This window comes from Pseudomonas sp. NPDC089396 (genome assembly GCF_044749545.1).
Classification (GTDB): domain Bacteria; phylum Pseudomonadota; class Gammaproteobacteria; order Pseudomonadales; family Pseudomonadaceae; genus Aquipseudomonas.
Genome location: NZ_JBIVIC010000005.1, coordinates 409141 through 465437 on the forward strand (window position 1 = coordinate 409141; position 56297 = coordinate 465437).

Annotated in this window: 47 protein-coding genes and 1 pseudogene (1 of these 48 running past the window's edge); 15 read left to right on the forward strand and 33 right to left on the reverse strand. The window is 64.4% G+C overall.

The window, feature by feature from the left end:
• The 12 genes from ACIPZB_RS12170 to ACIPZB_RS12225 all read right to left on the reverse strand — a co-directional run.
• Positions 1 to 1756, reverse strand: partial view of a response regulator gene (locus ACIPZB_RS12170; protein WP_400640381.1) — the 5' portion only. The gene continues 1019 nt to the left of window position 1, outside the view; only the first 1756 of its 2775 coding nucleotides appear in the window; its start codon is at positions 1754 to 1756; its stop codon lies beyond the left edge, outside the window.
• A 135-nt stretch (positions 1757 to 1891) separates the two neighbouring features.
• Positions 1892 to 3187 (reverse strand): phosphoribosylamine--glycine ligase, encoded by a 1296-nt coding sequence (gene purD, locus ACIPZB_RS12175; protein WP_400640382.1) that lies wholly within the window; start codon positions 3185 to 3187, stop codon positions 1892 to 1894.
• A 178-nt stretch (positions 3188 to 3365) separates the two neighbouring features.
• Entirely contained in the window at positions 3366 to 4973 is a 1608-nt protein-coding gene (gene purH, locus ACIPZB_RS12180; RefSeq protein ID WP_400640383.1) for a bifunctional phosphoribosylaminoimidazolecarboxamide formyltransferase/IMP cyclohydrolase, read from the reverse strand.
• An 81-nt stretch (positions 4974 to 5054) separates the two neighbouring features.
• Positions 5055 to 5375: a DNA-binding transcriptional regulator Fis gene (fis, locus tag ACIPZB_RS12185; protein ID WP_008093076.1), complete on the reverse strand. Its 321-nt coding sequence runs from the start codon at positions 5373 to 5375 to the stop codon at positions 5055 to 5057.
• A complete protein-coding gene (dusB, locus tag ACIPZB_RS12190; RefSeq protein WP_008093077.1) occupies positions 5372 to 6385 on the reverse strand; it encodes a tRNA dihydrouridine synthase DusB in 1014 nt (337 codons plus the stop codon). The genes fis and dusB overlap by 4 nt, the downstream gene beginning before the upstream one ends.
• A gap of 197 nt (positions 6386 to 6582) precedes the next feature.
• Positions 6583 to 7917 (reverse strand): DUF3426 domain-containing protein, encoded by a 1335-nt coding sequence (locus ACIPZB_RS12195; RefSeq protein WP_400640384.1) that lies wholly within the window; start codon positions 7915 to 7917, stop codon positions 6583 to 6585.
• A 42-nt stretch (positions 7918 to 7959) separates the two neighbouring features.
• Positions 7960 to 8838 (reverse strand): 50S ribosomal protein L11 methyltransferase, encoded by an 879-nt coding sequence (prmA, locus tag ACIPZB_RS12200; RefSeq protein WP_400640385.1) that lies wholly within the window; start codon positions 8836 to 8838, stop codon positions 7960 to 7962.
• 245 nt (positions 8839 to 9083) lie between these two features.
• Complete coding sequence (accC, locus tag ACIPZB_RS12205; RefSeq protein WP_008093082.1) at positions 9084 to 10439, reverse strand: acetyl-CoA carboxylase biotin carboxylase subunit; 1356 nt, start codon at positions 10437 to 10439, stop codon at positions 9084 to 9086.
• A gap of 17 nt (positions 10440 to 10456) precedes the next feature.
• Positions 10457 to 10918, reverse strand: a complete 462-nt coding sequence (accB, locus tag ACIPZB_RS12210; RefSeq protein ID WP_400640386.1) for an acetyl-CoA carboxylase biotin carboxyl carrier protein — start codon at positions 10916 to 10918, stop codon at positions 10457 to 10459.
• 101 nt (positions 10919 to 11019) lie between these two features.
• Positions 11020 to 11472: a type II 3-dehydroquinate dehydratase gene (gene aroQ, locus ACIPZB_RS12215; RefSeq protein ID WP_176518061.1), complete on the reverse strand. Its 453-nt coding sequence runs from the start codon at positions 11470 to 11472 to the stop codon at positions 11020 to 11022.
• A 179-nt stretch (positions 11473 to 11651) separates the two neighbouring features.
• Positions 11652 to 13424: a protein-disulfide reductase DsbD gene (locus ACIPZB_RS12220; protein ID WP_400640387.1), complete on the reverse strand. Its 1773-nt coding sequence runs from the start codon at positions 13422 to 13424 to the stop codon at positions 11652 to 11654.
• 211 nt (positions 13425 to 13635) lie between these two features.
• A complete protein-coding gene (locus tag ACIPZB_RS12225) occupies positions 13636 to 15597 on the reverse strand; it encodes a methyl-accepting chemotaxis protein (protein ID WP_400640388.1) in 1962 nt (653 codons plus the stop codon).
• Positions 15598 to 15882: 285 nt separating this feature from the next.
• Here ACIPZB_RS12225 and ACIPZB_RS12230 point away from each other — a divergent pair, with 285 nt between their 5' ends.
• The 5 genes from ACIPZB_RS12230 to ACIPZB_RS12250 all read left to right on the forward strand — a co-directional run bounded on the left by ACIPZB_RS12230 (position 15883) and on the right by ACIPZB_RS12250 (position 20839).
• Positions 15883 to 16950 (forward strand): DUF2333 family protein, encoded by a 1068-nt coding sequence (locus ACIPZB_RS12230; RefSeq protein ID WP_400640389.1) that lies wholly within the window; start codon positions 15883 to 15885, stop codon positions 16948 to 16950.
• 2 nt (positions 16951 to 16952) lie between these two features.
• Complete coding sequence (locus ACIPZB_RS12235) at positions 16953 to 17489, forward strand: NUDIX hydrolase (protein WP_400640390.1); 537 nt, start codon at positions 16953 to 16955, stop codon at positions 17487 to 17489.
• A gap of 301 nt (positions 17490 to 17790) precedes the next feature.
• Complete coding sequence (locus ACIPZB_RS12240) at positions 17791 to 18162, forward strand: translation initiation factor Sui1 (RefSeq protein ID WP_400640391.1); 372 nt, start codon at positions 17791 to 17793, stop codon at positions 18160 to 18162.
• 152 nt (positions 18163 to 18314) lie between these two features.
• Complete coding sequence (gene speA, locus ACIPZB_RS12245) at positions 18315 to 20228, forward strand: arginine decarboxylase (protein WP_008093097.1); 1914 nt, start codon at positions 18315 to 18317, stop codon at positions 20226 to 20228.
• A 155-nt stretch (positions 20229 to 20383) separates the two neighbouring features.
• Complete coding sequence (locus ACIPZB_RS12250; RefSeq protein WP_400640392.1) at positions 20384 to 20839, forward strand: REP-associated tyrosine transposase; 456 nt, start codon at positions 20384 to 20386, stop codon at positions 20837 to 20839.
• Positions 20840 to 20908: 69 nt separating this feature from the next.
• Here the strand turns inward: ACIPZB_RS12250 and ACIPZB_RS12255 are convergent, their stop codons facing one another.
• The gene (locus ACIPZB_RS12255; protein WP_400640393.1) at positions 20909 to 22246 is read right to left on the reverse strand and encodes an MATE family efflux transporter; all 1338 of its coding nucleotides are present in this window, start codon (positions 22244 to 22246) and stop codon (positions 20909 to 20911) included.
• 134 nt (positions 22247 to 22380) lie between these two features.
• Between ACIPZB_RS12255 and ACIPZB_RS12260 the strand changes: the two genes are divergently transcribed.
• On the forward strand, positions 22381 to 27282 hold the full coding sequence (locus tag ACIPZB_RS12260; protein ID WP_400640394.1) for an alpha-2-macroglobulin family protein: 4902 nt from the start codon (positions 22381 to 22383) through the stop codon (positions 27280 to 27282).
• 149 nt (positions 27283 to 27431) lie between these two features.
• On the opposite strand, the gene ACIPZB_RS12265 is transcribed toward ACIPZB_RS12260, so the two are convergent.
• Positions 27432 to 27725 (reverse strand): hypothetical protein, encoded by a 294-nt coding sequence (locus ACIPZB_RS12265; RefSeq protein ID WP_008093106.1) that lies wholly within the window; start codon positions 27723 to 27725, stop codon positions 27432 to 27434.
• 76 nt (positions 27726 to 27801) lie between these two features.
• On the opposite strand from ACIPZB_RS12265, the gene pbpC reads away from it, so the two are divergent.
• Together pbpC and ACIPZB_RS12275 are read left to right on the forward strand one after the other, a co-directional pair.
• On the forward strand, positions 27802 to 30156 hold the full coding sequence (gene pbpC, locus ACIPZB_RS12270) for a peptidoglycan glycosyltransferase PbpC (protein ID WP_400640395.1): 2355 nt from the start codon (positions 27802 to 27804) through the stop codon (positions 30154 to 30156).
• Positions 30157 to 30246: 90 nt separating this feature from the next.
• Positions 30247 to 31905: a ShlB/FhaC/HecB family hemolysin secretion/activation protein gene (locus ACIPZB_RS12275; RefSeq protein ID WP_400640396.1), complete on the forward strand. Its 1659-nt coding sequence runs from the start codon at positions 30247 to 30249 to the stop codon at positions 31903 to 31905.
• A gap of 33 nt (positions 31906 to 31938) precedes the next feature.
• On the opposite strand, the gene ACIPZB_RS12280 is transcribed toward ACIPZB_RS12275, so the two are convergent.
• The 8 genes from ACIPZB_RS12280 to ACIPZB_RS12315 form a co-directional block, all read right to left on the reverse strand.
• Positions 31939 to 32721, reverse strand: coding sequence for a response regulator transcription factor (locus ACIPZB_RS12280; RefSeq protein WP_400640397.1), 783 nt, complete (start codon positions 32719 to 32721; stop codon positions 31939 to 31941).
• A gap of 114 nt (positions 32722 to 32835) precedes the next feature.
• Entirely contained in the window at positions 32836 to 33306 is a 471-nt protein-coding gene (locus tag ACIPZB_RS12285; RefSeq protein ID WP_400640398.1) for an A24 family peptidase, read from the reverse strand.
• A gap of 90 nt (positions 33307 to 33396) precedes the next feature.
• Positions 33397 to 33966 carry a DUF4136 domain-containing protein gene (locus ACIPZB_RS12290; protein WP_008093116.1) on the reverse strand — a complete coding sequence of 190 codons (570 nt, stop codon included), beginning with the start codon at positions 33964 to 33966 and terminating at the stop codon, positions 33397 to 33399.
• A 19-nt stretch (positions 33967 to 33985) separates the two neighbouring features.
• Positions 33986 to 34633 carry a DUF4136 domain-containing protein gene (locus ACIPZB_RS12295; RefSeq protein ID WP_400640399.1) on the reverse strand — a complete coding sequence of 216 codons (648 nt, stop codon included), beginning with the start codon at positions 34631 to 34633 and terminating at the stop codon, positions 33986 to 33988.
• Between the two features lie 21 nt (positions 34634 to 34654).
• Entirely contained in the window at positions 34655 to 35404 is a 750-nt protein-coding gene (locus tag ACIPZB_RS12300) for a methyltransferase domain-containing protein (RefSeq protein ID WP_008093119.1), read from the reverse strand.
• Positions 35401 to 35706 (reverse strand): MazG-like family protein, encoded by a 306-nt coding sequence (locus tag ACIPZB_RS12305; RefSeq protein WP_008093121.1) that lies wholly within the window; start codon positions 35704 to 35706, stop codon positions 35401 to 35403. The genes ACIPZB_RS12300 and ACIPZB_RS12305 overlap by 4 nt, the downstream gene beginning before the upstream one ends.
• Positions 35707 to 35771: 65 nt before the next feature.
• Complete coding sequence (locus ACIPZB_RS12310) at positions 35772 to 36623, reverse strand: MaoC family dehydratase (RefSeq protein ID WP_400640400.1); 852 nt, start codon at positions 36621 to 36623, stop codon at positions 35772 to 35774.
• A gap of 2 nt (positions 36624 to 36625) precedes the next feature.
• On the reverse strand, positions 36626 to 37978 hold the full coding sequence (locus ACIPZB_RS12315) for a 3-oxoacyl-ACP reductase (RefSeq protein WP_400640401.1): 1353 nt from the start codon (positions 37976 to 37978) through the stop codon (positions 36626 to 36628).
• Between the two features lie 118 nt (positions 37979 to 38096).
• Here ACIPZB_RS12315 and ACIPZB_RS12320 point away from each other — a divergent pair, with 118 nt between their 5' ends.
• Together ACIPZB_RS12320 and ACIPZB_RS12325 are read left to right on the forward strand one after the other, a co-directional pair.
• Positions 38097 to 39374, forward strand: a complete 1278-nt coding sequence (locus ACIPZB_RS12320; RefSeq protein WP_400640402.1) for an acetyl-CoA C-acetyltransferase — start codon at positions 38097 to 38099, stop codon at positions 39372 to 39374.
• Positions 39375 to 39531: 157 nt separating this feature from the next.
• Complete coding sequence (locus ACIPZB_RS12325) at positions 39532 to 40311, forward strand: AraC family transcriptional regulator (protein WP_400640403.1); 780 nt, start codon at positions 39532 to 39534, stop codon at positions 40309 to 40311.
• Positions 40312 to 40432: 121 nt separating this feature from the next.
• On the opposite strand, the gene ACIPZB_RS12330 is transcribed toward ACIPZB_RS12325, so the two are convergent.
• From ACIPZB_RS12330 to ACIPZB_RS12350, 5 genes and pseudogenes are all read right to left on the reverse strand, one after another.
• Entirely contained in the window at positions 40433 to 41200 is a 768-nt protein-coding gene (locus ACIPZB_RS12330; protein ID WP_371871994.1) for a methyl-accepting chemotaxis protein, read from the reverse strand.
• Between the two features lie 90 nt (positions 41201 to 41290).
• Positions 41291 to 42379: pseudogene (locus tag ACIPZB_RS12335) on the reverse strand (cache domain-containing protein); the annotation flags it as partial.
• 173 nt (positions 42380 to 42552) lie between these two features.
• Positions 42553 to 42957: a Cu(I)-responsive transcriptional regulator gene (cueR, locus tag ACIPZB_RS12340; RefSeq protein ID WP_236236647.1), complete on the reverse strand. Its 405-nt coding sequence runs from the start codon at positions 42955 to 42957 to the stop codon at positions 42553 to 42555.
• Positions 42954 to 45353, reverse strand: a complete 2400-nt coding sequence (locus tag ACIPZB_RS12345) for a heavy metal translocating P-type ATPase (RefSeq protein WP_400640404.1) — start codon at positions 45351 to 45353, stop codon at positions 42954 to 42956. Before ACIPZB_RS12345 ends, cueR begins: the two co-directional genes overlap by 4 nt.
• Positions 45354 to 45405: 52 nt before the next feature.
• Positions 45406 to 45792: a hypothetical protein gene (locus ACIPZB_RS12350; protein WP_400640405.1), complete on the reverse strand. Its 387-nt coding sequence runs from the start codon at positions 45790 to 45792 to the stop codon at positions 45406 to 45408.
• A 146-nt stretch (positions 45793 to 45938) separates the two neighbouring features.
• Here ACIPZB_RS12350 and ACIPZB_RS12355 point away from each other — a divergent pair, with 146 nt between their 5' ends.
• Together ACIPZB_RS12355 and ACIPZB_RS12360 are read left to right on the forward strand one after the other, a co-directional pair.
• Entirely contained in the window at positions 45939 to 46136 is a 198-nt protein-coding gene (locus ACIPZB_RS12355) for a heavy-metal-associated domain-containing protein (protein ID WP_400640406.1), read from the forward strand.
• 93 nt (positions 46137 to 46229) lie between these two features.
• Positions 46230 to 47411: a multidrug effflux MFS transporter gene (locus tag ACIPZB_RS12360; RefSeq protein WP_400640407.1), complete on the forward strand. Its 1182-nt coding sequence runs from the start codon at positions 46230 to 46232 to the stop codon at positions 47409 to 47411.
• On the opposite strand, the gene ACIPZB_RS12365 is transcribed toward ACIPZB_RS12360, so the two are convergent.
• Positions 47362 to 47559, reverse strand: a complete 198-nt coding sequence (locus ACIPZB_RS12365) for a hypothetical protein (RefSeq protein WP_400640408.1) — start codon at positions 47557 to 47559, stop codon at positions 47362 to 47364. The two genes, ACIPZB_RS12360 and ACIPZB_RS12365, sit on opposite strands and share 50 nt — an antisense overlap.
• 497 nt (positions 47560 to 48056) lie before the next feature.
• Between ACIPZB_RS12365 and ACIPZB_RS12370 the strand changes: the two genes are divergently transcribed.
• Positions 48057 to 48755 (forward strand): transcriptional regulator, encoded by a 699-nt coding sequence (locus ACIPZB_RS12370; protein ID WP_400640409.1) that lies wholly within the window; start codon positions 48057 to 48059, stop codon positions 48753 to 48755.
• A 16-nt stretch (positions 48756 to 48771) separates the two neighbouring features.
• Here the strand turns inward: ACIPZB_RS12370 and ACIPZB_RS12375 are convergent, their stop codons facing one another.
• The 5 genes from ACIPZB_RS12375 to ACIPZB_RS12395 form a co-directional block, all read right to left on the reverse strand.
• Positions 48772 to 49719, reverse strand: a complete 948-nt coding sequence (locus tag ACIPZB_RS12375) for an adenosine deaminase (RefSeq protein WP_400640410.1) — start codon at positions 49717 to 49719, stop codon at positions 48772 to 48774.
• Positions 49720 to 49824: 105 nt separating this feature from the next.
• Positions 49825 to 50511 carry an SDR family oxidoreductase gene (locus ACIPZB_RS12380; RefSeq protein ID WP_400640411.1) on the reverse strand — a complete coding sequence of 229 codons (687 nt, stop codon included), beginning with the start codon at positions 50509 to 50511 and terminating at the stop codon, positions 49825 to 49827.
• Positions 50512 to 50878: 367 nt separating this feature from the next.
• Positions 50879 to 51463: an IMPACT family protein gene (locus ACIPZB_RS12385; protein WP_400640412.1), complete on the reverse strand. Its 585-nt coding sequence runs from the start codon at positions 51461 to 51463 to the stop codon at positions 50879 to 50881.
• 9 nt (positions 51464 to 51472) lie between these two features.
• Complete coding sequence (locus ACIPZB_RS12390) at positions 51473 to 52135, reverse strand: TetR/AcrR family transcriptional regulator (protein ID WP_016395140.1); 663 nt, start codon at positions 52133 to 52135, stop codon at positions 51473 to 51475.
• Positions 52136 to 52225: 90 nt separating this feature from the next.
• Complete coding sequence (locus ACIPZB_RS12395; protein ID WP_008095783.1) at positions 52226 to 53143, reverse strand: LysR family transcriptional regulator; 918 nt, start codon at positions 53141 to 53143, stop codon at positions 52226 to 52228.
• Between the two features lie 118 nt (positions 53144 to 53261).
• Here ACIPZB_RS12395 and ACIPZB_RS12400 point away from each other — a divergent pair, with 118 nt between their 5' ends.
• Positions 53262 to 54608 carry an aspartate aminotransferase family protein gene (locus tag ACIPZB_RS12400; RefSeq protein WP_400640413.1) on the forward strand — a complete coding sequence of 449 codons (1347 nt, stop codon included), beginning with the start codon at positions 53262 to 53264 and terminating at the stop codon, positions 54606 to 54608.
• A 73-nt stretch (positions 54609 to 54681) separates the two neighbouring features.
• A complete protein-coding gene (locus ACIPZB_RS12405; RefSeq protein ID WP_008095787.1) occupies positions 54682 to 56175 on the forward strand; it encodes a CoA-acylating methylmalonate-semialdehyde dehydrogenase in 1494 nt (497 codons plus the stop codon).
• Positions 56176 to 56297 lie beyond the last annotated feature (122 nt).

Consider the following 56297-nt stretch of genomic DNA (forward strand, 5'->3'; position numbering starts at 1 on the left):
CACCGAGCTTGTTGCTGGAAAGGAAGTGGTGGCTGTGCAGCTCGGCCTGCAGCAGTGCTTCGCGCTCGGCGGCAGGCAGCGGTTCGCCACTGTCCTGCACGGCGATCCGCAGGCGCGGCACCTCGCCGCGTTGATCCAGTGCAACCACCAGCAGGATCTCGCCGTGGTCGGTGTTCTTCAGCGCATTTTCCAGCAGGCTCGACAAGGCCTGGCGCAGCCGTGTCGGGTCGCCGCTGATGACGCGCGGCACCTGTGGCTGGGTAAAGCTGATCAGCTCGATGTTCTGTTGCTCGGCCTTGGCCCGGAAGATGTTCAGGCAGTCTTCGATCAGGGCGTTGAGGTCGAACTGCACGTCGTCCAGCTCGATCTGGCGCGACTCGAGCTTGGAGATGTCGAGAATCTCGTTGATCAACGTCAGCAGTTCGTTGCCGGCGCTGTGGATGGTTTGCACATAGTCGCGCTGCTTGATCGACAGCGGCGTGCCAAGCAGCAGCTCGGTCATGCCCAACACCCCGTTCATGGGGGTGCGGATCTCGTGGCTGATCTTGGCCAGGAACTCGGCCTTGGCATTGATTTCGGCATCGCTGGCAGCCAGCGCGCGGCTGGCGCTGAAACGTTCTTCGCTCATGCGCCGCAGGCGCTCGCTGACCGCCAGGTTGAGCAGCAGACCGCACGCCACGGTCAGCCCCATGAGGATGCACAGCAGCCAGGGCGTCGAGGTGCGGGTCAGGCCGAGCAGGGCCGGTAGCAGCACCAGGCCGCCCAGGTTGAACACCAGCATGGCGATGGAGAACAGCCGTGCCGGCGCGTAGCCTTTGTACCAGTGATAGCTGCTGACCAGCAGCATGGTCGTGCTGCCCAAGGCCAGCAGGGCGTAGGTCATCAGGTTGAGCGGCAGGGTGTCGACGAACAGCAGGATCAGCCCGCTGACGGCAGTGACCAGCATCTCGCCATGCAGCAGGCGGTTGAGCCGGGGCGAGTTGCAGGGCGAGAAGAAGTGCTGGGTGAAATACAGGCCCGACAGGCCAGCCAGGACCAGGGTCAGGTAGGCGGCCGGGGTTTGCGCGCTGTGCCACAGGTGCCACCAGGGGCCGCTGAGGTTGAGCAGGATCAGGCCGCTGAGCAGCATCAGGCCATGGTACAGGGCGAGAATCAGGGTGGTGCTGGATCGGCTGTAGAGGAAGCGGATCAGGTTGTGCAGGATCAGCATCAGCAAGCCGCCGAAGAGCATACCGAACAGCAGCGCCTCGCTGTGGTCGGAAGCGGCTACAGCCGCGGGCTCCAGGGTGATGGCCGGGCGCAACTGGTGCTCGGAGACCAGGCGCAGGTAGATATCCAGGGTGTGCGTGCTGTTGGGCAGGGGCAGTATGTGGTCGCTGCCGCGCAGGGTCGGGCTGGCGTTGCCGGCCTGGCGGCCATGGCGCAGCTGGCGTAGCAGCTTGTCACCGTCGAGGGCGTACAGGTCCAGGTGGGAAAGGTCGGGGGCGAAAATCCGCAGCAGTTGCTCTTGATTGCCCGGCTCCAGGCGGTAATGCAGCCACAGGGCCTGTTCCGCAGGGGCGGCATCGAGCTCGCCGAGGGTGATCGGGCTGAACTGGCTGCGATAGCGATCGGAGCGAACGTCGCTCAATTGCAGACTGGCCTGTTCGTCGAGCAAAACGGACCAGCCTCCGCCTTGCTCGGCAGAAGCCGGGAGCAGGCAGAGCAGGGTCAGCAAGCTGACGATGAGGGCTGTGGCAATCCGAAGCCGACGCACTACGAGATCCCTTCCTAGCTGATGTGCCGGGTATTAACTATGCGCGGCGCGCCAAGTCGAAGGCAAGGCCCACAGGGGGCCTTGTCGACGAGCCGAACGCCGCACGCACAACGCGTTGCGGCGATCCGCAAAAGCTTACTGCTGGTGTTCACCGCGCTCGCGGGCGATGGCCCGGTAGCCGATGTCGGTACGGTAGAAGCTACCGTTCCAGTTCACTTCCTTGGCCAGGCGGTAAGCCTGCTGCTGAGCGTCGGCAACGGTGCTGCCCATGGCCGTGGCGCAGAGCACGCGGCCGCCATTGGTGACCACTTGGCCATCCTTGAGCGAAGTGCCGGCGTGGAACACCTTGCCTTCGATCTTGGCCGCTGCATCCAGGCCGTTGATCACATCGCCCTTGGCGTAGTCGCCCGGGTAGCCACCGGCTGCCAGCACCACACCCAGGCTCGGACGCGGATCCCACTGTGCTTCGACCTTGTCCAGGGCCTTGGCGAAAGCTGCTTCGATCAGCAGCACCAGGCTCGACTCCAGGCGCAGCATGACCGGCTGGGTTTCAGGGTCGCCGAAGCGGCAGTTGAACTCGATGACCTTGGGGTTGCCCGCCTTGTCGATCATCAGGCCGGCGTACAGGAAGCCGGTGTAGACGTTGCCTTCTTCGGCCATGCCGCGCACGGTCGGCCAGATCACCTGGTCCATCACGCGCTGGTGCACGTCGGCGGTGACCACTGGCGCAGGCGAGTAGGCGCCCATGCCACCGGTGTTCGGGCCAGTGTCCTGGTCGCCGACGCGCTTGTGGTCCTGGCTGGTGGCCATGGGCAGCACGTTGTGGCCGTCGACCATGACGATGAAGCTGGCTTCCTCGCCGTCGAGGAACTCTTCGATCACCACGCGCGAGCCGGCCTCACCGAATGCGTTGCCGGCGAGCATGTCACGCACGGCGTCTTCGGCTTCCTGCAGGGTCATGGCGACGATCACGCCCTTGCCGGCGGCCAGGCCGTCGGCCTTGATCACGATCGGTGCGCCTTTTTCCTGCAGGTAGGCCAGGGCAGGCTCGATCTCGGTGAAGTTCTGGTAGTCGGCGGTCGGGATCTTGTGGCGAGCCAGGAAGTCCTTGGTGAACGCCTTGGAGCCTTCCAGCTGGGCTGCGCCCTTGGTCGGGCCGAAGCAGTCCAGACCGCGGCTGCGGAACAGGTCGACCACACCGATGACCAGCGGCGCTTCTGGGCCGACGATGGTCAGGTCGACGTTCTTCTCGGCGAAGTCGGCCAGTTGCTCCAGGGCGGTGACGTCGATGGCGACGTTCTCGCACTTGGCTTCGGTGGCGGTGCCGGCGTTGCCCGGGGCGACGAAGACTTTCTCGACGCGTGGGTCCTGGGCGACTTTCCAGGCCAGGGCGTGCTCACGGCCGCCGCTGCCGATGATCAAAACTTTCATGTCAAAACCTCTGTTTGGCGGCGATCGCCTAGCCCTGTAGGAGCGGCCTTGTGTCGCGAAAGGGCTGCAAAGCAGCCCCCCGGTCTCATGCGGCAATGCTTGAATCCGGGGGCCGCTTTGCGGCCCTTTCGCGACACAAGGCCGCTCCTACAAGGCCGGCGATCAGCCTGGCATTTGATTAGTGGCGGAAGTGGCGCATGCCGGTGAACACCATCGCGATGCCAGCTTCGTCGGCAGCCGCGATAACTTCAGCATCACGCATCGAGCCACCGGGCTGGATCACGGCGCTGATACCCACTTTAGCCGCATTGTCGATGCCGTCACGGAACGGGAAGAACGCGTCCGAGGCCATGACCGCGCCTTGTACCTGCAGGCCAGCATGCTCGGCCTTGATGGCAGCGATGCGTGCGGAGTTGACGCGGCTCATCTGGCCGGCGCCGACGCCGATGGTCTGACGCTGCTTGGCATAGACGATGGCGTTGGACTTGACGAACTTGGCGACTTTCCAGGCGAACACCAGGTCGTGGATCTCCTGCTCGGTCGGCGCACGCTTGGTGACGATCTTCAGGTCATCGGCAGTGATCATGCCGTTATCGCGGCTCTGCACCAGCAGGCCACCGTTGACGCGCTTGAAGTCCCAACCGGCAGCACGCTCGGCTGGCCACTCGCCACATTCCAGCAGGCGCACGTTCTGCTTGGCAGCGACCACGTCGCGAGCAGCCTGGGAGATTTTCGGGGCGATGATCACTTCGACGAACTGGCGATCGACAATGGCTTTGGCAGTTTCGCCATCGAGCTCACGGTTGAAGGCGATGATGCCGCCGAACGCCGACTCGGTGTCGGTGGCGTAGGCCAGGTCGTAGGCCTTGCGGATGCCGCCTTCGTCTTCAGGCACAACCGCCACGCCGCACGGGTTGGCGTGCTTGACGATGACGCAGGCCGGCTTGACGAAGCTCTTCACGCATTCCAGCGCAGCATCGGTGTCGGCCACGTTGTTGAACGACAGCTCTTTGCCCTGCAACTGGATGGCGGTGGAAACGCTGGCTTCGCCTTTCTTGGCTTCGACGTAGAACGCCGCGCTCTGGTGCGGGTTCTCGCCGTAGCGCATTTCCTGGGCTTTGACGAACTGGCTGTTGAAGGTGCGCGGGAACTCGCTGCGGCCTTCGGTCGACAGGGCCTCTTTGGCCTGGTCGATGGTGCCCATGTAGTTGGCGATCATGCCGTCGTAGGCGGCCGTGTGCTCGAACGCCTTGAGCATCAGGTCGAAGCGCTGGGCGTAGGTCAGGCCGCCGGCCTTGAGGCCTTCGAGGACGCTGGCGTAGTCGCTGGCATTGACCACGATGGCCACGTCCTTGTGGTTCTTGGCAGCCGAACGGACCATGGTCGGGCCGCCGATGTCGATATTCTCGATGGCAGTCGGCAGGTCACAGCCGGGCTTGGCGATGGTGGCTTCGAAGGGGTACAGGTTGACGGCGACCAGGTCGATCGGCTTGATGCCGTGCTCGTTCATGATGGCGTCGTCGACACCGCGACGGCCGAGGATGCCGCCGTGGATCTTCGGATGCAGGGTCTTGACCCGGCCATCCATCATTTCGGCGAAGCCAGTATAGTCGGCCACTTCCACCGCGTTGACGCCGTTGTCCTTGAGCAGCTTGTAGGTGCCGCCGGTGGACAGGATCTCGACACCGAGCTGTTGCAGCTCACGAGCGAATTCGAGGATACCGGTCTTGTCGGAGACGCTGATCAGGGCGCGGCGGACTGGCAGGCGGGTAGTCTGGTCGGTCATTTCGGGTTCCAATAACGCGGTGGAGTCAGCAAAAAAGGCGTTCCTTCGCAGGAGCCGCCTTTTCTGATTGGGATTCTGGCCTTACAACAAGTCGTACTGCTTGAGCTTCTTGCGCAGGGTGCCACGGTTGAGCCCGAGCATCTCGCTGGCTTTGGTCTGGTTGCCCTTTACGTAGTTCATCACGCTTTCGAGCAGGGGCGCCTCGACTTCGGAGAGCACCAGGTTGTACACGTCAGTGACGGTAGCGCCTTCCAGGTGTGCGAAGTAGTTGTGCAGCGCCTTCTCGACGCTGTCGCGAAGGGTCTGGCCCTCTTCGCTAGGCGTATTGAGGTGCTGTTTGAGGTTGGCGTTGTCGCTCACGGGCGTTGTTCCACTCACTAATGTCTCGGTCATCATCGTCATGCGGCCACCCCTTGTTCGTCCTCTGTCTCAAGGCTCTGTCGACGTTCGTTGAAATACCCACGAACGTTGGCGCACTGCGCTTGTGTGTCTTCCAAAGCGTTGAACCGGGAGCGAAACTCCTTGCCGCCGGGTCGTGTTGCCAGGTACCAGCCAACGTGCTTGCGGGCGATACGAACGCCCATCACATCGCCATAGAAGGCGTGCAGCGCGGCCAGGTGCTCCAGCAGGATACGTTCCACTTCGTCCAGCTTGGCGGCTGGCAAATGCTCGCCGGTCGCCAGGTAATGCGCGATCTCGCGAAAGATCCAGGGACGCCCTTGGGCAGCCCGGCCGATCAGCAGACCGTCGACCCCGGTGGCGTCCAGCACCGCCCGGGCCTTTTCTGGCGAAGTGATATCGCCATTGGCAAAAACCGGGATAGACACCGCCTGTTTGATGGCAGCGATGGTGTCGTATTCGGCTTCGCCGGTGTACAGATCGGCGCGTGTGCGGCCATGTACCGCCAGCGCCTGGATGCCTGCCTGTTCGGCGATCTTCGCCACGTTCAGGCCGTTCTTGTTCGCCCGGTCCCAGCCGGTACGAATCTTCAGGGTCACCGGGACGTCCACCGCGCCGACAACGGCGTGGAGGATCTCGCTGACCAGTGCTTCATCTCTCAATAAAGCAGAGCCTGCGGCTTTGTTGCAGACTTTTTTCGCCGGGCAGCCCATGTTGATATCGATGATCTGGGCACCCGCTTCGACGTTGGCCCGGGCCGCCGCCGCCATCATCTGCGCGTCACCCCCGGCGATCTGTACCGAGCGGGGCTCGGGATCACCTTCGTGGATGCGACGCAGGCTCGACTTGCGGCTGTTCCACAGGCTCATGTCGCTGCTGACCATCTCCGACACCACCATGCCTGCGCCCAGGCGCTGGCAAAGTGTACGGAAAGGCTGGTCCGTGACCCCGGCCATGGGCGCGAGGATCAGGTTGTTGCGTAGTGTGTATTGGCCGATGCGTACCGCCGACATAGGTGTTCCCTGTTGTGGGGCCGAATCATTGGAGTCGAAAAAGGGTTGGCATGATACCCGCTCTCGGTGACCGGATAAAGATGGATTTGGATAAATTCTGAACAGTTGTCGGCTTATGCCGATACTGCTGTATGCCGCCTGTGCGGGCCTCATCGCCGGCAAGCCGGCTCCCAAAGAGCCTGCCTGCCGGCGATGGGTTATTCGGGGGAGCGGAAGCTGAGGCTGTAGTTCACGGCCTTGGGGCCCGGGTCGAGGATGTCCAGGGCAATGTGGATCGGCGTCTGGCTGGGCATTTCGCCACGGCCGGCCAGCTCGCCGGAGAGGTATTCGCTGGGTTTGAAGCGACGGCTGGCGATCAGCTGGCCATTGAGGTCGGCGAAACGCAGCTCCAGCAACGGGAACGGTTGGGCGAAGGGGGCTCGGTTGTAGATGATCGCGTCGACGATCAGTGCGCCCTTGAAGTCCGGGTGGCTGCGCACCACCAGGTTGCTGCTCTTGATCCGGCCGATATCGACGCGGGTCGGCACTTCGCAGCCAAGCACTGGGCACAGCTGCTGGAAGATCGGGCGGTACTGGTCGTGGCGGGCCAGTTCGTCGAAATGGAACCACACGTACTGGAAGGCCAGCAGGCCAGCGGCGAGCAGGGTCAGCACGCCCCACAACAGGCGCTTGCCCCAGTTTGCCTTGGGCTTTTCCCAGCCCAGTTGCAACGGGTCGTCGACCACATCGACCAGTGGCTCCTTGCGGGACGGGCGCTCGGCTTTGGCGGCAAAGCCAGGCTCCAGGCGCTCGCTGGGCAGCGGTTCGACAGGGTCGTCGTCACGGGCCGACAGGTGGATATCGATTTCGTCGTCATCACGGGCGCTCAGGCCCTTTTCGTGAATGATCGCGTCATCGTCAGGCAGCGGCTCGGAGAAGTCGCGGGCGTCATCGTGCTCGGCTGCCCGGTGTGCAGCAGGCTCATCCTCGAAGTCCAGGTCGAGGCTGGCGCCCAGCGTCGGCTCGGTGCGGTCCCCGGGTTCTGGCTCGAGTGCCAGCAGCTCCTGGTCCATCAGGACCGGCGCGGGCTCGTCCAGCGCTTGCGGTTCGAGGCGATCGTCGGTGGCGGTGCCGAACGGTGCAGCGCCGAGGTCGTCTGCTTGCGGCTCGTCTCGGCGTGCCTGCAGGGCGTCCTCTGCGGGGGCTGTACGGGGTTCGGCGGGCTGGTCGCGACGCTCCAGGCGGGCAAGCTCCTCGTCCAGGTCCAGCTCATCCAGGGCCTGGACGGTGGCCGCCCAGTCCTCGGGTTCGACCGGTGGTCGTTCGTTGGGTGCAGGGGCGGGCACAGACGGCGCCTCGGCGGGCAGTTGCGCAGGCAACGCAGGTGCGCTGCCGGTCTTGGCGCGATTCTGCTCCAGCAACTGTTTTGCCGCATTGAACACCTGCAGGCAGTGGCCGCAGCGCACCACACCGCGCGCTACGCTCAGCTGGTGATGAGTGACGCGAAAGCTGGTCTGGCAATGCGGGCACTGGGTGACGAAACTGTCGGTCATGCGGCAATCCGGGAGCTGTGCAGAGGTTAATTCTAGGCCCGCTTAGCGGCGGCGACCACTGATGCGCACCCAGCCGTCGCGCACGACGATCGGGTCCAGCTCGAAGTCGACGGCATAGGCCGCGGCCACTTCCTCACCCTGTTCGGCGAGGATGCCCGACAGCGCCAGCAGGCCACCTGGGCGGACCAGGCCGGACAGTTGCGGCGCCAGGGAAACCAAGGGGCCAGCGAGGATGTTGGCGACCAGCACGTCGGCCTGCATCGCTGGCATGTGCTCGGGCAGGTAGAGCGCGAACTTCTCATCCGCGATGCCGTTACGCTGGGCATTGTCACGCGAGGCTTCGAGCGCCTGCACGTCGATGTCGGTGCCAACGGCTTCACGGGCGCCGAGCAGCAGCGCGGCGATGGCCAGGATGCCCGAGCCGCAGCCGAAGTCCAGCACCTGGGTGCCTTCGAGCTGCTGGCCGTCGAGCCATTCCAGGCACAGCGCGGTGGTCGGGTGGGTGCCGGTGCCGAAGGCCAGACCCGGGTCGAGCAGCAGGTTGACCGCGTCCTTTTCCGGGGCCTCGTGCCAGCTCGGCACGATCCACAGGCGGCGGCCGAAGCGCATCGGCTGGAAGTTGTCCATCCAGCTGCGTTCCCAGTCCTGGTCCTCGATCACCTCGGCGTGGTGCTCGGGCAGTTCTGTGCCCGTCAGCAGGCGCAGGTGGGCGAATACGGCCTCTGGCACGGCATCGGCTTCGAACAGCGCCAGCAGGTGAGTGTGCGACCACAGCGGCGTGGTGTTGAGGTCGGGCTCGAAGATCGGTTGATCTTCGGCGTCCATGAACGTGACCGAGACGGCGCCGACTTCGAGCAGGGCGTCTTCGTAGGTTTCGGCTTGTTCCGGGCTGATGGCCAGGCGTACTTGCAGCCAAGGCATGGCGGGCACCTTTGGTAAATCGACAGGGGCAGCCCGAGGCTGCGCGAAGGCTGGCAGTTTACGCGAGTGCGGGGGTTTGTGCATGAATTGAGGGGGGGCTGCTTTGCAGCCCAATCGCCGGCAAGCCGGCTCCCACAGATACCCCACTGAATCTGTGGGAGCCGGCTTGCCGGCGATGAGGCCCTGACAGGCAATAAAAAACCCCGGCACTGGGGCCGGGGTTTTCATGCATCACGCTAACGCGATCACTCCTGGTTGGCCAGTTTGTGCTCGAGGTAGTGGATGTTGACGCCGCCTTTGCAGAAACCTTCATCACGCACCAGGTCGCGGTGCAGCGGGATGTTGGTCTTGATGCCGTCGACGACGATCTCGTCCAGGGCATTGCGCATGCGCGCCATGGCTTCGTCGCGGTCCTTGCCGTAGGTGATCAGCTTGCCGATCAGCGAATCGTAGTTCGGCGGAACCGAGTAACCGCTGTACAGGTGCGAATCGACGCGAACACCGTTGCCGCCCGGGGCGTGGAAGTGCTTCACCTTGCCTGGGCTCGGGATGAACTTCTTCGGGTCTTCGGCGTTGATACGGCACTCCAGCGAGTGGCCACGGATCACGACGTCTTCCTGGCGGATCGACAGCTTGTTGCCAGCGGCGATGCTGAGCATCTCCTTGACGATGTCGATACCGGTGACCATTTCCGACACCGGGTGCTCAACCTGCACGCGGGTGTTCATCTCGATGAAGTAGAAACGGCCGTTCTCGTACAGGAATTCGAAGGTGCCGGCACCGCGGTAGCCGATCTCGACGCACGCATCGACGCAGCGCTTGAACACTTCCTGACGGGCTTTCTCGTCGATGCCCGGGGCAGGTGCTTCTTCCAGGACCTTCTGGTGACGGCGCTGCAGCGAGCAGTCGCGGTCGCCCAGGTGGATGGCGTTGCCCTGGCCGTCGGACAGCACCTGAACTTCCACGTGACGTGGGTTGGTCAGGAACTTCTCCAGGTAGACCATCGGGTTGCCGAAGGCGGCACCGGCTTCGGTACGAGTGAGCTTGGCCGAGGCGATCAGGTCCTCTTCCTTGTGCACCACGCGCATACCGCGACCACCACCGCCACCGGCGGCCTTGATGATCACCGGGTAGCCGACGTCACGGGCGATCGCCAGGGCGACCTCTTCGTCTTCCGGCAGCGGGCCATCGGAGCCCGGTACGGTCGGAACGCCGGTCTTGATCATCGCGTCCTTGGCCGAAACCTTGTCGCCCATCAGGCGAATGGTGTCGGCTTTCGGGCCGATGAAGGCGAAACCGGACTTCTCCACCTGCTCGGCGAAGTCGGCGTTTTCCGCCAGGAAGCCGTAACCCGGGTGAATGGCGGTAGCGCCGGTCACTTCAGCCGCGGCGATGATCGCCGGGATGTGCAGGTACGAATCCTTGGACGAAGCAGGACCAATGCAGACCGACTCGTCTGCCAGGCCCAGGTGCATCAGTTCGCGGTCGGCCGTGGAGTGCACGGCAACGGTCTTGATGCCCAGCTCTTTGCAGGCACGCAGGATCCGCAGGGCAATTTCCCCGCGGTTGGCGATCAGGACTTTTTCCAGCTTCCCAGACATCGTTGGCTCTCCGCGAATCAAACGATGGTGAACAGCGGCTGGTCGAACTCAACCGGCTGACCGTCTTCCACCAGGATTTGGTCGATGACACCGCTGCATTCGCATTCGATGTGGTTCATCATCTTCATCGCTTCGACGATGCACAGGGTGTCGCCTTTCTTCACGGTCTGGCCGACTTCAGCGTAGTTCGGCGAGGTCGGCGAAGGCTTGCGGTAGAAGGTACCGACCATTGGCGACTTGATCACGGTGCCACGCAGGGCCGGGGCGGCTTCGGCGGCCGGTGCGGCAGCGGCAGCGGCAGCGACCGGGGCGGCGGCTACAGGGGCTGCCATCGGTGCTGGTGCGTAGAACTGTTGAGCCGCTGGGGTCTTGCTGTGACGGCTGATACGGACCGACTCTTCGCCTTCCTTGATCTCCAGCTCGTCGATGCCAGACTCTTCCAGCAGCTCGATCAGTTTCTTGACTTTACGGATATCCATTAATCATCAACTCCCAAAGGTTCGGTCAGGGGGCGTAATTTAAAAAACGTATCTGAACGTTTCTCTCGAACCTCGGCCCACTCGGGCCAAGGTCTCAATCATCAGGGCTGTGCGTTGGCAGCCAGCTGTTCCAGTGCGGACTCCAGGGCCAGGCGATAACCGCTGGCGCCCAGACCGCAGATCACCCCTACGGCGACATCGGAGAAGTAGGAGTGGTGACGGAACGGTTCGCGTTTGTGCACGTTGGACAGGTGCACTTCGATGAATGGGATGCTCACCGCAAGCAATGCGTCACGTAATGCGACGCTTGTGTGGGTGAAAGCAGCCGGATTGATCAGGATGAAGTCCACACCCTCGTTGCGTGCGGCGTGAATACGGTCGATCAGTTCGTACTCGGCATTGCTCTGCAGGTACTGCAGATGATGGCCAGCGGCGCGGGCGCGCTGCTCCAGGTCCTGGTTGATCTGGGCCAGGGTCATGGCGCCGTAGTGGCCCGGCTCGCGAGTACCGAGCAGATTTAGGTTGGGGCCATGAAGCACCAGTAAGGTTGCCATCTGCGGATTCCTTGGATTTGTAGGGCAATTCGACACAGCGCGGCGAGTGTGCCGTAAAGCGACGGCAAGTGTCCAGTTCCCCGCAATAGGCAGCACGATGTCCGAGGTTCGCGCGAAGTATGTGACCAAATGGTTAAATCTGGTCACTCATGGGCAGAAATTTCCCGGCACGCGGGAAGTTATAGACCGAGTTTGCCGCGCACGCGCGTAAGAACTTCGGCGAATTCGCCGGCGTTTATCTCGCCAATCACCCGATCAGTGGTCATTTCGCTGCCGTTCGCGGCAAAGAACAACAGCGCGGGTGGACCGAACAACTGGTAGCGGTCGAGCAGGGTGCGTTGCTCGGCATTGCTCTGGGTGATATCGAAACGCAGCAATTTGAACGCACCCAGCTGGGACTGGACTTGTGGGGCGTTGAGCACTTCGTGCTCGATCACCTTGCAGCTGATGCACCAGTCGGCGTACCAATCCAGCAGAACCGGCTGGCCGTTGGCTTTGGCGTCCGCCAGCGCGGCGTCCAGGGCGGCAGGCGTGGTGATGGTCTGCCAGGCGCTTTCGCGGGCTTCGGCAGCACTGCTGGCGCCAACGACGGCGGGCGGTGGCAGCGGGCGCAGGGGGTCGCCCTGGCCATTCAGGGCGCCATACCAGCAGGCCAGGGCGTACACCAGCGAGGCCAGGCCAAGCAGTTGCGCCAGGCGCTGGCGTGGCGTCTTGATCACGAACTCCAGGGCACCGAGGAACAGCGCTACACCGGCGGCCAGGAAACCCACCAGCAGCAGGGTCACCGGCCCCGGCAGCACGCGGCTGAGCAGGCCGATGGCAAGGCCCAGCAGCAAGACGCCGATGGCGTTCTTCACGGTGTTCATCCAAGGCCCGCTCTTCGGCAGCCAGGCCGCGCCGCCGGTGGCGACCAGCAGCAGCGGTGCGCCCATGCCCAGGCCCAGGGCGAACAATTTCAGCGCGCCGCCCACGGCGTCGCCGCTGGCGCTGATGTACAGCAAGGCACCGGCCAGGGGCGCTGATACGCAGGGCGAAACCAGCAGGCTCGACAACACACCCAGGATCGCAGCGCCCAGCAACGAGCCGCCCCGGGTATGGTGGGCCACGTTTTCCAGGCGATTGCTCAAGGCGTGCGGCAGTTTCAGTTCGAACAGGCCGAACATGGCCAGGGCAAACAGCACGAAGAACAGCGCGAAGGGCACCAGTACCCAGGCCGACTGAAGCCGTGCCTGCAGGTTCAGGCCGGCACCGAACAGTCCCATCAGCGCGCCCAGCACGGCGAAACTGGCCGCCATCGGCAGGATGTAGGCCAATGACAGCGACAGACCGCGCAGACCGCCGACCTGGCCTCGCAAGACCACGCCGGAAAGGATCGGCAGCATCGGCAGCACGCAGGGTGTGAAGGTCAGGCCGACCCCGGCAAGGAAGAACAGCAACAGCGATTTCCAGTTCCAGGCCTGTTCGCCACTGGCCGGCAGTGCGCCAGGCCCTTCGCCGTCGATGCTCAGACGCTCGGTTTCAGGTGGGTAGCACAGGCCTTTGTCGGCGCAGCCCTGGTAGCCCACCAGCAGGGTGAAGGCGCGGGCGTCGTTGCGCGGCAGTTCGATGTCGAGCACGCCGTGATAGACCTCGACGTCGCCGAAGAACTCATCGTGCTTGGCTTCGCCCTTGGGGATGTTCGGTGTGCCCAGGGCGATGTCCGCAGGTTCGGTGCGGAACTGGAAGCGGTGGCGGTACAGGTAGTAGCCGTCGGTGGCGACGAAGCGCAGTTTGAGGGTCTGGGCGTCGGCCTGGACCAGGCTGAGCTTGAAGGCCTCGTGCACCGGCAGGAAGTCGGCGCCGTTGGACAGCGAGGCGGCGCCGAGGGTAGCGCTGGGGCGGTTGTCGAGCAGGCCCGTGGCGAAGGCTGGGCTGGCCAGCAGCAGGAACAGCAGGAGAAACAGGCGGCGCATGACGGACTCGCGAGGTGGAACATGCGGGGCATGATAGCGGAGATGAGGGGGGTTGGGGATTGGGGGGGAGGAGGGCGACACATGGCCGCTGATTGTGTTTCGCCAGTAAGGGCCCTATCGCCGGCAAGCCGGCTCCCACAGGTACCCCACAGATCATGAGAATTGTGGGGTACCTGTGGGAGCCGGCTTGCCGGCGATAGGGCCAGACCTGTCAGACCCTGAACGCGCGAACAGCCCGATTCAGCTCTCCACCCAGGCTCAGCAACTGCTCCCCTTGCTCACGCCCTTCGCCAATACGCTGCAGGTTGTCCTCACCCAGTGCATGAATTCGCTCACTGTGATCGCGAATCTCGCTCACCGCGCCACTCTGCTGCGCCGTGACATCGGCGATGCGTACCGCCGTGACGGCAATCGTGCGAATCGCGCTGACGATGTCATCCAGCGCGCCATCGGCGGCCTGGGCTCGACCGGCAGTCGCTTCGGCATGTTCGAGCTGAGCCCGCATGCCCACCACAGACTCCTTCGCGGCCTGCTGCAGGCGATCGATTAGGGCCTGGATCTCGCCGGTCGCACCGGTGGTGCGCTGCGCCAGCGAGCGCACCTCGTCCGCCACCACGGCAAAACCGCGACCCATCTCGCCGGCGCGAGCGGCTTCGATCGCGGCGTTCAAGGCCAGCAGGTTGGTCTGCTCGGCAATCGAGCGGATCACCGTCAGCACCCCGCCAATAGTCGCCGACTCTTCGGCCAGCTGCTCGATCATGCGGGCATTGCCCTGGACCTCGTCTACCAGCATGCGCAGGCCCGACAGGCTCTGGCCGATCACGGCCTGGCCCTGTTCCACGGCGCGGCCGGCGTCGCGGCTGGCGTCGGCTGCGGAACTGGCGTCGCCGGCCACCTGTTGGATGGTCGCCTCCAGTGCGCCCAGGGCATCGCGGATCTGCCCGGTGTCACCGGCCTGGCGTTCGGCGCCTTGGTGCAGGGCGGCGCTCATGCCCGCCAGGGCGTGGCTGCTGCCGGCGACCTGCTCGGCGTTGTGGCGGATGGTGCCGACCAGTTCCACCAGGTAGTGGCGCAGGCGGTTGAGCGATTCCTGGATGTCGTGCAGCTCGCGGTTGGTCCGGCCCAGGGCGATGGCCTGGGCGAAGTCACCTTCGGCCCAGCGCGAAAGGGCCGGGGCAAGGCCGGTCAAGGTGCGTGCCAGGCGCCGCTGCAAGGTGTCGATGAGCAAGGCGATCAGCAGGATCAGGCCGATCATCATCCCTTGGATGATGCGCACCTCGCTGGCGATTCTGGCGTGTTGGCCTCGCACGTGCGGCTCCAGGCCGGCAATGGCCTGTTGCACGGCGTCGAGCCGGTCATGGGTACTGGCGGCCAGGGCGCTGCGCCGCTCGATCTGTTCACGGGTGCGTTGCAGCTCCGCGGGGTAGCGGTTGATCAGGCTCTGCAGGTCGCGCTTGAGCGCAACCGCGATATCTTCCTGTTGAGTATTGGCCTGGGTTTCCAGTCCCATCATGGCGGCGAAGTCGTCTGCGCTGGATTCGGCTGTGCCGGTCACGCCCAGCAACGGTAGGCCGTCGATGACCTGGGCCTGGGCGCGAATCAACTGCAGCTCGCGCTCCACTTCGTCGGCCAGCTCGGCGCGGCCGCTGCTGACCAGCTTGTCACGGGCCAGCGAAAGGCGGCCCAGGTGTACGCTGGCATCGATCAGCGGCTGCAGATAGCCGTTGGCAGCAGCGCTGCCGCTGTCGCGCGCATAGCGGGCGAATTGTTCGAGGTTGGCCCCCAGTTCCCGTTCGGCCTGCAGCAGCAAGGCTTGCGGATCGCCAGCCAGTTTTCCGGCCGCCAGCAGTTCGTTGGCGGTGAAGGCGCTCAACGTGTCCAGGCCAGGTCGCAACTGGCTGGCCAGTTCGTCAGGCAGCTCGGTCAATGCCGCCTGCAATTGCTGGTTGGCCTCCATGGCCGCGGCGTGGCGCACGGCGTCGCCGTTGCCCAGGTAAGCCTGGATATTGCGTGCGGCCTGGTTCTGAAACTGCTGGGACAGGCTCAGGTAACGCTCCATCAATTGATAGGGCCGTTCCAGGGCACGCTGCGACCACCACAGGGTCGCGCCCAGGGCAATACACACGGTAACCAGCAACAAGGTGTTGAAATTAGTCAGCCACTTCAGGCGCATAGCCGCGAACTTCCTGCGGGGGAGTGGAGGTAGGGGCCTGAAGTTATTGCCATTTCATGACAAGGTGATGACGCTAGTGGCCTGATGCCATGTCTGTGCTAAGACGCCGGCCTCGCGCCGCATGCTTGGCCCGAAACAATGCGGATATTCAGTTCGCGACTCATTGGTCGCTTATGCGTAAGGCGGTGTCTGCTTTATAGTGCTGCGACACGGGCTTGCCGTGGCACCCTGGCGCAGGCCTGTGGTCCAAGCCCTGAACCGTCGTGACTGATTAAGGACAAAGCCATGCTGGACTGGAAAAACCGTGAGGCCAAAGCCGAGCCCCGCGAGCGTGTCGACGGCCGCGGTGCTGCCGCCCGTAGTTACCTTGGCGGCCTCTGGAGCCGTGCCCTGGGGACGCTGATCGGCCTGTATCTGCTGGTCTGCATCGGCCTGGGCTGGTACTGGAGCGAGGAGCCGGACCTGTTCCCGGTGCAACAGAATGCCCAGGCGGCGGCCGAGCGCACTGGCCAGCAGATGGTGGTCGGCTATACCACTCTGGAAACCCTCAAGACCGTGGCCGGCACCTTGCTGAACAAGCCGGGCGGCTATATCTCCAACGACCGTTTCCCGCCAGGGCTGTGGATGGACAACATGCCGAGCTGGGAATACGGCGTGCTGGTCCAGGTACGTGACCTGTCCCGCGCCCTGCGCAAGGACTTCGCCCGCTCGCAGTCGCAGTCGACCGAGGACGCCGACCTGGCCAAGGCCGAGCCGCGCTTCAACTTCGACAACAAGAGCTGGATCCTGCCATCGAGCGAATCGGAGTTCGAAGAAGGCATCAAGTCGCTGACGCGCTACCAGACCCGCCTGGCCGCAGGCGACAAGGGCGCGATCTTCTACACCCGCGCCGACAACCTGAACAACTGGCTGGGCGATGTCGCCACCCGACTTGGCTCGCTGTCCCAGCGCCTGTCGGCCAGCGTTGGCCGGGTCAAGCTCAACTCCTCGCTGAAGACCGAGTCGGTGGTCGCCGGCCAGGCGCCGCAGCTGGACGAAGAGCTGGTGGAAACCCCGTGGCTGCAGATCGACAACGTGTTCTACGAAGCCCGTGGCCAGGCCTGGGCGCTGTCGCACCTGCTGCGTGCCATCGAGGTGGACTTCGCCGACGTGCTGGCGAAGAAGAACGCCACGGTCAGCGTGCGTCAGATCATTCGTGAGCTGGAAGCCTCGCAAGAAGCGCTGTGGAGCCCGATGGTGCTCAACGGCAGCGGCTTTGGCATGTGGGCCAACCACTCGCTGGTCATGGCCAACTACATCTCCCGGGCCAACGCCGCGGTCATCGACCTGCGCCAGTTGCTGTCGCAGGGTTGAGCATGGCCATCAGCCCCGACGAGGCCGCCCACCGGGCGGCTTCCGACCGCGAACTGGTCGCCTGGGTCGACGAAGCCGATCAGGTGCTGGGCGCGTTGCCCAGGGCCGAGCTGCGCGAGCGAGGCCTGATCGGCCGTTGTACCTTCATTCTGCTGTTCAACAGCGCTGGGCAGCTGTGCGTGCACCGGCGGACCTTGAGCAAGGCGCTGTATCCCGGGTACTGGGATGTGGCTGCCGGCGGCATGGTGACGGCAGGCGAGGGCTATGCCGAATCGGCGGCGCGGGAGCTGGCCGAGGAGCTGGGGATCGACGGCGTGCCGTTGACGTTCCACGAGCGCTTCTATTTCGACCAGCCGGACAACCGTTTGTGGTGCGCGGTGTACTCGGCGGTTTCCGATGCGCCTTTGCGGCTGCAGCCGGAAGAAGTGATCGAGGCGAAATTCGTCAGCCTTGCCCAGGCAGAAGTCGATAGCCTGGTCCAACCCTATTGCCCGGACTCGTTGGCGGCGTTGCAGCGGTACAAGGCTAGTCTTGGGTAAGTTGGGGCCGCTGTGCGGCCCTTTCGCGACACAAGGCCGCTCCTACAAGCGCAACGCGGACCGTCTGTAGGAGCGGCCTTGTGTCGCGAAAGGGCTGCAAAGCAGCCCCAGCGCCATTGAGTCGCAAATCATTCGCAAAATGGCGCAATCCAGTACTTAGCAACAGCGTGATTTATCGTTAAACTGCGCGCCCTTTTCGGGCTGCCGCAGGTCTTGTGGCAGTAGCGCCGCCCCTGCCAGAGTGGGGCCTCGCGGTCGGCTCCCGCCGACCAGTTTTTGTCCTCAGCACCGAGGAACAAAAGTGGCCAAGAAAGCTTCTTCCTTCGCCGCCCTAGGCGGTCTCGTTTACTCCACCGATGCCGGTCGGCACTGTCCTGACTGTGGCCAGCCGGTGGATGCCTGCACCTGCAAGCAGCCAATCATCCCCGAAGGCGATGGCATTGCCCGTGTGCGCCGTGAAAGCAAAGGCCGTGGCGGCAAGACCGTGACGACCGTCACCGGCGTGCCGCTGCCAGCCGACCAGCTCAAGGAGCTGGCCACCACCCTCAAGCGCCGCTGTGGTACCGGCGGTGCGCTGAAGGATGGGGTCATCGAGATCCAGGGCGATCACGTCGAACTGCTGATCGGTGAGCTGACCAAACAGGGTTTCAAGGCAAAAAAATCCGGCGGTTGATGCCTGCCCGCGCTTTTTTGCCCAGCGCTTTCTAAACTCGTTGCCGTGGCCAGGGTCTATCCCTGGACACGGGCGAATCGTCATTTTCAGCTTTTACACTGCAGCCGCCTGCTGGCGGGGCAGTGTCTTCGACTTATCTATAGGGGACTTGAATGTCCGTACGACGCACACGCAAAGACGATGGTAGCCAATGGACCGTGGCCGACAGCCGCAGTGTTTATGGCATCCGCCATTGGGGCGCTGGTTATTTCGCCATCAATGAAGCCGGGCGCGTCGAAGTGCGCCCCAACGGGCCCAATAGCGCACCGATCGACTTGTTCGAACAGGTCGACGAACTGCGCCAGAGCGGCTTGTCGCTGCCGCTGCTGGTGCGCTTCCCCGATATCCTGCAGGACCGCGTGCGCCAGCTGACCGGCGCCTTCGACGCCAACATTGCGCGTCTTGAGTATCAGAGCCAGTACACCGCGCTGTACCCGATCAAGGTCAACCAGCAGGAAGCGGTGGTCGAGAACATCATCGCCACGCAGAACGTCTCCATCGGCCTGGAAGCCGGCTCCAAGCCCGAGCTGCTGGCGGTGCTGGCGCTGGCGCCGAAGGGCGGCACCATCGTCTGCAACGGCTACAAGGACCGCGAGTTCATCCGCCTGGCGCTGATGGGCCAGAAACTTGGCCACAACGTGTTCATCGTCATCGAGAAAGAGTCCGAAGTGGCGCTGGTGATCGACGAGGCCGCCGATCTCAAGGTCAAGCCGCAGGTGGGCCTGCGTGTGCGCCTGTCGTCGCTGGCATCGAGCAAGTGGGCCGATACCGGTGGCGAGAAATCCAAGTTCGGCCTCTCGGCCGCCCAGTTGATTTCGGTGGTGCAGCGCTTCCGCGATGCCGGCCTGGACCAGGGCATCCGCCTGCTGCACTTCCACATGGGGTCGCAGATCGCCAACCTGGCCGACTACCAGCACGGTTTCAAGGAAGCCATCCGCTACTACGGCGAGCTGCGCGCGCTGGGCCTGCCGGTCGACCATATCGACGTGGGCGGTGGCCTGGGCGTGGACTACGACGGCACCCACTCGCGCAATGCCAGTTCGATCAACTACGACATGGATGACTATGCCGGCGTGGTGGTGGGCATGCTCAAGGAGTTCTGCGACGCGCAGGGCCTGCCACACCCGCACATCTTCTCCGAGAGTGGCCGTTCGCTGACCGCGCACCATGCCATGCTGGTGATCCAGGTGACCGATGTCGAGAAGCACAATGATGAAGTGCCGACCATCGAGAACAAGGAAGCCCTGCCGGAAACCGTGCAGTGGCTGGTTGACCTGCTGGGCCCGACCGACATCGAGATGGTCACCGAGACCTACTGGCGCGCAACGCACTACATGGGTGACGTGGCGGCGCAGTACGCCGATGGCAAGATCACCCTGGCCGAAAAAGCCCTGGCCGAGCAGTGCTATTTCGCCGTGTGCCGTCGCCTGCACAACTCGCTGAAGGCCCGCCAGCGCTCGCACCGCCAGGTGCTGGACGAGCTCAACGACAAGCTGGCCGACAAGTACATCTGCAACTTCTCGGTGTTCCAGAGCCTGCCGGATACCTGGGCCATCGGCCAGGTGCTGCCGATCATTCCGCTGCACCGTCTGGACGAAGAGCCGATGCGCCGCGCGGTGCTGCAGGACCTGACCTGCGACTCCGACGGCAAGATCAACCAGTACGTCGACGAGCAGAGCATCGAGACCAGCATGCCGGTGCATGCGGTCAACGAAGGTGAGGATTACCTGCTGGGCGTGTTCCTGGTTGGCGCATACCAGGAGATTCTCGGCGACATGCACAACCTGTTCGGTGACACCGATTCGGTGAACATCTACCAGAACGCCGATGGCAGCGTGTACCACGCCGGTATCGAGACCCACGACACCATCGAAGACATGCTGCGCTACGTGCACCTGTCGCCGGAGGAGTTGATGACTCACTACCGCGACAAGGTGGCCAGCGCCAAGATCAGCGCGCGTGAGCGAACCCAGTTCCTCGATGCCCTGCGTTTGGGCCTGACCCGCTCTTCGTACCTGTCGTCGTAATCGCCGGGGCCGCTCCTGCACGTTTGCTGTAGGAGCGGCCTTGTGTCGCGAAATGAGGGCGCAGCCCTCACCAGCCCCACACCCGGAAACAATCCAAACCTCCCCCCCAATCCCCCGCCAACTACCTTTGAACACATTGCTCAAAGGAAACCGACATGGACAGTCAAGGCAATCATCGCCTGCGTCAGGGACGCTACTCCGAGCCAGGCAGGCTCTACCTGCTCACCACCGTTACACGCAATCGCGCCCTGTTGTTCAAGCACCTGTTGTTTGCCAGAGCTGTCATCCAACAGCTACGGCTAAGCGACCATCAGGGCAGTTGCCGATCGCTGGCTTGGGTACTGATGCCAGATCATTTGCATTGGTTGATCGAACTCGGGCCAGTGAGCCTTGGGAATCTGATGTGTGCTTTCAAATCGCGAAGCAGCTGTGCGCTCTATCGAGCAGGTGCCGAGCGGCGGCATATCTGGCAGCCAGGCTTTCATGACCGGGCACTGCGTAGGGAGGAGGATGTGAAAGCTGCTGCGAGATACATTATTGCCAATCCTGTTCGAGCAGGATTGGTGCTGCGTGCTGGTGAGTATCCGCATTGGGATTGTGTGTGGTTGTAAGGACGCAGGTGAGGGCTGCGCCCTCATTTCGCGACACAAGGCCGCTCCTACAGGGGGCGCGCAGTTGCATCAGTGGAGCCACAGATCTTTTTTGTGCAATTGCCATGCAACCCACCCCAACGTCACCGCCCGCAACGCCATGAACCCAAGGAACGCCAACCACAACCCATGGTTGCCAAACCCGCTCATGGCCCACGCCAGCGGCAGTGCGATCAGCACCGACAGCAGCATCGCATTGCGCATCTCCCGCGCCCGCGTCGCACCGATGAACAGCCCGTCGAGCAAGTAACTCCACACCGCAATCAATGGCAACACCGCCAGATAAGGCAGGTAGGGGTACGCCGCCGCCCGCACGCTGGCGATATCGGTCTGCAGGTCGATGAACAGATGCCCACCCACCAGGAACACCCCGGCAAACCCCAGGCTGGTGATCAACGACCAGCCGCACGCCACTACCAGTGAGCGGCGCAGGGTCTCGCCATCACGCGCACCGATGGCATGCCCGCACAGGGCTTCCACGGCATGCGCCAGGCCATCGAGGGCATAGGCGGTGAGCAGCAGGCCGTTGAGCAGCAGCGCGTTGGCCGCCACCGTGGCCTCGCCCAGGCGTGCGCCCTGCACGGTAATCAGCAGGAACACCAGTTGCAGGGCCAGGCTGCGCAGGAAGATATCGCGGTTGACCGCCAGCAATGGCCGCCAGGCTTGCCAGCGCTTGAGCGCGGCCCAGGCGATTTGCCCGGGGTAGGCGCGCAGGGCGGGGCGGGTCAGGGCCAGGCCGAGCAGGGCGGCACTCCATTCGGCAATCACCGAGGCCCGCGCCGAGCCCAGCACGCCCCAGTCCAGACCCAGGACGAACCACAGGTTCAGCGCGATGTTCAGCAGGTTGGTGGTCAGCAGGATGGCCAACGGCGCTCGCGCATTCTGGGTGCCGAGGAACCAGCCCACCAGCGCGTAGCTGGCCAGCGCCGCCGGCAGGCCGAGCAGGCGGGTATGGAAGAAGGCTTCGGTGGATTGCTGCAACTCGGCACTCGGTTGCATGGCATGCAGCGCCAACTGGCTGAAGGGCAGGGCGAGCAGGCCGATGAGCAGGGCCAGGCCCAGGGCCAGCAACAGGCCTTGCACCAATACCTGACGCAGCGCGGCGCCATCGGCACGCCCTGCCGCCTGGGCGGCGAAGCCGGTGGAGCCCATGCGCAGAAAGCCCATCAGGCCGACCATGAAGGTGAACAACGTGCCGCCCACGGCCACCGCGCCGAGCTGGTGGGCGTGGGGCAGGTGGCCGATGACCGTGCTGTCGACCAGCGCCACCAGCGGGACCGAGATGTTGGACAGGATCATCGGGGCGGCCAGAGCCCAGACTTTTCTGTGGGTGAGGCGATGGCGCCAGTCGCTGGCAATTCGAGACATGTGAGTTCCTGGGAAAAGCAGGGCCGCTTTGCGCCCCTTTTGGGGTTCCAATTGGCCGCATTGTACCGGCCAGCCATCGGCCGTTGCGCTATAGTTGCTGCCCTCAAGCACCGCTGCCAAAGAGTTCCCACTCCATGTTCAACAAAGGATTGTTGCTGGCCTGCGCGCTGGCCTTGCTCAGCGCCTGTGACTCCTCGACACCCGACAAGCCCGCCCCTGCCACACAAACGCAGGCGAGCGCGCCGGCCAAGGCCCCGGCTGTCCGGCACGAAGATCCTACCGTGCTCGCCAAGCGCTTTGAGGGCCGTGAACTGAGCGTGCTGGATGCCTCGGAAGTGCAGCTCGACGGCGCCAGCACCCTGTCGGTCAGTTTCTCCGTGCCGCTGGACGCCAAGCAGGACTTCGCCAGCAAAGTGCACCTGGTCGACACGGTGAAGGGCAAGGTCGACGGCGCCTGGGAACTCTCCGATAACCAGATGGAGCTGCGCCTGCGCCACCTGGAGCCACAGCGCAAACTGGTGCTGACGGTCGACAAAGGCCTGCTCGCGGTCAATGGCCAGCCGCTCGCCAGCGAGTCGGTGACACGCCTGGAAACCCGCGACATGCAGCCCACGATAGGCTTCGCCAGCCGTGGCTCGCTGCTGCCCACACGCCTGGCCGAAGGCCTGCCGGTGATCGCCCTGAACGTCGACAAGGTCGATGTCGAGTTCTTCCGGGTCAAGCCAGAGAGCCTGTCGGCGTTCCTGGTCAGCTGGGGCCGCAACAGCAGCCTGTACTACTACCAGTCCAAGGAAACCCTGGACATGGCCGAGCTGGTCTACAGCGGCCGCTTCGATCTCAACCCGGCGCGCAACACCCGTGAAACCGTGCTGCTGCCCATCGCCGGGATCAAGCCGCTGCAGGAACCGGGTGTGTACCTGGCGGTGATGCGCGCGTCTGGCACCTACGATTATTCGCAGCCCGCGACCCTGTTCACCCTCAGCGACATCGGCGTGTCCGCCCACCGCTACCGCGACCGCCTCGATGTCTTCGCCCAGGCCCTGGAAGGCGGCAAGGCACTCAATGGCGTCAACCTCGAACTGCACGACGACAAGGGCAAGCTGCTGGCCCAGGCCAGCACCGACGGCGCGGGCCATGCCCAGCTGCCGATCACTGCCAAGGCCGATACCCTGATCGCCACCCAGGGCGTGCACACCACGCTGCTGCGCCTGAATACCGCGGCCTTGGACCTGGCCGAGTTCGACATCACCGGCCCCCAGGCCAACCCGTTGCAGTTCTTCATTTTCGGCCCCCGCGACCTGTATCGCCCCGGTGAGACCGTGCTGCTCAACGGCCTGCTGCGCGACCAGGACGGCAAGCCGGTCAAGGCCCAGCCGGTCAGCGTGGAAGTGCGTCGCCCCGACGAGCAGGTCAGCCGCAAGTTCGTCTGGGAGGCCGATGGCAATGGCCTGTACCAGTACCCGCTGCAACTGGCGACGGAAGCCCCGACCGGTCGCTGGCAGCTTTTGCTCGACCTGGGTGGCGGACGCAAACAGGTGTACGAGTTCCTCGTCGAAGACTTCCTGCCCGAGCGCCTGGCGCTGGAACTCAAGGGCAGCAGCACGCCGCTCGCACCCGAAGATGCCGCGAACATCCAGGTCACCGGCCGTTACCTGTATGGCGCCCCGGCCGCGGGCAACCGCCTGAGTGGCCAGGCCTACCTGCGGCCCCTGCGCGAGGCGGTGCCGGCACTGCCGGGCTATCAGTTCGGTTCGGTCACCGAGGCCGACCTCAACCAGGACCTGGAGCTGGATGAAGTCACCCTCGATCAGGCCGGCAAGGCCGTGGTCGCTATCGAAAGCCACTGGGCCGAGGCCCGCTCGCCGCTGCAATTGACCGTGCAGGCCAGCCTGCAGGAGTCGGGTGGGCGCCCCATCACTCGGCGCCTGGAGCAACCGATCTGGCCCGCCGAGCGCCTGCCCGGTTTGCGGGGCCTGTTCGAGGGCGAGGAAACCGACAGCGACGGGCCGGTACAATTCGAATTCCTGGTGGCTGACCGTGACGGCCACAAGCTGGCCGCCGACGGCCTCAAGGTGCGCCTGATTCGCGAGCGCCGCGACTACTACTGGAATTACTCGCAGAGCGACGGCTGGAGCTACGCCTACAACGAGAAATTCCTCACCCAGGAAGAACAGACCATCGGCATCGAGGCCGGTGCTACCGCCAAACTCAGCTTCCAGGTGGAATGGGGACCGTACCGGGTAGAAGTGGAAGACCCGCAGACCGGCCTGGTCTCCAGCGAACGCTTCTGGGCCGGTTACCGAGCCCAGGACAACGCCGAAGGCGGTGCGGTGCGGCCAGACCAGGTGAAGCTGGCGCTGGACCAACCGGCCTACGCCGACGGCGCCACCGCCAAAGTGACCGTGACCCCGCCAGCGGCCGGCAGCGGTTACCTGATGGTCGAGTCCAGCGAAGGCCCGCTGTGGTGGCAGGAAATCGAGGTGCCCGCCGAAGGCAAGACCTTCGAGGTGCAGCTGGACAAACAATGGGCCCGCCACGACCTGTACCTCAGCGCCCTGGTGATTCGCCCTGGCGAGCGCAAGGCCAACGCCACGCCAAAACGTGCCGTCGGCGTCCTCCACCTGCCCCTGGCCCGCGCCGAGCGCAAGCTGGCGCTGAGCTTGCAGGCACCGGAGAAGATGCGGCCCAAGCAACCGCTGACGGTCAGTTTCAAGGCCGTCAATGCCGACGGCAGTGTGCCCAGACAGGTGCATGTGCTGCTGTCTGCGGTGGACGTGGGCATCCTCAACATTACCGACTTCAAGACGCCCGACCCCTTCGCCAGCCTGTTCGGCCGCAAGGCCTATGGCGCCGACCAGCTGGACATCTACGGCCAGCTCATCGAAGCCGGCCAGGGCCGCCTGGCCAGCCTGGCGTTCGGTGGCGACGCGGCGATGGCCAAGGGCGGCAAACGGCCGAATACCACGGTAACCATCGTTGCCCAGCAAAGCCTGCCGGTGACCCTGGACGACAAGGGCGAAGGCCAGGCGACGGTCGATATCCCGGACTTCAACGGTGAACTGCGGCTGATGGCCCAGGCCTGGACCGAGGAGCATTTCGGCATGGCCGAAGGCAAGACCGTGGTGGCCGCGCCGCTGATCGCCGAGCTTTCCGCACCGCGCTTCCTCGCCGGTGGCGACCAGACCCGCCTGGCACTGGACCTGGCCAACCTGTCCGGCCGGGCCCAGCAACTGAACGTGGCCATCAGCACCGAAGGCCCGTTGAGCCTGGCGGCGAGCGCCCAGCAAAGCGTGACCCTGGCCGAGGGCCAGCGCACCACGCTGATGATTCCGGTGCAGGCCCAGGGTGGCCTGGGGCAGGGCAAGGTGCAGGTGCGGGTCGATGGCCTGCAGTTGCCAGGTGAGCCGGCCAGTGCCTTCACCCGCGAATGGACCCTGGGCATCCGCCCGGCCTACCCCGCGATGCTCAAGCACTACCGGGTAGCGCTCAAGGAGCAGCCCTGGACGCTGCCAGAAGGTGACCTGGCCGCCTTCGAGCCGGCAGGCCTGGAGGCCAGCCTGGCCCTGTCGAGCCGCCCGCCCTTGAACCTGGCCGAGCAGATCCGCGCCCTCGAAGCCTACCCCTATGGCTGCCTCGAACAGACCGCCAGCGGCCTTTATCCGTCCCTTTACGCCGATGCAGAAAGCCTCGCGCGCCTGGGCATCAAGGGCGAGCCGGCGGCGGTGCGCAAGCGCAAGATCGAGATGGGCATCGAGCACCTGTTGGGCATGCAGCGCTACAACGGCAGCTTTGGCCTGTGGAGTGCCGACAGCGAAGAAGAGTACTGGCTGACCGCCTATGTCACCGACTTCCTTCTGCGCGCTCGCGACCAGGGTTATGGCGTGCCGGCCGAGGCGCTGAAGAAGGCCAACGAGCGCCTGCTGCGCTACCTGCAGGAGCGCAACCTGATCGAGGTGGACTACAGCGAGAACGCCGAGCACACCCGTTTTGCCGTGCAGGCCTATGCCGCATTGGTGCTGGCGCGCAACCAGCAGGCGCCGCTCGGTGCCCTGCGCAGCCTGTTCGATCGACGTGCCGATGCACGCTCCGGCCTGCCGCTGGTGCAACTGGCTGTGGCGCTGGACAAGATGGGCGACAAGCCGCGTTCGCAACAAGCCTTGCAGGCCGGCCTGGGCATCAGCCGCAGCAAGGGCTGGATGGCCGACTACGGCAGCAACCTGCGTGACCAGGCGCTGATCCTGGCGCTGCTGCAGGAAAGCAATCTGGCCAGCGACCAGGTCGACCAGCGCCTGTTCGCCCTGTCCGATGAGTTGGCGGCCAACCGTTGGCTGTCGACACAGGAACGCAACGCCCTGTACCTGGCCGGCCGTGGCCTGCTCGGCAAGCCGGAAGGCCAGTGGAAGGCGCGCCTGGACAGTGCCGGCGAGGTCCGCGAGTTCAGCAATGACGACGCTGGCATGAAGCTCGAAGGCCCGCTGCTGGCCTCGCCTTTGAGCCTGCAGAACCAAAGCGACGCCACGCTCTATCAGCAGCTCACTCTCTCGGGTTACCCACGTCAGGCGCCTGTCGCCGGGGGCAATGGCCTGGAGATCCGCCGCGAGTACCTGGGCATGAATGGCCAGCCACTGGACCTGCAGAACCTGCACAGCGGCGACCTGGTGCTGGTGCACCTGGCACTCAAGGCCCAGGATCGAGTGCCTGACGCACTGGTGGTCGACCTGCTGCCGGCAGGCCTGGAGCTGGAGAACCAGAACCTGGCGCAGAGCGCCGCCAGCCTGGACAACGCCAGCAGCGCAGTGAAGCAATGGCGTGAATCGATGCAGAACGCCAGCGTGGTGCATCAGGAGTTTCGCGATGACCGCTATGTGGCGGCGCTCAAGCTGGACGGCTACGGCACCACCCACCTGCTGTATTTGGCGCGTGCGGTAACGCCGGGCACCTACCGTGTGCCGCCACCGCAAGTGGAGTCGATGTACCGGCCGAACCTGCAGGCAGTGGGGGATGGGCAGGGTGAGATGACGGTGAAGGCGCGATGAGGTTGTAGGAGCGGCCTTGTGTCGCGAAAGGGCCTCGCAGAGGCCCCAAACCAGCGCATGCGGTGCAACAGAAACACCGTGCGCTGGCCTTGCGGCCGCTGCGCGCCCGATCGCGACGCAAGGCCGCTCCTACAATTGGCGGTGCATGCTCAATGGATCACCCAGCTCATCACCCACAAACCCAGCACCAGCCAGATGATCCCGAGGATGATCGAGGCACGCATGAACGCGCGGATCGCCGAATACAGCAGCATCAGGCCGACGATCAGGGCGAGGATGCTGATCAGCGAGGTATCCATGCCCAGCGTGCGTGCCAGCCCATCGATGAAGTTGCCCCCGGCATTGGCCAGCAGGTTGAACAGCCCGCTCAAGGCATCGACGATGAAGCGGATCAATGAACCCAATGCCTGGCCAAGCCACTCGAAAAAACCTTCTACATGCATAGTTGCTTCCTGATGAACAATTCGGCGAGTTGCCGCTTCCAAGCCTTTGGCCATTACCTGGCCAGGTCGGTTCCCGATGCCTAGCTTAGCCCGACCGCGCACCCGCGCGGGCAGGATCCTGCGTACCCTCGCCATCATGCTCGTGCTGCTGTGCGGCCTGCTGTGGCTGGCGGATCGCCTGTGGCCGCTGCCCATGCCGGCAGACGATCTGGCGCGGGTGGTGCTGGCCGAGGACGGCACGCCGTTGTGGCGCTTCGCCGATGCCGAGGGGGTGTGGCGTTACCCGGTCAGCCCCGACGAGGTTTCGCCGTTCTATCTGCAGGCGCTGCTGACCTACGAGGACCGCTGGTTCTACCATCATCCGGGGGTCAACCCGCTGGCGTTGGCGCGGGCGGCGTGGCTGAACCTGCGCGGTGGGCGCGTGGTGTCGGGCGGCAGCACGCTGTCGATGCAGGTGGCACGCCTGCTCGACCCGCACGACCGGACCCTGGCCGGCAAGTTGCGGCAGCTGTGGCGCACGGCGCAGCTGGAGTGGCACCTGTCCAAGCGCGAGATCCTCCAGCTCTACCTCAACCGTGCCCCGTTCGGCGGCACCTTGCAGGGCGTGGCCGCCGCCAGTTGGGCCTATCTGGGCAAGTCGCCCAAGCACCTGACCGCCGCCGAAGCGGCGCTGCTGGCCGTGCTGCCCCAGGCACCGAGCCGTTTGCGCCCGGACCGGCACCCCGCGCGCGCCCAGCGCGCCCGCGACAAGGTGCTGCAGCGCCTGGCCGAGTACCAGGTATGGCCCGCCCAGCAGATCAGCGAAGCCATCGAAGAGCCGCTGTTGCTGGCGCCCCGTCAGGAACCGGCGCTGGCGCCACTGCTGGCGCGGCGGCTGAATACCCCTGACAGCCCGCCGCTGATCCGCACCACCCTGGATGCCGCCTTGCAGCGGCGTCTGGAAGACCTGCTGCTGGGCTGGCGTGCGCGCCTGCCGGAACGCACCTCGGCGGCGATCCTGGTGGTGGATGCGCAGACCATGGCGACGCGGGCCTACCTGGGCTCGATCGACCTGGCTGATGAGCGACGCTTTGGCCATGTCGACATGGTTCGCTCGCTGCGCTCACCGGGTTCGACCCTCAAGCCGTTTCTCTATGGCATGGCCCTGGACGACGGCTTGATCCATTCCGAGTCGCTGCTGCAGGACGTGCCGCGGCGCTATGGCGACTACCGCCCCGGCAATTTCTCGATGGGCTTCAGTGGCCCGGTGTCGGCCAGCTCGGCGCTGGCCCTCTCGCTCAACCTGCCGGCGGTGCAATTGCTCGAAGCCTACGGGCCCAAACGCTTTGCCGCGCAGCTGCGCATGGCCGGCATGCCGTTGGCACTGCCGCCACTGGCCGAACCCAACCTGGCGTTGATTCTGGGCGGCGCCGGTAGCCGCCTGGAGGAACTGGTCGGCGGCTATGCCGCACTGGCCCGGGCCGGCAACAGTGCCCAGGTGCGCTTGCAGCCCCAGGACCCGCTGTTGGAGCGGCGCTTGATGTCGCCGGGGGCGGCGTGGATCATCCGGCGCATTCTCAGCGGCCAGGCGCGGCCGGACCGCGACCCGCATGCCGAGTTGGTGCAACGCCCGCAGCTGGCCTGGAAGACCGGTACCAGCTACGGCTTTCGCGATGCCTGGTCAATCGGCGTCGGCCCGCGCTACCTGATCGGCGTCTGGATCGGCCGGCCTGATGGCACGCCGGTGCCCGGGCAGTTCGGCCTGGGTTCAGCAGCACCGCTGATGCTGCAGGTACATGACTTGCTGAGCAACCGCGACAGCCAGCGCGGGTTGAGCGTCCCGGTCGAGCGCGTGCCCGACAGCGTTGGCGTGGCGGCGATCTGCTGGCCGTTGGGGCAGCCCATGGCGCGCCAGGACCCCAACTGCCGGCGACAGCGCTTCGCCTGGACGCTCGACGGGACTACGCCACCGACCCTGCAGGCGGCCGACCAGCCGCTCGGCCTGGGGTTGCGCGAGCGGGTCTGGGTCAATCCCCAGGGGCTGCGGGTGGATGGCAGTTGCCCAGAGGCCAAGCTGCGCGACATCGCCCTCTGGCCGGCGCCTCTGGAGCCCTGGTTGCCGCGCGCCGAGCAGCGAGCGATGCGGCTGCCGGCGGTGGACCGCAACTGCCCGCCGCAGGTCCCGGCCAGCGCGCCACCGCTGTCGATCGTCGGTGTACGTCCCGGTGACAATCTGCGCCGCCCGGCAAGCAGCACCGAGCCGCTGCAACTGCAGGTGTCGGCCCTTGGCGGCGGTGGTCGGCGCTGGTGGTTCCTCAACGGCCAGCCGCTGGGCGAAACCGAAGGCCAGGGCAGCTTGCTGGTGCGCTTCCAGCAACTCGGGCAGCACGAGCTGAGTGCGCTGGACGAAAGCGGTGCAACGGCGCGGGTGGCCTTCCAGGTGGGTGAGTAGCGTTCGACGTTTGCCGGGGCAGCACCTACGCTTGCTGGTGATGGGTGTGACCGGCGACGCCCCGGTACCCAAGGGATTCTGGAGCACCCTATGCGTCCTCTGGTCGTGCCCCTGATGCTCGTGTTCTGGGCCAACGCGGTTCTTGCCGACCCGTTGCCGGTGTATCTGGACAGCCACGAATATGAACGCCGCCTGCCCAGTGCGAACCTGCCGCTGGATGCCTATCGCCCAGTTGCACCGCAGCTGCAACGGGTGGCCGCTGGCGAGCCTGCTTCGATGTCGATGGCCGAGCGACTGGTGCTGCACAAGGTGCGTTTCGAAGGCGGTACGGTCTACCCGTTGAGCGAGCTGCGTGAGCACTATCAGCCGCTGATGGGCCAATCGATAACCGTGGATGAACTGCAGCGGTTCACCGATCGCCTGACCCAGCGCTACCGCCACGACGGTTTTCCCCTGTCGTTCGGCTACTTGCCGCAGCAGGATCTTGCCGATGGCCGCGCCCACGTGGTGCTGGTGGAAGGCTACATCCGAGACGTCCAGATCGTGGGTGATATCGGCCCCGCGGCGGCCTACTTCGCGCAGTTGGCCGAGCGGCTGAAAACCGAGCGGCCACTGACCGACGCAACGCTCCAGCGCACCCTTGGCCTGATGCAGCGTGTTCCAGGCGTCACCGTGCAGGCCGAGGTGGTCCCGGGTGAAGACGCCGAGGGGGCGGCACGGCTTACCTTGCGTGCATCGCGCAAACCCTTTGCAGCAGCCGTGACCGTGAATGACGGCAGCCGTGAGGATCTGCAGGCGCTGTTCACGGTTTCCAGCAATGCGCAGACGCGTTTTGCCGAGCAGTTGACTGCACGTTTCTTGCTGCCGCCGGGTGATGACCAGGCCCATTACCAACGGCTTGACTACAGCCAGTACCTGGACGCCCAGGGTAGCCAGTTGCTGCTTTCGGCTGCGCGCTATCGCAGCGAACCCGGCACAAGTGTACGCCTGGACGACGGTACCGACCTGGCCCAGCGCATCGAGAGCGAGCGCTATGCGCTCGGCTTCGCACAGCCGCTGATCGTTGCCGCGAATGAATGGGTGAACGTGACCGGGCGTTTCTATTCGGTCAGCGAGCACATCGATGAACGGCGCGGTGGCCAGCGTGAATACGACACCTATGTACGTGCACTGTCATTCGAGGGCGACTGGCGCCAGGCCGAGCCACGGCGCCTGCGCATGGTCAGTGCCGGGGTCTATCAGGGCCTGGATTACCTGGGCGCGCGCAGCGATGCCGACTACGACCTGGACTTCCTGCGCTTTCGACTGGCGGGGCTCCAGGGCGACACCTTGCTGGAAAACTGGCAGGGCGTTGTCTCGGGTGGGCTGTACTGGAGTGATGAGCGCCTGCCCGAGAGCGAGCGGGCGGTGTTCGGTGGGCAGCATTTCGGCCGCGGTTACCCGCGCGACCAGGCCGCAGGGGACAAGGGCTGGGGCGTGGCCTACGAGCTCAACTACAGTATCCGGCCACGCACGGGTTGGCCGCCTGTGCTGCAGCCCTATGCGCTCCTCGACGCCGCCAAGGCCTGGTATAACGGCGGGCCGTTCGAGGATGCCAACCTGAGTTCGGTGGCAATAGGGGTGCGGCTAGCGGACGGCCCCGAGGGCAGCGTTGCGCTGGAAGTGGCCAAACCGCTGGCAGATGTGGCGCTGGACAGCATGAACCGAGCGCCGCGCGTGATGTTGAGCGTTACCTATCAGATGCAATGAGGCCCACAGCGACGTGGCTCATAGCGACGTGGGTCAGTGCGTGATGAAACGCTGGTGCACCGGCGACGAACTCGGCGTCAGCGCCAGGGCCAGTTGCGTGCGGTTGTGCATGTGGGTCAGGCGCAGCACTTGCGAGACGTACAGTTTGACGGTGTTCTCGGTAATGCCCAGCTCGCAGGCAATCTGATAGTTGGTCTTGCCCTTGCTCACCAGCCGGGCCACCTCCAGCTGGCGGGGCGATAGTTTCTCGAACGCGGCGGGCAGTTCGCCTTCAGGCTCCTCGGCATCGGTGGCTCGCCGGTGAACGCCCTGGCCGCGAGCTTTTTCGAGATCCTGGTAAAGCTCGTCGATGGAGCCCGCCAAGTCCTGCAGGCGCTGATTGAGGTTGCCCAGGTCCTGGAAGCTGGCCTTGCGTTCGAGCAGGATCTGCTCCTGGCGGCGCAGGCCTTCGAGCAGTTCGTCGAGGTCCGTGGGTTTCTGGTAATAGTCGGCAAAGCCCTCGCGCAAGGCGCGGATCACGTCCTGCTTGTCGGCGCGGCCGGTGAGCATGATCGCTTCGAACATGCGTTGGCGCCCGGCAATCTCCTTCAACGCCCGAACCAGCTCGATGCCATCGCGTTCGGGCATGTGCAGGTCGCACAGCACCAGGCCGATGGCTTCGTCGGCTATGTAGCGCTCGATGGCTTGGTCGGTTGAAAAGGCGGGAACGCAGGGGTGGCCCTGGCTTTCGAGAAACTCGCACAACTGCTCGACGATCACTTCCTGATCATCGACGACCAGGACTTTCACCGCACTTGATGACTTGTTCACGATCAAACTCCCTGTTCGTATATGGCCCAGCTCCCGGACCAGACGCTCTGGCAGCTTAAAAATAGCCGCTGCAAGCGATTCTGTACAAGGTATGTACAAGCCATCGGACCGCAGGGATGATCATTGGATCCATACAGCGGTAAGAAGAAAGCCGGCGAGCACGTAGGGGACGAAGGCCTGTTTGTCGCCCATCTGCTCGGTCAGGGCCTGCAGGCGCTTCTTCACCTTGGGGTTGAGCAGGGTCCACAGGCGCCTGCGCGTCGCCAGCCACAGCAGCAGGCTGACACCCGCCCCGATGAAGGTGCCGAGCACATATTGCGGGCTGGTGGCCAAGGCCAGGGCGCCCATCAGCTTGACGTCGTCGGCGCCGAAGCGGCCGAGCATGTAGCCGGGCAGGGTCAGCAGCATGACGATGGCCAGGGCCCAGCCGGCCTCGCTGGCGTCGGCGCCGATCCAGCTGTGGCCGGTGACGAACAGCCAGACCAGGGCGCAGGCAGCGGCACCCAGGGTCAGCATGTTGGCGATCTGGCGTTCGCGGATATCTTGTTCAGAGCACAAGGCAAGCCACATCAGGAGAACAATGCTTTGCATTGGCAGTCCTTATTCGTTGATCACCGCTACCCGTTTAGTGAGGTTTCCTAGTCAGGGTAGACGCGAACTGACGAACGGGCTATGCCATCGCTATTTCTTGCTGCCCGGTGGGTAATGGCTCAACACTTCGGCCACGGTGTTGTGGATCGCGCTGTTGCGCTCCTCCGGGCTCGGTGGATAGTTGTTCATGATCTGCTCGGCACTGCCGCGCCAGACCAGCTTGCCGTCATGGCCATCGAACATGTCGACCTGGATGGTCGCCACCTTGTAGTCGACGCTGCGGGTCTCGTTGTACATCGGCCCGCCCCAGTAGCCACCCCAATAGCCACCCCAGCCGCCCCCGTAGTTGGTGGTGATCTGTTGCTGGCGTTGCTCGACGATCAGGTAGGCGCGCACCTTGAGGTCGGCCGGGCTATTGCCCTGGGCCGGGCGCAGGCCGCGCTGGTCGAGCTGATAGTCGACCGCTTGACGGATGCGCTGTTCGGTCAGATCGCTCTTGATGCGCGGATCATCCGGGCGGTATTGCAGGCCCGGCTCCTGCCACGCCCAGCTGCGGTACGCGGCAAAATCGCGGCTGGCGTCGAAATCCTGCTGGACGTTGTGGCTTGAGCAGGCGGCGAGCAGCAACGCGAACGACAGTAGAACAAGGCGGCGCAACATGATGGTTCTCCATTGAACATTAACTGGGAGGATAGCCGCTGAGCGCTTTGTGCACGGATTCGCGCAAGGCGCTTTCGCGCTCGCGCGGTGAGCTCTGGTCGCTGCCGCTTTCGGCGCTCGCGCTCCACACCGGCTCGCCGTTACGGGCATCGAACAGGTCGATGCGCACCACCATCACTTCGACTTCGTAGGTGCGCACGATCGGCACGCTGGCATAGGCGCCGTAGCCGTTGTTGTAGCCACCGACGCCGACACTGCCATAGGGACGCGGGCCGTAGTAGGGGCCGTAATAGGGGTCGTAGGCGTCGTAGTCGCGTACCTGGCGCAGGCGCCGCTCAAGGCGCATGTCGGCACTGACCAGCAGGTCGCCGGTGCTACCCCTGGCGGGGCGCAGTCCATGCTGGTCGAGTGCGCCGCTGACGGCGTCGGCCAGTTGCCCGGGGTCGGCGTCGGCGTTGCCAGTGGGCAGCTGGCCGTCGCGCCAGCTCCAGCTGCGGTAACGTCCATAGTCCCGCGCAGGTGTCGGGTAGGCACTGGCGTCGAAGGTGCTGGCCGCTTGCGCGGGGGCCGGTGGCAGCGGGCGGCTGCTGGCGACGTAGGGGTTGCTCGCCTGGCAAGCGGCCAAGGCGAGCGGCAGCACGGCCAGGCACAACAGACGGTACGGCATTTCTTCCTCCCGGCGGGCGGGTCAGCGGGGGCGGCACATCCAGTGCAGGTAGCGGCCGAGCCCGGCGAAACCTGGGTGACGGCGGTGGGCCAGTTCCATTTCCAGCAGGTCGAGCAGCTCGGCCTTGTCCTGGAATTCCTTGGGCATATAGTCGTGGAACACCCGCACGCCGCTCTCGCTTTCGACGTGCCACATGGATTCAAGTTGCGCCTTGAGCTCCCGTGGATCAAGCGGTTTTTGCGGGGTCAGGCTCTGCTTTTCACCCTGCAGGCGGTTGCTGCGCAGCTTGCGGAAATGGCCCTTGAGCAGGTTGCGGTAGACCAGCGCATCACGGTTGTAGAAGGCCAGCGACAGCCAGCCACCGGTGGCGGTCAGCTGGTGCAGTACCGGCAGGATGCTTTCCGGCTCGGCCAGCCATTCGAGCACGGCGTGGCACAGCACCAGGTCGTAGGGTTCGGTGAGCTGGCCGAGCAGATCCTGCCACGGCGCCTGAATGAAAGTGGCGGGCTGGCCGGCTTCGGCAAAGCGCGCGCGGGCGCCTTCGAGCATCGGCGCGGCCGGTTCGGCCAGGGTCACGTGGTGGCCGCGCTGGGCCAGCCAGAGCGCCATGTGGCCGAGCCCGGCACCAATGTCGAGCACCCGCAGCGGGCGGTCGGGCAGGGCTTCGGCCAGGTCGGCCTGGAGCACGGCCAGGCGGATGGCGCCCTTGGCGCCGCCGTAGATCTTTTCGGCGAAACGGGTGGCCAGTTCATCGAAGTGACGGTCGTTCATCGGGCGAAGCGCCTCTCGCTGTCGGCAAGCTTCGCCCGTACCACTTGCTCCATGTCCAGGCCCAGCTCGCTGCACAGCAGCAACAGGTAGAGGATCACGTCACCGACCTCCTGGCCGGCATGGGCGAGCTGATCAGCAGGCAGCTGGCGCGATTGCTCCTCGCTCAGCCACTGGAAGATTTCCACCAGCTCGGCCATTTCCACGCTGGCAGCCATGGCCAGATTCTTCGGGCTGTGGAAGCCGCGCCAGTCGTTGTTGTCGCGGATCCGGTGCAGGCGTTCGGTGAGTTCTTGCAGGTTCATCGGGGGTCTCCTAATGCCGCATAGCTTCGGCGCAGGCCCGATGCAAATCAAGTGGATTCGGGGCGCTAGAGCGTTTCCCAGCGCCCGACCATGTGCACCAGCTCGCCATGCCCATCGAGCCGCAGTTCCCCTGCAGGGCCTGGCGCGCTGGCACTGAGCACCACCTCCGACGGCAGGCGTACGGGTTTACGGAAATCCACCTCGAACGCGTATCGGCTGTTGGGCAGGTGGGTACGCAGCGCCGCCAGTGCCATGGCCTTGCTCCACATGCCATGGGCGATCGCCTTGGGAAAACCGAACAACCGTGCGCTGGCCGTACTCAGGTGGATCGGGTTGTAGTCGCCGCAGACCTTGGCGTAGCGCCGGCCGATATCACTGTCGGCGTACCAGCGGGTGGCTTCTGGCAAGGGCTCAGGCGCGTTGTCTTCGCTGGCGTCGGGCTGGCCATCGAGGTGTAGGCCACGCACCAGCATGCGGCTGGTCTCGCGCCAGAGCAGGCCGAGCGCATCTTCGGCTTCGGTGACCAGGTCGAAGGTGCCGCCCTTGGCGTGCGCCTGCAGGTTGTCGGCGAACACTGCAAAGCGCAGCCCGTCGATGCCGCCCAATGGGCGCAGTACCTCGATGCGATTGTGCAGGTGAACCAGGCCGAGCAATGGGAATGGGAAGTCGTGGGCTGTCAGCAGTTGCAGCTGCAGCGTGAAGGCCATCACATGCGGGTAAGTGCCGGGCAGTCGCCCATCGTCGGTGAAGTGACAAAGCCGGCGATAGGCGGCCAGGTTGTCGGGCTGCACGCGAATGAAGCAGCGCAGGCCAGCGGTCGGTAGCGTGCTGCCGCTGATCTTGCGTTTGCTGGCCGCGCGCAGGTAGAGGCTGGCGCGTGAGTCGGGGCTGTGCAGGTCGTGCCATTGTCGGTTCATGCTCATGCCCCCATCAATGCCTGGCCGCAAACCCGCAGCACTTGCCCGTTGACGGCGCCGGACCCTGGCTGGCTGAGCCAGGCGATGGCTTCGGCGACATCCTGTGGGCGCCCGCCCTGGCCCAGCGAGCTCAAGCGCCGCCCGGCCTCGCGCAGGCCCATGGGCATGGCGGCGGTCATGTGCGTCTCGATGAAACCCGGGGCCACCGCGTTGATGCTGCCGCCACGGTCGGCGAGCTTCGGCGCCCAAGCCTGGGCGAAGCCGATCAGCCCGGCCTTGCTGGCCGCATAGTTGGCCTGACCACGGTTGCCGGCGATGCCGCTGACCGAAGCCAGCAGGGTGATACGTGCGTCGGCGCCCAGCGCGCCGCCGTCATAAAGGGCCTGGGTCAATACCTGCGGGGCCTTGAGGTTGACCGCCATGACCGCGTCCCAGTATTCCGGGGTCATGTTGGCCAGGGTCTTGTCGCGGGTGATGCCGGCGTTGTGCACGACGATATCGATGCCGCCGGGCAGGGCTTCGAGCAGCTGCGCGGCGGCGTCGCCGGCGCAGATGTCCAGGCCCAGGGCCTTGCCGCCCAGGCGGGCTGCCAGGGCGTCGAGGTCCTGTTGCGCCTGCGGCACGTCCAGCAGCATGACCTCGGCACCGTCGCGGGCCAGGGTTTCGGCGATGGCGGCGCCGATCCCCCGCGCCGCGCCGGTGACCAGCGCACGCTGGCCTGCCAGCGGCCGGGTCCAGTCTTCGACCTGCTCGGCGCAGGGGTCAAGGCGCAGTACCTGCCCGGAAATGAATGCGCTCTTGGGCGACAGGAAGAAGCGCAAGGCCCCTTCGAGCTGGTTTTCGGCACCGTTGGCGATGTAGAGCAGCTGCGCCGTGGCGCCGTTGCGCAGCTCCTTGGCCAGTGACCGGCTAAAGCCCTCCAGGGCACGCTGGGCAACGCTGGCCAGTGGGTCGTCGAGCTGCTCTGGCGCACGCCCGAGGATGACCACATGGGCGCAAGCGGCCAGGCTGCGCAGCAAGGGCTGGAAGAACTCGCGCAACTGCTTCAGCGCGTCGCTGTCGGACAAGTGGCTGGCATCGAACACCACGGCCTTGATCTTCGGCCCCAGGCCGGCGACCCACGCGGGGGCCTGCAAGCCTTCGCCATTGAAGCTGTAGCATTCGTCGGTCAGGCGCGGGGCGATGGCTTCGACGGTGTTCGCCAACGGCCCGCCGCCCAGCACCAGCGCGCCCTCTACAGGGCGCAGGCGGCCCGCCTGCCAGCGCTCCAGCGGCGCCGGGCGCGGCAGGCCAAGGGCATCGACCAGGCGACGGCCGAGGTTGGAGTTGGCAAAGCCGATATAGCGGTCGCTCATGTGCGGGACTCCCTGAAGGCAAGCTTGCAAGTGTGGACCAACTTTGTGGCAAGGTCGTTCGAATGCGGCAAAAACACCTAGGCTGTACGGACCGAATGGTTTCAGGAGGAATCCACGCATGCGTTCACTTCGCCGGGTCGCGATCCTGGGCGGCAACCGAATTCCCTTCGCCCGCTCCAACGGCGCTTACGCCACTGCCAGCAACCAGGCGATGCTCACTGTCACTCTCGAGGGCCTGATCGAGCGTTATCGACTGCATGGGCTGCGCTTGGGCGAGGTGGTGGCGGGCGCGGTGCTCAAGCACTCGCGCGACATGAGCCTGACACGCGAATGCGTGCTCGGGTCGCGCCTGTCGCCACAGACGCCTGCCTACGACATCCAGCAGGCCTGTGGCACTGGCCTTGAGGCCGCGCTGCTGGTGGCCAACAAGATTGCCCTGGGGCAGATCGACAGCGGCATCGCGGGGGGCGTGGACACTACGTCCGATGCGCCGATCGCGGTCAATGAGGGGCTGCGTCGCATCCTGCTGCAGGCCAACCGCGGCAAGACCCTCGGCGAGCGGCTCAAGCCATTCCTGCAACTGCGCCCCGGCCACCTGAAGCCCGAACTGCCGCGCAACGGCGAGCCACGCACCGGGCTGTCGATGGGCGAGCACTGCGAACGCATGGCGCAGACTTGGCAGATCGACCGCGCCGCGCAAGATGAATTGGCCCTGCTCAGCCACCAGCGGTTGGCGGCGTCCTACACCGACGGCTGGCAGGACGACCTGGTTACGCCGTTCCTGGGGCTGGCGCGCGACAACAACCTGCGGCCAGACCTGAGCCTGGAGCAACTCGGCAAGCTCAAGCCGGCGTTCGACCACAGTGGCCTGGGCACGCTGACCGCGGGCAACTCCACGCCACTGACCGATGGCGCCTCGCTGGTGCTGTTGGGCACGCCGGAGTGGGCCCAGGCGCAGGGGCTGGAGGTGCTGGCCTACCTGGTCGATGGCGAAACGGCGGCGGTGGATTTCGTCAAAGGCCAGGAAGGGCTGTTGATGGCGCCGGTCTACGCCGTGCCGCGCTTGCTGGCACGCAATGGCCTGAGCCTGCAGGACTTCGATTACTACGAGATTCACGAAGCCTTCGCAGCCCAGGTGTTGTGCACCCTCAAGGCCTGGGAGGATGCCGAGTACTGCCGCACGCGCCTGGGGCTGGAGACACCGCTAGGGGCCATCGACCGCAGCAAGCTCAACGTCAAGGGCAGCTCGCTGGCGGCCGGGCATCCGTTTGCCGCGACTGGGGGACGGATTCTGGCCAATCTGGCCAAGCTGCTTGCCAAGGCGGGCAAGGGGCGCGGGTTGATTTCGATCTGCGCGGCGGGGGGGCAGGGTGTAACGGTGATTGTCGAGCGTTGATACCGCGTCGGCCCTTTCGCCGGCAAGCCGGCTCCCACAGGGGCAGCGCAAGCCTTGAGGCATGTGGGTTACCTGTGGGAGCCGGCTTGCCGGCGAAGGGGGCGACATGGCGCCTACAGGTGTTAGGCTTGTCTGGTCAGAACTATAAGAAACCGTCATGCCGAGCATCGGACATCCCCGCGCCATCCCTGCCCTGGACCACCTGCCCAGGCCGCTTTATGCCCGTGCCGAAAGCCTGGGCGCTGGCTCCTGGACCACCTGCCACCGCCATGACTGGGTACAGTTTTCCTATGCCATCAGCGGCGTACTGGGCGTGTACACCCGCGATGGTAGCTACTTCGCCCCGCCGCAGTGGGGTGTGTGGATTCCGGCCGATGCCGAGCATGAAGTGGTAACGACCGGGCAGGCCGAAATGCGCAGCCTGTATATCCGCCGCGATGCCTGCGCGTGGGCGCCGACGCAGTGCCGGGTACTGGAAGTAACGCCCCTGGCGCGGGAGCTGATCAAGCAGTTCTGCCTGTACCCGGCGCATTACCCGGAAGGTGACAGTGTCGAAGCGCGCCTGGTGGCGGTGCTGCTCGACCAGCTGCGCAGGCTGCCCGAAGTGGGCTTCTCGCTGCCGCTGCCCCGTCATCCGGGGTTGCTGGCGTTGTGCAATGGCCTGATTGCCGCGCCGGACCAGGTGCAGACGCTGCAGCAGTGGGCGCTGCAGTTGGGATGCTCGGAGAAGACCTTGATGCGCTTGTTCCAGCGGGAAACCGGGTTGAGCTTTCGCAATTGGCGGCAGAGGATGCGGCTGTTGTCGTCGCTGGCATTGCTGGAGGCGGGGGAGAGTGTGACCGACGCGGCGCTGGGGTGTGGCTATGACTCGACCTCCGCTTATATCGCTGCCTTCAAGCAGTTGTTTGGGGCCACGCCGGGGGAGTTGAAATTGTAGGGTGCCTGTAGCGGCCCTATCGCCGGCAAGCCGGCTCCCACAGGTAACCCACATGTCTTGAGGCTTGTGTTGTACCTGTGGGAGCCGGCTTGCCGGCGATAGGGCCAGTACAGGTTGCCGATCAGGTGCGGAACCGCCGCACCAGCGAATCCAGTTCGTTGGACAACCCGGCCAGGCTCTCTGAATCCTGCCGCGCCGCCTGGGCCAACTCGGCCACCAGCTGTGCATCGCCATGAATCTGGCTGATATGGCGGTTGATGTCCTCGGCCACCTGGTGCTGTTCCTCCGCCGCCGTGGCGATCTGGGTGTTCATGTCGCGAATGATGTCCACCGACTCGCGGATCTGGCCAAAGCTGTCGCGGGCCAGGCCAATGCGGCTGACGGACTGCTGGGACACCTCAAGGCTCGCATGCATCTGCTCGGCCACCTCGGCGGTGCGGCTGGCCAGGTTGCCGAGCAGGCCATCGATTTCGGCGGTCGAGTCGGCGGTGCGCTTGGCCAGGGCTCGTACCTCGTCGGCCACCACGGCAAAGCCGCGGCCTTGTTCGCCGGCCCTGGCGGCCTCGATCGCGGCGTTCAACGCCAGCAGGTTGGTCTGCTCGGCAATCGAACGGATGGTGCCGAGGATCGACTGAATGGCGTTGCTGTCACGCTCCAGTTGCTGGATCGACTGCGCCGACTGTTCGATCTCCTGGCTCAGGCGGTCGACACTGTGCACCGCCGCATCGATCTGCTGCTGGCCTTCGCGAGCTTGTTGCTGGCCACTGTCGGCCGATTGCGCAGCCTGGCTGCAGGAGCGCGCGACTTCGTTGGCGGTGGCGACCATTTCGTGGAAGGCGGTGGACACCATGTCCACGGCTTCGCGCTGGCGCCCGGCGGCCTCGGCCATGTCGCTGGACACCCGGGTCGAGCTGCTGGAAGTGCTGAGAATCTTGCTGGCGGCCGAGCCGATGTGCTGGATCAGGCTGCGGATGGCGCCAAGGAACTGGTTGAACCAGCTGGCCAGCTGCGCGGTTTCGTCCCGGCCGCGTACATCGAGGTTGCGGGTCAGGTCGCCTTCACCCTGGGCAATGTCTTCCAGGCCGCTGGTGACGCTGTTGATCGGGCGCACGATGAGCTTGGCGAAGGCGGCGCCGACCACGGCGAACAGTGCTGCCAGTACCAGTGCGATGGTGCCGATGAGCCAGGTCAGGCGGGTGGTGGTTTGCATCACTTCGCCTTGCTGAATCAGGCCGATGAAGGTCCAGCCGAGCTTCTCGTCGGGGTAGACGTTGGCCATGTAGCGCACCCCGCCCAGGTCGACTTCGACCAGGCCCTTGCCGGCCTTGGCCAGCTCGGCGTAGCCGTCACCGAAGCTCGCCAGTTGCTTGAAGTTGTGGCTGGCGTCGCGCGGGTCGACCATCACGTTGCCGTTGTTTTCCATGAGGATCAGGTAGCCGCTTTCGCCCAGCTTGATCTGCCGAACGATCTCGGTCAGGCCCTTGAGCGACACATCGATGTTGACCACGCCACCGGGGTTGCCGAGCGGGTTGGCCACGGCGCGCACGGTACTGACCAGCACCGCATCATCGCCCGCCCAGTAGTACGGGGCCGTGCGCAGGGTCTTGCCGGGGTTGGCCATGGCCGTCTGGTACCAGGGGCGGGTACGCGGGTCGTAGTTGCTCATGCTCGGGTCGCCTGGCCAGAACGCGTAGCCGCCGTCCTTCAGGCCATAGGACACGTAGGCATAGTCCGAATGGCTGTTGGCCAGGCGGGTGAACAGTTCGAACAGCGCTTTGTCGTGTTCACCGGGGGCGATTTGCGCGGCATCGGCACTGATGTGCTTCTTGATGTCGGCGCCCGCGCCGGTGACTTCTGGCAGGCTGGCCAGGTAGTCGACGTTCTGGGTGATGCCCTGGAAGAACAGGTTCATGGCATTGCTGACCTGGCGGATCTCGCGGCTGCTGCTGTCGAGAAATCCATCGCGGGCTTCGCCGCGCAGGTTGATGACCACTAAAGTGGCCACGAGGACGATGGGCAAGGCGGCGATGACCGCGAATGCCCAGGTCAGTTTCTGTTTGATGTTCATCGACGCTCCCGGAGATTGTTTTTATCGACACGCGATGCTCAGGGCATCGGCAGCGTCCGGGATTTTTTGAGCGCAAATGCCCGTATTTATTGGGCGAAGCCGCATTTGGCGACTATTCGGTCGGCTTCAGGCTAATATGGCATACCAATTACTTGGCCACCTGGCCAGGCACGTCAATGGCAGCACTCGCCGCCGTTGGCCAGGTCCTTGAGAATCGGGCAGTCGGGCCGGTCGTTGCCCTGGCAGTGGGCGGCCAGTTCGCTCAAGGTATCGCGCAAGCTGACCAACTCCTCGATGCGCCGGTTCAGCTCATCGATGTGCTGCACGGCCAGTGCCTTGACGTCGGCGCTGGCGCGCTGGCGGTCCTGCCACAGGGTCAGCAGCTTGCCCACTTCCTCCAGAGAAAAGCCCAGGTCGCGGGAGCGCTTGATGAACGCCAGGCTGTGCAGGTCCTGCGGCTGGTACAGGCGGTAGCCGCTGTCGCTGCGGGTGGCCGGCTTGAGCAGGCCGATGGACTCGTAGTAGCGGATCATCTTGGTGCTGAGCCCGCTGCGGCGGGCGGCCTGGCCGATGTTCATGGGGCCTCCTGCGAGGTGCTAGTGGGTTTCCAGGTTTTCAGCCACAAGGCATTGCTCACCACGCTGACACTGGACAGGGCCATGGCGGCGCCGGCCAGCACCGGGTTCAGGTAACCCATTGCGGCCAGGGGAATACCAATCAGGTTATAGATGAATGCCCAGAACAGGTTCTGGCGGATTTTCGCGTAGGTCTTGCGGCTGATTTCCAATGCGGCGGGTACCAGGCGCGGATCGCCGCGCATCAGCGTGATGCCGGCGGCCTGCATGGCCACGTCGGTGCCGCCGCCCATGGCGATGCCGATATCGGCGGCGGCCAGGGCCGGGGCATCGTTGATGCCATCGCCGACCATCGCCACCACGCCGTCCTGTTTCAACGCGGCGACGGTGGCGGCCTTGTCGGCCGGCAGCACTTCGGCATACACGTCGTCGATGCCGAGGCGGTCGGCCACCACCTTGGCGCTGCCGCGGTTGTCGCCGGTCAGCAGATGGCTGCTGATGTGTTGTTCATGCAAGGTGCTGATCGCTTGCTCGGCACCGGGCTTGAGGCTGTCGCCGAAGGCGAACAGGCCCAGTACACGGGGCTGCGCACCACGTTCGATCAGCCACGACAGGGTGCGGCCTTCGGCTTCCCAGGCCCGCGCCATGGGGGCTAGCGCAGCGGGTTGCAGGCCGCTTTCATCGAGCAGGCGGCGATTGCCCAGGGCCAGTTCGCGCCCTTCCACCCGCCCGGCGATGCCGCGACCGGTGAGCGACTGACTGTCGGCCACCGGCGGAACGTCGAGGCCTTGCTCGGCGCAGGCTTGCAGAACCGCTTTGGCCAGCGGGTGCTCGCTGCCACGTTGCAAGGCACCGGCCAGACGGTGCAGCTCGGCGCCATCGCCGGCCAGCGCCTGGCTGTGCACCACCCGTGGGCTGCCCGAGGTGAGCGTGCCGGTCTTGTCGAATACCACACGGTTCACTGCATGGGCGCGCTCCAGGGCTTCGGCGTCCTTGATCAGGATGCCGTGGCGCGCGGCGACGCCGGTGCCGGCCATGATCGCGGCGGGCGTGGCCAGGCCCAGGGCACAGGGGCAGGCAATCACCAGGACGGCGACCGCGTTGATCAGCGCGGTCTCCAGCGGCGCACCGGCCAGCCACCAGCCGACCAGGGTGATCATCGCCAGCACCAGTACCGCAGGGACGAACACTTGGCTGACCCGGTCAACCAGCTTCTGGATCGGCGCCTTGGCCGCCTGAGCGTCTTCGACCAGGCGGATGATGCGGGCCAGTACGGTTTCAGTGCCCACGGCCTGGGTACGCACCAGCAGCCGGCCTTCACCGTTGATGGCGCCGCCGGTGACGCTGTCACCGGGTTGCTTGGGCACGGGCAGGCTCTCACCGCTGATCAAGGCTTCGTCGGCATGGCTGCTGCCTTCCACCACTTCACCATCCACCGGGAAGCGTTCGCCAGGTTTGACCAGCACCAGGTCATCGAGGCGCAGTAGGGCGATCGCCACGTCCTCTTCACGGCCGTCGACCAGGCGCACGGCGCGCTCGGGGCGCAGGGCTTCCAGCGCGCGGATGGCGCTGGCGGTCTGGCGTTTGGCGCGGCTTTCCAGGTATTTGCCGAGCAGCACCAGGGCGATCACCACTGCCGAAGCTTCGAAATAAAGGTGAGGTTCGCTGCCAGCAGAGGCTTGCGCCCATTGGTACAGGCTCAGGCCATAACCGGCGCTGGTGCCCAGGGCCACCAGCAGGTCCATGTTGCCGGCACCGGCGCGCACCGCTTTGTAGGCCGCCACATAGAAGCGTGCGCCAAGGATGAACTGCACCGGCGTGGCCAGCAGGAACTGCGCCCAGGCAGGCAACATCCAGTGCAGGCCGAACGGTTGCACCAGCATCGGCAGCACCAGCGGCAGCGCCAGCAGCAGGGCGGCACCGACCGCCAGGCGTTCCTTGCGCAGGCGCCGTTGGGCAGCCTGCTGATCATCCTGGCGCGCCTGTGGCAGGCTGGCGTTGTAGCCGGCTTTCTCGACGGCGGCGATCAACAGTTGGTCATCGAGGGCCTGAAGCACTTCGAGGTGGGCGCGTTCACTGGCCAGGTTGACGCTGACCTGCTCGACCCCCGGCAATTTGCCCAGGGCCCGTTCGACCCGGCCAACGCAGCTGGCGCAAGTCATGCCGCCGATCTGCAGCTCTACGGTGCGGGTCGGCACGCCATACCCTGCGTCGCGCACGGCGTCGACCAGGGCTGGGAGGCTGCCGGCCGGGGCCTGGACGCGGGCCTGTTCGGTGGCGAGGTTGACGCTGACCTGTTCGGCGCCGCTGACTTTGCGCAGGGCGCGCTCGACACGGCCAGCACAGCTGGCGCAGGTCATGCCGGAAATCGGCAAGTCGAAAGTGGTGGATGCTGACATGGCTTTCCTCCTTGGACAGGCCTCCAGCATCAACCTTGCCATGCAGGGAAGGTCAATAGCCCAGGCCGGCTCGCCTCAACTCAAGCCCATTGTGGCCCATGGCAATGCGGTACTTGTTGATCTGGCCCGCCTGCAAGGTCAGCCGCGTGCTGCGCTGGTCCTCGATGCCTGGCGCGCAACCGGGCATTTGCCCCGGCAGCAGGCGCAAGCGCACATCGACCGGGCCCGGCGGCAGGTTGAAGGAGGCCGATTGTTCCTGGAACACCCGCCCGGACAGCTGATCGTTGAGGTAGATGCCGATTTCGCAGCTGGTGGATACTTCCAGGCGCTCCCGGGAAATGATCAGTACGCTGTAGTCCGAGTTGCCCTCGGCGCTGGCCGGCGGCACCGCGGCTAGCGCGCCCAATAGCCCGACAACGCTCACTGCTGCCCTGAACATGAAGAATCTCCTGCTTGCCTGAATCATCAAAGGCGCAGCTTGGCCGAGGCGCGCGCGGATTTCCACCCCGGCAGTTCGCCGCAGAACTTGACCTTGCCCCGATGGCAAGCTTGAAACTGCGCAAAACCCACAAGGAGGCAACACCCATGCAAGTGTTCAACGTACAAGGCATGACCTGCGGCCATTGCGTGAAAGCGGTCACCCGCGCCGTGCAGGAGCAGGATGCCAAGGCACAGGTGGAAGTCGACCTGGCTGCCAAGCAAGTGCGCGTGAAGAGCGTGCTGATGGTCGAGCAGGTGCTGGCAGCCATTCGGGAAGAGGGCTATCAGGCCGAGGTAGCGTGAAGCCGCCCTGCTGATTTGTTGCAAATGTTTTCATACTGATGGGGTCCACTGCAGGTAGACTTACGCGCTTGCTTAGCCTGCTATGGATTCCTGATGAACCTGCGAATGGTGCTGATCCTGGGCGCACTGAGTGCGTTCGGGCCCTTGGCGATCGACTTCTACCTGCCCGCCTTCCCGGCCATGGCGCAGGCGTTCGCCACCGACGAGAAACATGTACAAGCCACCCTGGCTGCGTACTTCCTCGGTTTGTCGCTCGGTCAACTGGCCTATGGGCCGGTGGCCGATCGCTTCGGCCGACGTAAGCCGCTGCTGTTCGGCGTGGGGCTGTTCACCCTGGCATCGCTGGCCTGCGCCTACGCGCCCAACCTCGATACGCTGATCGTGGCGCGCTTCGTTCAGGCCTTGGGCGGCTGTGCCGGCATGGTGCTGTCGCGGGCCATCGTCAGTGATAAATGCGACCCGGTGGCCTCGGCCAAGGTGTTCTCGCAACTGATGCTGGTGATGGGGCTGGCGCCGATCCTTGCGCCGATGCTGGGTGGGGTGCTGGTGAACCTGTCCGGTTGGCAATCGATCTTCCTCGCCTTGAGCCTGTTCAGCGCGTTCTGCCTGTTTGCAGTGGGCCTGGGCCTGCCAGAGAGCTTGCCGGCGCACATGCCGCGCCAGCCGCTGTCGGGGGCGCTGCGTCAATACTTGCGACTGCTGGCCGATCGCGTGTTCATCGGGCATGCCTTGACCGGAGGCATCGCCATTGCCGGGATGTTTGCCTACATCGCTGGTTCACCTTTCGTATTCATCAAGCTCTATGGCGTACCCGCAGAGCATTACGGCTGGCTGTTTGGCACCAACGCGGCGGGTTTCATTCTGGTGGCGCAGGTCAACGCACGCCTGCTGGCCAAGCGTGGCCCGGCATTCCTGCTGGTGCGCGCGGTGTGGTTGTACCTGGCGGCGGGGTTGGTTCTGCTTGGCGTGGCAGCGTTGCGCCCGGCGCAGTTGTGGCCACTGCTGGTGCCACTGTTCGTCTGCATTGCCAGCCTTGGCTGCATCATTCCCAATGCCTCGGCCTGCGCCATGAGTGGCCAGGGGGCCCGGGCAGGCAGTGCCTCGGCTTTGATGGGCTGCTTGCAGTTCAGCGTCGCCGCCGGTGCGGCGTCGTTGGTCAGCGTGCTGCACGATGGCAGTGCGGTGCCCATGACACTGGTAATCAGCCTGTGCGGGGCACTGGTGGTCAGTGTCGCGCTACTGACCCGGGGGTTGCAGGCCAAGCGTCCGGCATGAGCGGATGAGGGGCCTGTAAGCGGGTCTCGAGGGTTGCGACAAAGGCGCGTGCTTCGGCCTCACTGCGAAAGCCCACCACATGCTGGTCGAGGCATACCTGCCAAGGGCAATTGGGGTTGCGGTTCGACGCACTGACGACAATCTTCATCGCGGCATACCTCCGAATAGGGGGGAGAGCGGATCAAGTGTAGCGCTGCGGCAACCCTGCGCCATGGCTTGCCGGAGTGTTCTGACTGGCGGTCGGTGCACGGGTCAATGCAATGCTTCGAAGTGTGTAGAAGGTTCGTTTTAATTTGCGTTATTTGGGGAAGCAAGGTGTCGGCAGACTCCCTTGGGCGCATAGGGCCATTCTTCCTCATGCCCTGCTTCTTCCTTGCTAAACAGCAGCTTCCTTCACTTCAGGGCTTTAGCGCCCCAACCACAGGGCTGAGCAGGGCGCTGAAGGGTTGCCATACCCTAGTTCACTTTGACACCTCTGAACGCGGCATGCCTGCGGGGGCGGTCGTGCGTGCGGCTTATACTGCGCCCGGGGCTGGCGTCGGCAAGGCGTTTGCTTGTCGCGGCTGGCACCTGCCGAGAGGTGTAATCGGCGTTGCCAGGGTTGGCCATTGGAAATCACATGTGATTGGCAGGGAGTAACAGGACATGAATGCAGTCAGCAGTATCAGTCAGATTGCCGGCCTGATGGCCGACCCCAAGCGTAGCGCGATGTTGTGGGCGCTGATCGACGGCACGCCGCGGCCGACCGATGAATTGGCGATGATGACCGGGTTGACCTCATCCTCTGCCTGCGCGCACCTGTCGCTATTGTCTTCGGCAGGTTTGCTCAGGCTCGAAGCACGTGGCCGCAAGCGCTACTTCAGGCTTGCCACGCCCCAGGTGGGGGCGGCGGTCGAAGCGCTGGCCAGTGTGCAGCTTGGCTGTGACGGCCAGCAACGGGCAGCATCGGTACAGATGCCGATGTCGATGCGCAGGGCGCGTCGGTGTGGTGACCATATGGGGGGTGAGCTGGCCGCTGAGTTGTACCACCGCCTGGTGGTTGCAGGTTGGCTCGAGAGCAGCGACCGTCAACCGATGGTCAGCGATGAGGGGCGGGCAGAGCTGGCGCGCATTGGGGTGTATATCGATGCCCTGGCGCCGCGCCAGCAGCGTGGATGCGTGATCTGCCACTGCAGCGACCAAGGTCCGCATCTGGGCGGTAGCCTTGGGCAGGCATTGCTTACGCTGTTTCTGCAGTCTGGCTGGATACGCGAGCCAGGGGGGACACGGGCTATGCAGATTTCCGCCGAAGGCATTCAGCAGATCAATCGCATTGCCCGGGTCACAACGCTGCAGGTGGGCTGAGAAACCCGCAGACGCGTCAGACCAGACGCGCGTCCAGGCTGTTCTGGGCCAGGCGGCGGGCCTGGTCTTCGGTCATGCCCAGGTGAGTGTGCAAGGCATGGAAGTTCTCGGTGACGTAACCACCGAAGTAGGCCGGGTCATCCGAGTTCACTGTCACCTTCACACCGCGCTCGAGCATGTCGAGGATGTTGTGCTGGCTCATGTGATCGAACACGCAGAGCTTGGTGTTCGACAATGGGCACACGGTGAGGGGAATCTGCTCGTCGATGATGCGCTGCATCAGGCGCTCGTCCTCGATGGCGCGTACACCATGGTCGATGCGCTTGATCTTGAGCAGGTCGAGGGCTTCCCAGATGTACTCGGGCGGGCCTTCTTCGCCGGCGTGGGCAACCGCAACGAAGCCTTCGCTGCGGGCACGGTCGAACACGCGCTGGAACTTGCTGGGCGGGTGGCCCATTTCGGAGCTGTCCAGGCCAACGGCGATGAACGCGTCGCGGAAGGGCAAAGCCTGGTCGAGGGTCTTGTGTGCCTCGTCTTCGCTGAGGTGGCGCAGGAAGCTCAGGATCAGGCCGCTGCTGATGCCCAGTTGCTCACGGCCGTCCTTGAGCGCGTGGTTGATGCCGTTGAGCACGACCTCGAACGGGATGCCGCGATCAGTGTGGGTCTGCGGGTCGAAGAACGGCTCGGTGTGAATGACGTTCTGTGCCTTGCAGCGCTGCAGGTAGGCCCAGGTCAGGTCATAGAAGTCCTGCTCGGTGCGCAGTACGTCCGCACCTTGGTAATAGAGGTCGAGGAATTCCTGCAGGTTGTTGAAGGCGTAGGCACTGCGCAGGGTTTCGACGTCGTTCCAAGGCAGGGCAATCTTGTTGCGCTCGGCCAGGGCGAACAGCAGCTCAGGTTCAAGTGAACCTTCGAGGTGCAGGTGCAGTTCGGCCTTGGGCAGGGCGTTCAACCAGTCATACATGGGGTGGTGATCTCAATCAGGTACGGTTGCCGCCATTCTACAGGCCCTGGCCAGGCATTGCGCTTGGCCAGGTCGGTATTGCGTCAACCGGTGATCGGGTTGGACTCACCAGATGAGGGGCTCGCCCTTGTAGTTGATGAAGCGCAGGCCGCCCTTGCCACTCTGAGCCTTGACCTGTTCGAGCATGCCACGGGTACTGGTGAGCACGTCGATCTCGGCGTTCTCGCCACCCATGTCGGTTTTCACCCAACCCGGGTGCATGGCCAGTACACAGAGGTCAGGGCGCTGCAGGTCGACCACGAAGCTGTTGATCATCGAATTCAGGGCGGCCTTGCTGGCTTTGTACAGGCACACCTCGCCACCGTCGGGGATGGTCACGCTGCCCAGGATCGAGCTCATGAATGCCAGTACGCCGCTGCCTTGGCGTACCTGGCCGGCCAGGCGACGTGCGACGCGGATCGGCGCCACCGCGTTGGTCATGAACAGGGCGCCGATGTCCTCTGGCTGCGCCGTCTCCAGGTCTTGTGGCAGGGGGCCCATGACGCCGGCGTTGATGAACACCAGGTCGAACACTTCACCTTGCAGGCGCTGCTTCAGGCCATCGAGCTGGGCAGTGTCGTTCATTTCCAGCTGTTCGATGCGCACCCCAGGAACCTCGCCCAGCGCGCCGGGCTTTTGTGGGTCACGGACCGTGGCGGTGATGTTCCAGCCGTCTTCGTTCAGCCGCTGCACCAAGCCCAGGCCGAGCCCGCGAGAGGCGCCGATGATGAGGGCAGTTCTTGAAATAGCCATAGGAACATTCCTTTATCGGTGTAGGAAAAAGGAATTGAGCATACTGCAGGCACGCCTCATGTGCCTGGATTAAAGGGTGATTAAAAAATGATCAGCGGCATATGGCCGTGCGGCGGCGGGCGCTTGGCTTGTTGGCTAACGGGTTATCCACAGGCTGATCCACAGTAAATGTGTGCAAGCGCGACTGACACCGTTGTGAAATACGCCTGACGCATTGTGGATAACACTTGACAGTTCAGGCGGTTGCGGCTGTCATCAAACGGTGATCAAAATATGCTCAATCCTTTACAGGCCTTGAGTGGCAAGGGTTACAGCTGAGTGCCCCAAGCTTATCCACAAGCCGGCCCACAGATGTTGTGCGCAACCTTCAGCGTGCTTCGAGAAGGATTCGACCGCGGCTGAGGTCTGCCAGTTGCTGTTGCAAAGTGGCCAGGTGGGCTTCGCCAACGGCAATCTGCAGGTCAACGCCATTGGCAGTGAACTGCTCGTCCAGCACCAGGCCATCCACTTCTGCCAGGCGCAGTTTCACCAGCGCCAGTTCGCTGAAGCTGCAACTGCAGGCAAATTCGCTGCGTTGTACCAACAGCCGCTTCGGCGCCTGTTGCAGGCATTTGTTGGCCCCACCGCCATACGCCCGTGCAAGGCCACCGGTACCCAGCTGGATGCCGCCGTACCAACGGATGACCAGCACCACCACCTGGTCGCAGTCCTGCGCCTCGATGGCGGCCAGGATGGGCCGGCCAGCCGTGCCACCCGGTTCGCCATCGTCACTGCTGCGATACTGTGCGCCCAGCTTCCAGGCCCAGCAGTTGTGGGTGGCGGCCAGGTCGCTATGGCGTTCGATGAAGCTCATCGCCTCGGCGGCACTGGTAATCGGGCCAGCGAGGGTAATGAAGCGGCTCTTGCGGATTTCCTCGCGAAACTCGCAGAGGTCGAGCAGGGTAGAAGGCATATATAGACGTCAGGCGCTCGGCGCGATGCCGCATCCCTTGAGAATGATGTGGATAAGATTGCTGCTTGCGTCTTCCATGTCCTGCTTGGTCAGGCGGCTGCGGCCGGTGACCTGGCAGATCTGGGTAGCGAAGTCGGCATAGTGCTGGGTGCTGCCCCACAGCAGGAAGATCAGGTGCACCGGGTCGACCGGGTCCATCTTGCCTGCGTCGATCCAGGCCTGGAATACCGCGGCGCGGCCACGGAACCATTCACGGTAGTCGGCGCTGAAGTATTCGCTCAGGCAGGTGCCGCCGCTGATGACCTCCATGGCGAAGATCCGCGAGGCTTGCGGGTTGCGCCGAGAGAACTCCATCTTGGTGCGGATGTACTGGCTGAGCGCTGCACCCGGGTCGTCTTCGACGCTCAATGCGTTGAAGGTGCTGTCCCACAGCTCGATGATGTTGCTCAGTACGGCGATGTACAGGCCGAGCTTGTTGGTGAAGTAGTAATGCAGGTTGGCCTTGGGCAAGCCGGCCTTCAGCGCGATGGTGTTCATGCTGGTGCCCTTGAAACCATGACGGGCGAATTCGTCTTCGGCGGCCTGGATGATGGCCTGTTCGTTCTTCTGGCGGATGCGGCCGGCGGGCTTGCCCGAGGCGGAAAGGCGATGCGCAGGGACTTCTAGGGTCATGGACGATTCCGTACAGGTCTGTGGCAACGGATGTCGGACAAGATTACCTGCCTGCGCGCAAGTGACAAGCATTAGCGGCACAAGCAGGCATCAGCGTGTCGCAGCCAGGCTTTCAAGGAAGCTTTCCAGTACCAGATTCGGCCTTCGTCCTTTACGCGTGACCCAGCTCAGGCTCAGATCGTAGAAGCGCTGGGCGGGCTTGAGTGCGCGCAGGCGGCCTTGCTGGACCCAGAACGTGGCGTAATGGTCGGGCAGGTAGCCAATGTAGCGCCCCGTCAGGATCAGAAACGCCATGCCTTCGCGGTCAGAGGCACTGGCGGTGCAGTTCAGGGCCTGGTAATGCGCCTGGATATCGGCGGGCAGGCGGAAGGTAGGGGCGATCGCTTCCTGGTCGTTGAGGCGATCGTCGTCGATCTGCTGGTCGTCGGCATAGAACAACGGGTGGCCAACGGCGCAGTAGAGCAGTGACCGTTCGCTGTACAAGGGTTGGTATTCAAGGCCGGAGAGTGGGCTGGTCTGTGGCACCACGCCAACATGCAGGCTGCCGTCGAGCACCCCTTGTTCAACCTGGCTGGGGGCGATCATGCGGATCTGGATGCGCACGTCAGGCCCACGGTCCTTGAGCTCGGCCAAGGCATGGGTGATGCGCATGTGCGGCAGGGTCACCAGGTTATCGGTCAGGCCGATGTTGAGCTCGCCCCGCAAGTGCTGATGCAGGCCGTTGACTTCGGTGCGGAAGGTTTCCAGCGCGCTCAGCAGCTGCAGTGCCGAATGGTAGACCTCGCGGCCTTCCTCGGTCAGCGAGAAGCCGGCGCGGCCACGCTGGCAGAGGCGCAGGCCGAGGCGTTGCTCCAGGTCGTTCATCTGCTGACTGATGGCGGAACGGCCGATGCCAAGCACGTTCTCCGCCGCCGAGAAGCCGCCGCATTCCACTACGCTTCGGTAGATTTTCAGCAGGCGGATATCGAAATCGCTGACCTGTGCGAGAGGGTCGGGGCGTCGGCTCATAAGTTTAGTCTTACTCTACCTGAAGATTAGAAATGTAGGCTTTTTCAGACTTTATCCGCGTGCGAATTTAGCTGCAACAACATCCATCGTTGCCTAATCGTCTTTCGAGGAACCGCCGATGAACATGCCCGAAACCGCCACCGTCGGTATCGCCAGCCAGCTGAAGCTGGATGCCCACTGGATGCCCTACACCGCCAACCGCAACTTCCACCGCGACCCACGGCTGATCGTGGCGGCCGAAGGCAGCTACCTGATCGATGACAAAGGGCGCAGGATCTTCGACGCCCTGTCTGGTCTGTGGACCTGCGGCGCCGGGCATACCCGCAAGGAAATCACCGAGGCGGTCGCACGCCAGGTCGGTACCCTGGATTACTCGCCGGCCTTCCAGTTCGGCCACCCGCTGTCGTTCCAACTGGCCGAGAAGATCACCGAGCTGACCCCTGGTGACCTGAACCATGTGTTCTATACCAACTCCGGTTCCGAGTGTGCCGACACCGCGCTGAAGATGGTCCGCGCCTACTGGCGCCTGAAAGGTCAGGCCACCAAGACCAAGATCATCGGTCGTGCCCGTGGTTACCACGGCGTGAACATCGCCGGCACCAGCCTGGGCGGCGTCAACGGCAACCGCAAGATGTTCGGCCAGCTGCTGGATGTCGACCACCTGCCGCACACCGTGCTGCCAGTCAACGCGTTCTCCAAGGGCATGCCGGAAGAGGGCGGTATCGCCCTGGCCGATGAAATGCTCAAGCTGATCGAGCTGCACGATGCTTCCAACATTGCAGCCGTGATCGTCGAGCCGCTGGCGGGTTCCGCCGGTGTGCTGCCGCCACCGAAGGGCTACCTGAAGCGCCTGCGCGAAATCTGCACCCAGCACAATATCCTGCTGATCTTCGACGAAGTGATCACCGGTTTCGGCCGCATGGGCGCGATGACCGGCGCCGAGGCCTTCGGTGTGACCCCTGACCTGATGTGCATCGCCAAGCAGGTGACCAACGGCGCCATCCCGATGGGCGCGGTGATCGCCAGCACCGAGATCTACCAGACCTTCATGAATCAGCCGACCCCGGAATACGCCGTCGAATTCCCCCACGGCTATACCTACTCGGCACACCCGGTAGCCTGCGCCGCCGGTATCGCCGCGCTCGACCTGCTGCAGAAGGAAAACCTGGTGCAGTCGGCCGCCGAGCTGGCGCCGCACTTCGAGAAGCTGCTGCACGGCGTGAAGGGCACCAAGAACATCGTCGACATCCGCAACTACGGCCTGGCCGGCGCGATCCAGATCGCTGCCCGTGACGGTGACGCCATCGTCCGTCCGTATGAGGCTGCGATGAAGCTGTGGCAGGCTGGCTTCTACGTACGCTTCGGCGGCGACACCCTGCAGTTCGGCCCAACCTTCAATACCCAGCCGCAGGAACTGGACCGTCTGTTCGACGCGGTCGGTGAAACCCTGAACAAGATCGACTGATCTTTCCGATTTTGACGCAAGGCGCGCGAGCTGATCGCGCGTTGGCCTCTACCTTCTTTATCTGGAGTTTTGCATGAGCATCGTTCAGCACCTGATCCACGGCGAACTGGTTACCAAGGGTGAGCGCACCGCCGATGTCTTCAACCCGTCCACTGGCCAGGCGGTCCGCAAGGTCGAGCTGGCAAGCCGCGCTACCGTGCAGGAAGCGATCGACTCCGCCAAGGCTGCTTTCCCGGCCTGGCGCAACACCCCACCGGCCAAGCGCGCCCAGGTGATGTTCCGCTTCAAGCAGCTGCTGGAGCAGAACGAAGCCAAGATCTCGCAGATGATCAGCGAAGAGCACGGCAAGACCGTGGAAGACGCTGCCGGCGAACTCAAGCGTGGTATCGAGAACGTCGAATTTGCCTGCGCAGCACCCGAAGTGCTGAAAGGCGAGTACAGCCGTAACGTCGGTCCTAACATCGATGCCTGGTCGGACTTCCAGCCGCTGGGCGTGGTGGCCGGCATTACCCCGTTCAACTTCCCGGCGATGGTTCCGCTGTGGATGTACCCGCTGGCCATCGCTTGCGGTAACGCGTTCATCTTGAAGCCGTCCGAGCGTGACCCAAGCTCGACCCTGTTCATCGCCCAACTGCTGCTGGAGGCTGGCCTGCCAAAAGGCATCCTCAACGTGGTACACGGGGACAAGGAAGCAGTAGACGCACTGATCGAAGCGCCGGAAGTGAAGGCTCTGAGCTTCGTGGGTTCTACCCCGATCGCCGAATACATCTATGCCGAAGGTACCAAGCGCGGCAAGCGTGTGCAGGCCCTGGGTGGCGCCAAGAACCATGCCGTGCTGATGCCCGATGCCGACCTGGACAACGCCGTCAGTGCATTGATGGGTGCTGCTTACGGTTCGTGCGGCGAGCGTTGCATGGCCATTTCGGTCGCGGTGTGTGTCGGCGACCAGGTTGCCGACGCGCTGATTGCCAAGCTGGAGCCGCAGATCAAGGCGCTGAAGATCGGTGCCGGTACTTCCTGTGGCCTGGACATGGGGCCTCTGGTTACTGCCGCTGCCCGTGACAAAGTGGTTGGCTATATTGATGACGGTGTTGCTGCAGGCGCCAAGCTGGTGGTGGATGGTCGCGGCTTCCGTGTAGCAGGCAATGAAGATGGATACTTCGTCGGTGGCACCCTGTTCGACAAGGTGACTCCAGAGATGCGTATCTATAAAGAAGAGATCTTTGGCCCCGTGCTGTGCGTAGTGCGCGTCAACAGCCTGGAGCAGGCCATGCAACTGATCAACGATCACGAGTACGGTAACGGCACTTGCATCTTCACCCGTGACGGTGAGGCAGCGCGCCTGTTCTGCGATGAGATCGAAGTGGGCATGGTAGGTGTGAACGTGCCGCTGCCGGTGCCGGTGGCTTATCACAGCTTCGGTGGCTGGAAGCGTTCGCTGTTCGGTGACCTGCATGCTTATGGTCCGGATGGTGTGCGCTTCTATACCCGTCGCAAGGCAATTACTCAGCGCTGGCCGCAGCGTGCGAGCCATGAAGCGTCGCAGTTTGCGTTCCCTAGCTTGTAAGGATGAGAAGTAAAGCGGGGAGGCCGGTAGGCCTCCCCGCTTTGTTTTCCAGCGATATTAAGGTTTTTTGAAATTAAGCCTTGACGGGGTTTCGAATCCCCTTATAATGCGCCCCACTTCCA

Excerpts from the sequence above, each read along its gene's own strand:
- purD (WP_400640382.1), bottom strand. The coding sequence starts at position 3,187 with ATGAAAGTTTTGATCATCGGCAGCGGCGGCCGTGAGCACGCCCTGGCC.
- purH (WP_400640383.1), bottom strand. The coding sequence starts at position 4,973 with ATGACCGACCAGACTACCCGCCTGCCAGTCCGCCGCGCCCTGATCAGC.
- fis (WP_008093076.1), bottom strand. The coding sequence starts at position 5,375 with ATGACGATGATGACCGAGACATTAGTGAGTGGAACAACGCCCGTGAGC.
- dusB (WP_008093077.1), bottom strand. The coding sequence starts at position 6,385 with ATGTCGGCGGTACGCATCGGCCAATACACACTACGCAACAACCTGATC.
- ACIPZB_RS12195 (WP_400640384.1), bottom strand. The coding sequence starts at position 7,917 with ATGACCGACAGTTTCGTCACCCAGTGCCCGCATTGCCAGACCAGCTTT.
- prmA (WP_400640385.1), bottom strand. The coding sequence starts at position 8,838 with ATGCCTTGGCTGCAAGTACGCCTGGCCATCAGCCCGGAACAAGCCGAA.
- accC (WP_008093082.1), bottom strand. The coding sequence starts at position 10,439 with ATGTCTGGGAAGCTGGAAAAAGTCCTGATCGCCAACCGCGGGGAAATT.
- accB (WP_400640386.1), bottom strand. The coding sequence starts at position 10,918 with ATGGATATCCGTAAAGTCAAGAAACTGATCGAGCTGCTGGAAGAGTCT.
- aroQ (WP_176518061.1), bottom strand. The coding sequence starts at position 11,472 with ATGGCAACCTTACTGGTGCTTCATGGCCCCAACCTAAATCTGCTCGGT.
- ACIPZB_RS12220 (WP_400640387.1), bottom strand. The coding sequence starts at position 13,424 with ATGCGCCGCCTGTTTCTCCTGCTGTTCCTGCTGCTGGCCAGCCCAGCC.
- ACIPZB_RS12225 (WP_400640388.1), bottom strand. The coding sequence starts at position 15,597 with ATGCGCCTGAAGTGGCTGACTAATTTCAACACCTTGTTGCTGGTTACC.
- ACIPZB_RS12230 (WP_400640389.1), top strand. The coding sequence starts at position 15,883 with ATGCTGGACTGGAAAAACCGTGAGGCCAAAGCCGAGCCCCGCGAGCGT.
- ACIPZB_RS12235 (WP_400640390.1), top strand. The coding sequence starts at position 16,953 with ATGGCCATCAGCCCCGACGAGGCCGCCCACCGGGCGGCTTCCGACCGC.
- speA (WP_008093097.1), top strand. The coding sequence starts at position 18,315 with ATGTCCGTACGACGCACACGCAAAGACGATGGTAGCCAATGGACCGTG.
- ACIPZB_RS12250 (WP_400640392.1), top strand. The coding sequence starts at position 20,384 with ATGGACAGTCAAGGCAATCATCGCCTGCGTCAGGGACGCTACTCCGAG.
- ACIPZB_RS12255 (WP_400640393.1), bottom strand. The coding sequence starts at position 22,246 with ATGTCTCGAATTGCCAGCGACTGGCGCCATCGCCTCACCCACAGAAAA.
- ACIPZB_RS12260 (WP_400640394.1), top strand. The coding sequence starts at position 22,381 with ATGTTCAACAAAGGATTGTTGCTGGCCTGCGCGCTGGCCTTGCTCAGC.
- ACIPZB_RS12265 (WP_008093106.1), bottom strand. The coding sequence starts at position 27,725 with ATGCATGTAGAAGGTTTTTTCGAGTGGCTTGGCCAGGCATTGGGTTCA.
- pbpC (WP_400640395.1), top strand. The coding sequence starts at position 27,802 with ATGCCTAGCTTAGCCCGACCGCGCACCCGCGCGGGCAGGATCCTGCGT.
- ACIPZB_RS12275 (WP_400640396.1), top strand. The coding sequence starts at position 30,247 with ATGCGTCCTCTGGTCGTGCCCCTGATGCTCGTGTTCTGGGCCAACGCG.
- ACIPZB_RS12285 (WP_400640398.1), bottom strand. The coding sequence starts at position 33,306 with ATGCAAAGCATTGTTCTCCTGATGTGGCTTGCCTTGTGCTCTGAACAA.
- ACIPZB_RS12290 (WP_008093116.1), bottom strand. The coding sequence starts at position 33,966 with ATGTTGCGCCGCCTTGTTCTACTGTCGTTCGCGTTGCTGCTCGCCGCC.
- ACIPZB_RS12295 (WP_400640399.1), bottom strand. The coding sequence starts at position 34,633 with ATGCCGTACCGTCTGTTGTGCCTGGCCGTGCTGCCGCTCGCCTTGGCC.
- ACIPZB_RS12300 (WP_008093119.1), bottom strand. The coding sequence starts at position 35,404 with ATGAACGACCGTCACTTCGATGAACTGGCCACCCGTTTCGCCGAAAAG.
- ACIPZB_RS12305 (WP_008093121.1), bottom strand. The coding sequence starts at position 35,706 with ATGAACCTGCAAGAACTCACCGAACGCCTGCACCGGATCCGCGACAAC.
- ACIPZB_RS12310 (WP_400640400.1), bottom strand. The coding sequence starts at position 36,623 with ATGAACCGACAATGGCACGACCTGCACAGCCCCGACTCACGCGCCAGC.
- ACIPZB_RS12315 (WP_400640401.1), bottom strand. The coding sequence starts at position 37,978 with ATGAGCGACCGCTATATCGGCTTTGCCAACTCCAACCTCGGCCGTCGC.
- ACIPZB_RS12320 (WP_400640402.1), top strand. The coding sequence starts at position 38,097 with ATGCGTTCACTTCGCCGGGTCGCGATCCTGGGCGGCAACCGAATTCCC.
- ACIPZB_RS12325 (WP_400640403.1), top strand. The coding sequence starts at position 39,532 with ATGCCGAGCATCGGACATCCCCGCGCCATCCCTGCCCTGGACCACCTG.
- ACIPZB_RS12330 (WP_371871994.1), bottom strand. The coding sequence starts at position 41,200 with ATGGCCGAGGCCGCCGGGCGCCAGCGCGAAGCCGTGGACATGGTGTCC.
- cueR (WP_236236647.1), bottom strand. The coding sequence starts at position 42,957 with ATGAACATCGGCCAGGCCGCCCGCCGCAGCGGGCTCAGCACCAAGATG.
- ACIPZB_RS12345 (WP_400640404.1), bottom strand. The coding sequence starts at position 45,353 with ATGTCAGCATCCACCACTTTCGACTTGCCGATTTCCGGCATGACCTGC.
- ACIPZB_RS12350 (WP_400640405.1), bottom strand. The coding sequence starts at position 45,792 with ATGTTCAGGGCAGCAGTGAGCGTTGTCGGGCTATTGGGCGCGCTAGCC.
- ACIPZB_RS12355 (WP_400640406.1), top strand. The coding sequence starts at position 45,939 with ATGCAAGTGTTCAACGTACAAGGCATGACCTGCGGCCATTGCGTGAAA.
- ACIPZB_RS12360 (WP_400640407.1), top strand. The coding sequence starts at position 46,230 with ATGAACCTGCGAATGGTGCTGATCCTGGGCGCACTGAGTGCGTTCGGG.
- ACIPZB_RS12365 (WP_400640408.1), bottom strand. The coding sequence starts at position 47,559 with ATGAAGATTGTCGTCAGTGCGTCGAACCGCAACCCCAATTGCCCTTGG.
- ACIPZB_RS12370 (WP_400640409.1), top strand. The coding sequence starts at position 48,057 with ATGAATGCAGTCAGCAGTATCAGTCAGATTGCCGGCCTGATGGCCGAC.
- ACIPZB_RS12375 (WP_400640410.1), bottom strand. The coding sequence starts at position 49,719 with ATGTATGACTGGTTGAACGCCCTGCCCAAGGCCGAACTGCACCTGCAC.
- ACIPZB_RS12380 (WP_400640411.1), bottom strand. The coding sequence starts at position 50,511 with ATGGCTATTTCAAGAACTGCCCTCATCATCGGCGCCTCTCGCGGGCTC.
- ACIPZB_RS12385 (WP_400640412.1), bottom strand. The coding sequence starts at position 51,463 with ATGCCTTCTACCCTGCTCGACCTCTGCGAGTTTCGCGAGGAAATCCGC.
- ACIPZB_RS12390 (WP_016395140.1), bottom strand. The coding sequence starts at position 52,135 with ATGACCCTAGAAGTCCCTGCGCATCGCCTTTCCGCCTCGGGCAAGCCC.
- ACIPZB_RS12395 (WP_008095783.1), bottom strand. The coding sequence starts at position 53,143 with ATGAGCCGACGCCCCGACCCTCTCGCACAGGTCAGCGATTTCGATATC.
- ACIPZB_RS12400 (WP_400640413.1), top strand. The coding sequence starts at position 53,262 with ATGAACATGCCCGAAACCGCCACCGTCGGTATCGCCAGCCAGCTGAAG.
- ACIPZB_RS12405 (WP_008095787.1), top strand. The coding sequence starts at position 54,682 with ATGAGCATCGTTCAGCACCTGATCCACGGCGAACTGGTTACCAAGGGT.